Here is a 57,671-nt window from a genome sequence, read left to right on the forward strand (position 1 = left end):
AGGCCGCTAGATAGATATGCAATGCCCAACCAGTGGTTCGATGAGCTGGGGTTAGTTAATATTGAACAGGTAAGGACAGGGCATGTGTTTAGCATTTATGCTGAATGGAAGTGTGCATGAGCCGTATACGAGGTCCGTATGTACGGTTCTGTGAGAGGGATGAGGCGGCAACGCCTCACCCTACTCGATGTTTCTAATTGCATGATATAAATAGCTATTTTTATGGCATAATCCCTGCTTAATTGGATAAAACCTTTATCAAATCGTGTATTGCCGAGATGGAAAGCCAATCGTCGCCACTGGGTTCAGTGGACCAACAAGTTACGCGTTATAAACAAGTATTGGATGTCATGCCTGCTGGTGTGATCTTACTTGATTCAAACGGCCGAGTGGCAGAAGCCAATCCAGAGGCTCGTCGCTTGTTGGGTGAACCACTCACGCAAGAACGTTGGTTTGACGTGATCCAACGCGCCTTCTCTCCGCGTGATGATGATGGGCATGAAGTATCGCTAAAAGATGGCCGCCGAGTAAAGCTTGCCATATCGGCATCAGATTCTGGTCAACTGATCTTGATTACCGATATGACAGAGACGCGCTTGCTGCAATCACGGGTCAGTGATCTGCAGCGGCTTTCATCCTTAGGGAAAATGGTGGCTTCCTTGGCACATCAGGTGCGAACACCGTTATCCAGCGCCATGTTATATGCGGCGAATTTAGGTGCGCCCAACCTGAATGAAGCCACCCGACAGCGTTTCCAGTTGAAATTGCTCGATAGGCTGCACGATCTCGAAAAGCAAGTGAATGACATGCTGTTATTCGCTAAAGGGGGCGATAACAAAGTGGTTGACCGGTTTACGGTTGAGCAGCTTTTTAATGAGTTTGAGCCTATGGTGGACGCGGTCGTTCAAGGAAAGAATGTTGATTTTGCCATCAATAGTGATGACGAAAGCGTGACCTTGCTGGGAAATGTGAATGCCTTAGCGAGCGCACTGAGTAACTTAGTGGTAAATGCTATTCAGGTTGCGGGAAAGGCGTGCCAAGTCGTGGTCGATGCGCGCACGCATGAAAGCAATCTCTTGTTGTCGGTTGCCGATAATGGCCCAGGTATCGCACCTGAGCTTCAGGCGAAAGTGTTAGAGCCCTTTTTTACCACCCGTCAGCAAGGGACGGGCTTAGGGCTTGCCGTTGTTCAAATGGTTTGCCATGCCCACAAAGGCACCTTGACGCTGCAGTCAGAGCTGGGTCAAGGCGCTTGTTTTACACTGTGCTTGCCGTTGGCAGACACCCCTGCTGCAAAAAGCAGTGATAGCGTAGGAGAAACACAATGAGCCAAACAACTGTCCTGATCGTCGAAGATGACGAAGGTTTGCGTGAGGCCCTCGTCGATACGCTTGCCCTTGCCGGATATCACTGGATCGAGGCCGATAGTGCCGAGCAAGCCTTGCTGACCTTAAAATCAGAGGCGGTCGATATTGTCGTTTCCGATGTCCAAATGGCCGGAATGGACGGGCTCGCTTTGCTGAGAACCATCAAAAATAACACCCCGAATTTACCGGTGTTATTGATGACAGCCTATGCCAACATTGAAGATGCAGTGGCCGCGATGAAAGAAGGGGCGATTGACTATATGGCCAAGCCGTTCGCGCCAGAAGTGCTACTCAACATGGTCAGCCGTTATGCTCCGGTTAAAGCGGACAGCTCGGACGCCATTGTCGCGGATCCTAAAAGTGTCGCATTGATGGCGTTGGCTGACAAAGTGGCCGCGACCGATGCCAACGTGATGATCTTAGGGCCGTCAGGCTCGGGTAAAGAAGTGATGGCGCGATATATCCACGATCATTCTGTGCGCGTGGCGGCGCCTTTTGTCGCGATTAACTGCGCGGCAATTCCAGAAAACATGCTGGAAGCGACACTGTTTGGTTACGAGAAAGGTGCATTTACTGGCGCCGTACAAGCTTGCCCAGGGAAATTTGAGCAAGCTCAAGGTGGCACTATTTTGCTGGATGAAATTAGCGAAATGGACTTGGGTCTCCAAGCTAAGTTATTGCGGGTACTTCAAGAGCGTGAAGTTGAACGCTTAGGGGGCCGTAAAAGCATTCAACTGGATGTTCGCGTATTGGCCACCAGTAACCGCGATCTCAAAGAGTATGTGGCCGAAGGGCATTTCCGAGAAGATCTGTATTATCGATTAAACGTCTTTCCGATTACCTGGCCTGCGCTCACAGACAGGCCCGGTGATATTATCCCACTGGCGAGTCATTTGTTGTCACGCCACTGTCAAAAACAAGGCATGCTGTGCCCTACATTAAGTCAAGATGCAGAGCAGAAGCTCCTCCACTATCCATGGCCCGGCAACGTCCGTGAGCTCGACAACGTGATGCAGCGCGCTCTGATTCTGGCGAGCAATGCCTGCATTCAAGCGAGTGATATTTTGCTAGAGGGCCATGATTGGCATGATGCCTCTGGCTTACAGCATCGAGTGATGGATAGCCAGTCGGTGGCACCATCGGTTGCAACGCCAGCGGCATCCTTTTCCGATCCAACGATAAACGGTAATGCTGGATTGGGGAATGAGCTTCGGGATCAAGAGTTTGCTATCATTCTAGATACTATTCGTGCCTGTGAAGGACGCCGCAAAGAAGTGGCTGAGCGGTTAGGGATCAGCCCGCGAACATTGCGTTATAAATTAGCCAAAATGCGTGATGCTGGGATTGAAATTCCAAGCTAACGCCCTAGGATGTGAGGCCTTTGCCAACGTGGCCTCAAAGTTGCAAGTTAGCTGTCATGGCGGAGAAAATCTGACCAAGTTGACAAAAAATTGACACAGTAAGGATCGACGATGAAAGCCAATGCCCTGACCCAAGAGATGCAAGCCATGGCGGTGGCCGCGAAAAACGTGTCGCAACCTGCGACGGGCCAACAAGTGAGCCAAGAATTTGGCGATATGCTGGCTAGCGCGATCAACCATGTTAACGGATTACAAAAAACATCGGGTGAACTTGCCACGCGCTTTGATGAAGGCGACCGCAGTGTCAGTTTGTCGGATGTGATGATCGCACGTAATAAGTCGAGTGTGGCATTCGATGCAACGGTTCAAACCCGCAACAAGCTGGTTGAAGCGTACAAAGAACTGATGAATATGCCAGTGTAATGTAGGAATTAACCAGTGGCTGAAGAGAATCAAAACACCGATCTGGCAGTCTCCGAAGGGGCGGCAGCATTGCCCTCTACGGAGCTTGGGCCAGAGATGGATCAAGACGTACAAGACCCGGATGCGTTAGAGCAGTCTGCCAAGTCTGACTCGCTATTCGGCGACTTGGACATGGTACGTCAGATGATCCTCGTGTTAGCGGTCGCTATCTGCGTCGCGTTGATTATGATGCTGTTTTTCTGGGTTCAAGAACCCGAAATGCGTCCACTGGGCTCGTATGAAACCGAGGAGCTAATCCCGGTACTTGATCACCTCGATCAAGAAAAGATTAATTATCAGTTAGATGGTAATACGATTCGCGTTCCTGCGGATGAATACTCATCGATTCGTTTGGGGCTGACTCGGGCAGGATTAAACACCGCGACCGCTGAAGGCGATGATATTCTTCTGAATGACATGGGGTTTGGCGTCTCGCAACAGCTTGAGCGTGAACGTTTAAAATTGAGCCGCGAACGTCAACTTGCCGCCGCGATTGAAGAAGTTCGTCATGTCCGCAAAGCGCGAGTGCTGCTGGCGATGCCAAAGCAAAGCGTATTTGTACGCCACAATCAAGAAGCCTCAGCGACCGTATTTCTTACGCTTGGCGGCGCGAACACACTCGGACAAGAAGAGGTAGACTCGATTGTCGATATGGTGGCCTCTGCCGTTCCATCCTTGAAACCGACCCGTGTAACGGTAACCGATCAGCATGGACGTTTGTTGAATTCGGGAAGTGAAGATCCTGCCACGGCGGCACGCCGCAAAGAATATGAGCTTGAGCGTAAGCAAGAGCGCCAGTTACGCGACAAAATCGATTCTATTCTCATCCCTGTATTGGGTTTGGGTAATTATACCTCGCAAGTCGATGTGTCGATGGACTTTAGTTCGCTAGAAGAAACCCAAAAGCAATTTAATCCCAATACGCCCGCCACGCGCAGTGAGTACACTCGTGAAGACTACAATAGTAGTGATATGGTCGCAGGGATCCCGGGAGCGTTAAGTAACCAGCCACCGGCGGATGCATCGATTCCCGAAGACGTTCAAGATTTGAAAAACGGTGGCGCAGGAGACACGGGCTCGGTCAGTCGTGAAGCCACGCGAAACTTTGAATTGGACACCACCATCCGCCACCGTCGTGCACAGTCTGGCATTATTGACCGCCAAACCGTCTCGGTCGCGGTCAACTTTAAGCAAAGTGTGGATCCGGAAACCGGTGATGTGGTGAAAACGCCACTGACCGATGATGAAATCGCAAAAATTCGTCGTTTGTTGATGGGCGGTGTCGGTTTCAGTGAAGCGCGTGGGGACGTGATTGAAGTCATCGCGGTGCCCTTTGTTGAGCCTGAACAAGATATGGCGATGGATGTGCCAATTTGGGAGCATCCAAACTTCAACGACTGGGTGCGCTGGATGGCGGCGGCATTGGTAATTATCGTGGTTATCTTGGTGCTTATCCGCCCAGCCATGAAAAAGCTGTTGTACCCAGCGCTCGACGAAGATGGCAATACCGTGGGGCCCAATGGCGAGATCTTGGGACCCGATGGCTTACCCATCTCTCCTGACGGTGATGACATTGGCCTGATTGGCTCGGAGCTTGATGGCTCAAGTAACTTTGCGATGTCTTCATCGGATGTGTCCTTGCCAAACTTACACAAAGATGAAGACTTGTTGAAAGCGGTGCGGGCATTGGTGGCGAACGAGCCAGACCTTGCCGCACAAGCTGTGAAGAACTGGGTAATGCAAGATGGCAAATGAAGTCGCGACAACCGGCGGTGAAGAGCAACCGGGTACCAGCTTTGATGTCAACTCGTTGAGTGGCATTGAAAAGGCAGCAATTTTGTTGTTGAGCCTGAGTGAGCAAGATGCGGCGAGTATTATTCGCCACCTTGAGCCAAAGCAGGTGCAACGCGTCGGTGCGGCCATGACCTCAATGACTGACCTTAACTCTGATAAAGTGGCCGCTGTTCACCGCGCCTTTCTCGAGGAAATCCAAAAATACACCTCAATCGGGATGGGCAGTGAAGACTTTGTCCGTAATGCACTGGTGGCTGCGTTGGGTGAAGACAAAGCCAACAACTTGGTCGATCAGATTTTGCTGGGCAGTGGCTCGAAAGGCTTGGATTCACTCAAGTGGATGGATCCGCGTCAAGTGGCGAGCATCATTATCAACGAGCACCCGCAGATACAGACCATTGTACTTTCGTATCTTGACCCCGAGCATTCCGCAGAGATCCTCTCACAGTTTGTTGAACGTGACCGGTTAGATCTGATGATGCGGATTGCCAACCTCGAAGAAGTTCAGCCTGCTGCATTGCACGAGTTGAATGAAATCATGGAGAAACAGTTCGCTGGCCAAGCGGGGGCGCAAGCTGCCAAAATTGGTGGCTTGAAGGCTGCAGCTGAGATCATGAACTATATGGACAACAGTATTGAAGGCGTGTTGATGGACTCGATTCGCGATCAAGACGAAGAGATGGCCTCGCAAATCCAAGATCTGATGTTCGTATTCGACAACCTTATCGATGTCGACGATCGCGGTATTCAAACCATGCTGCGAGACGTGCCGCAAGAAGTCTTGCAAAAAGCGCTTAAAGGTGCGGAAGATAATCTACGTGAGAAAATCTACCGCAACATGTCTAAGCGTGCGGCAGAAATGCTGCAAGACGATATCGAAGCCATGGGACCGATCCGTGTCTCAGATGTAGAAGGGGCTCAGAAAGAGATCCTGTCTATCGCGCGCCGTCTCGCGGATGCGGGTGAAATCATGCTTACGGGTGGTGGCGGCGACGAGTTCGTTTAGGCCATTCACGTATCAGAGGTAAATCATGAGCCTAGATAAGCGTCGTGGCTATATTCGTGCTGACGAAGCACAGACTGAAACCATTGATCGTTGGGAACTGCCTCCTTACGGCGACAAGCAGTCTTTACCCAAAGAAACCGCACTCAACTATGACCCGAGTTGGGAGCCGGAGTCCGAACCGGAGCCCGAAGAGTCGGAGCTGGCGCCTGAACCTTTAACCGCGGACGCGCTCGAAGCGATTCGCCAGCAAGGCTACGACGAGGGCCATGAAGAGGGCAAGCAGATTGGCCATCGTGAGGGTTTAGAAGCGGGCCTTGAAGAGGGACGCGAGAAAGGCCACGAAGAAGGTAAAAAAGCAGGCTTTGACGAAGGCGTCGCCGCTGGGCAAGCGCTAATAGAGGAGCGCTGCCAGCATCTAGATAGAATTTTAAATCAGCTTACGCACCCGCTCGAAAAGGTCAACGAAGATGTCGAGCAGCAGTTGCTATTGATGGTGCAAGCGTTGACCAAATCTCTGATTGGCGTCGAAGTGCAGACCAATCCGCACGTGCTCTTACAAACCTTACGCGCCGCCATCGAGGCACTGCCGATTGCTGATCACCCCGTTACTGTATCCCTACACCCAGATGATCACGCGGTAGTCAGTGATGCATACGGGCCAGATACCCTTGCCGCGCGCGATTGGACATTACAATCCGAGCCAGCACTGTCTCGTGGCGATGTGCACGTAAAAGCGAAAGACTCGGTGGTGGATTACCGTCTTGCCGAGCGTGTCGACACCTTGTTGCGCGAGTTTCATGGTAAAAACCAAGCGCGCCCGTCGGACGCTGCGCACCAACATACGGATCCTGTGACAGGATCTGAGCAAACCATGCGTGATCAAACCATGCGTGATCACACGCAACAGGAGGCGGACGCACCGCAAGAGCATGCGTCGTCAGAGCTAGACTCTCAAGCTAGCTCACAGGATGAGCAAGCACCGTCGGCTGAGCAAAACGAATCCGTGGATCAGGACAAAGGTGAGTCATGAGTGCATTGGCAGAGCGACTCAAGCACTGGCAAGTTGATAATCTCGCCCCCAAACCCGTCGCATCGGGGAAATTGGTCCGTATGGTGGGATTGACACTCGAGGCCATTGGCTGTCGCGCGCCGATTGGCTCTGTCTGCTCGGTCGATACCCTTAATGGCACCATTGAGGCCGAAGTGGTTGGTTTTGCCGGTGAGCTACTTTATCTGATGCCTAATGAGCAAGTGTCTGGTGTGCTTCCTGGTGCACGTGTGACACCGCTTGCAGAGCGAGGCCATTTGGCGGTGGGGATGGAATTACTCGGCCGAGTGATCGACGGCATGGGCAACCCTTTGGATGGAAAGGGCGATATCTATACCGATAAGCGTGCTAGCTTAGAAGGGACGCCAATCAACCCCTTGGCGCGCCAGCCGATTCGTGAACCCTTGGATGTGGGTATTAAGGCGATTAATGGCCTTTTAACCGTCGGGAAAGGGCAACGCATCGGCTTGTTTGCAGGCTCGGGGGTGGGTAAGTCCGTGACGCTTGGCATGATGACACGCGGTACGACCGCACAAGTGGTTGTGGTGGGGCTCATTGGTGAGCGTGGTCGTGAAGTCAAAGAGTTTATTGACGATATTCTCGGTGAGGAAGGACGCGCACGCGCCGTGGTGGTTGCAGCCCCTGCCGATGCGTCACCACTGATGCGCCTAAAAGGGTGCCAAACTGCGTTGACCATTGCCGAATACTTTCGCGATCTAGGGCTCGATGTGCTCTTGCTAATGGATTCTCTGACCCGCTTTGCGCAAGCGCAGCGTGAAATCGCTTTATCGGTTGGCGAGCCACCGGCTACCAAAGGGTATCCGCCGTCGGTTTTTGCGCGTTTGCCTTCGTTGGTTGAACGTGCCGGTAATGGCGCGGTTGGGCAAGGTTCGATTACAGCGTTTTTCACTGTACTCACTGAGGGTGATGACTTACAAGATCCGATTGCAGATGCAGCCCGCGCCATTCTTGACGGGCATATCGTGTTATCGCGCGAGTTAGCTGACAGTGGGCATTATCCTGCGATTGATGTTGAGCGTTCGGTCAGCCGAGTGATGCCAAACATCACCAGTGAAGAGCAAATCCTGATGTCTAAAGCGGTGCGGCAAGTGTTGTCCGTTTGCCGAAAAAATCAAGACTTGGTCTCGATCGGCGCGTACAAGCCAGGCTCAGATGCAGCGGTTGACCAAGCATTTAGTATTAAGCCGCGATTGGATGAGTATTTGCAGCAAGGTATGAAAGAAGTGGTTCCCTATGATATGTGCGTCAACATGTTACGCTCAACCTTGCAGGGGTAATCGATGGCTGATCATGCACTGACACTGCTGTTGGATAAAGCCCAAGAAGATGAAAAGCAGGCGCAGCTTGCCGTTGTCGCGGCGCAGCAATCTTTGGATAATTACTATCGTCAGCTGGAGCAAATCGAGCAGTACCGCTTGGAGTATTGTCGGCAAATGAGTGATCGCGGCCAGCAAGGTTTATCGGCCAGTGCATTTGGCCACTTAAACAAATTCATTGTCCAGCTGGATGAAACCCTGGCAAAACAGCGAGATGCAGAACATCAGTTTAAAGAGCATCTCGATAACTGCCAACAAACCTGGCATCAAGCGCGGCAGTATCGGCAATCGATAGAGTGGCTAATTGAAAAGCGTGAACGTGAGCAAGCGGAGCGAGAACGCTATCAAGAGCAGCGCCAAATGGATGAAATGGCAGCGATTATTGCTCGCCGTCGTCCTTCCCCCTTCTCTTAATCTCATAATGGCGCGATAATTGCTTTGTCATTACCACGACGAGCGAGTATTTGCCTCGCGAACAGGTGGTTTACACGGTAATGATGAGAGACCTATGACGCAGTCTAACCTGACGCTTTCTAATCTATCTGCCAACATCGCGCCAACGCCAAGCGAGGGACAGCCTTTAGCTGGACAAGCTAAGGCGTCGCCAGAAGCGGGCTTTTTAGCGACATTACGCCAAACGCTTCAGCAAGATGGCGCGGAGGGCGAGTTGCCCGTTGAGTTGATGGCGGATGGCAAAACCTTACTGGTTGATGGCCAAATGATCGATGCCGAGGCAATGCTGGCCGATGGTATGTTCAGTGAAGCAGAAATGGCCCAAATTGCCGATATGACCGCGATGGAGGAAGGGGAAGCACTGCTTGCACGTCTAAATCAAGCTGCCGCGACGCTGAATGGCAAAGATTTGCCTATCAAAGCGGGCAGTGAATTAATGGCCAATGATGACAACATGACAGAGGCCGACAAAGAGGCGTTAAACGACAAAGCGCTGAACGACAAAGCGTTAGCATCATTGCAAGAACAGGTGCATGAGCATGCCCAAGCACAAAAGGTCTCGCGAGAAGCATTATTAGAGACGTTGTCACGTCAGCTTCCTGATGATGTCGATCCAGAACAGGCACTGGCGCAATTGTCGCCCGATCAGTTGGCAGCACTGGTAGCGCAAGTGAGAGCTAATCAACAGGCGCGCAGCGGGACCAGCCTCAGCAGTGACGAACAAGGGTCGGCATCTGCACAGCCAGACAAAGCGATGAAGCTCGCGTCGGCATCGATCCCTTGGGCCGAGGCCAAAGCCGGCGCGGATGAAACTGAAAAAATGGGTAAAGAGTCGGTTGTTGCTAAAGACGTCGCCGCAGCGTTGGCTGCGCGTTCGGCAGACAATCTGGACAAGCAGCGTCAAGTTAATCAAGCGACTTATCAGCTGCATACCGGTGATGGGGAGAGTAACAGTAAATCCTCTTCACCATTGACCGCCCAATTAGGGCAGGCGGGCGCGAATGCGCTAGCCAGTCAGCAGGCGCAAGCGGCAGGGTTGAGTAAAGCTGCACTAAAAGCCATGACTGAGAAGGCGGCAAACGCGGATAAAGCAGCGGGAGTGGATGGCAGTGGATCGACACGCTCCGATACACTGATGCAGCAGTTAGCGAATAGCTTAGGGACACCATCGGCGCAAGCACATACCGCGCGTCAAGATATGCAAGCGGCACAAAATGCTCAAGCCCCCTTACCCATGGGACAAACACCAGCAGACGCGGGCGCGGCACTCAGCGAACGCGTGAATGTAATGCTGTCGAAAAATTTGAAACAGGTTGATATTCGCCTTGATCCACCTGAATTAGGCCGGATGCAAATTAAGCTAGGTATCAACAATGACCAAGCGACTGTGCACATTACCGTCGCGAACCATCAAGCACGCGATCTCGTTGAACAAGCGATGCCGCGTTTGCGTGAAATGTTACAGCAGCAAGGGCTACAATTAGCTCAAGGCTCGGTCCAACAGCAAGACAGTGGTGCCCAACAAATGGCATCGGGTCAGCAGCAACATAGCGGCGCAGGCCAATCGAGTGGGGCCGCATCCGGGATGTCGGGGCTCGATGACGGTGTTGACGAGGTGTTAACCAGCCAAACCATACAGGTTTCACACAGCGATAGAGCAGTTGACTATTACGCTTGATGTGGGTGTAAAGATGAGGAGCACGAATAACGATGGCCGATGATAACAATCCAGAAGTGCCTGAAGGTGGAAAGAAAAAGCTGATCATCATTATCGCTGCAGCTGTGTTGCTGCTGTTAGTGGTCGGTGGTGCAGCGTTTTTCTTCTTATCTGGGGGAGATGACAGCCAAGACGATATTGTGCTTGAAGAGCAAGCGATGTCACTACCAGCGATTTATGTCACCTTGCCGCGCCCGTTTGTGTTCAATGTGACGGGCGACGAGCAGCAACGTCTCGTTCAAGTAAAGGCTCAGCTGCTGGTACGGGGCAATGAAATGGAAGCGCTTGCCAAAGAAAATTTACCTTTGGTGGAGCACGCGCTGCTGAATACCTTTGGGGCAGCAACCGCCGAGCAATTGCGTACACCGCAAGGCCAACTCGAAGTGAGGCGGCAAGCGGCCGAGAATGTGCGTGCGGCCTTGATTAAAGTAACCGGTGAACCTGTGGTAGAACGGGTCCTGTTTACTGGTTTTGTGATGCAATAGGTGATGACGTGACCGACCTACTCAGCCAAGACGAAATTGATGCGCTCCTTCACGGTGTTGATGACGTCGAAGATGATGATAACGAGCCCGAAGCCGGCGAAGGCGGTGCGGTTCAGTTTGATTTCTCTTCGCAAGACCGCATTGTGCGCGGTCGCATGCCGACGCTTGAACTTATCAATGAGCGCTTTGCACGTCACATGCGCATTAGTTTGTTTAACATGCTGCGTAAAACCGCCGAAGTATCGATCAACGGCGTGCAGATGATGAAATTTGGCGAGTACCAAAACACGCTCTATGTCCCGACGAGCTTAAACATGGTGCGTTTCCGGCCATTAAAAGGGACCGGGCTTATCACCATGGAAGCACGATTAGTCTTCATCTTGGTGGAAAACTTCTTTGGTGGCGACGGGCGTTTTCATGCTCGGATTGAAGGGCGTGAATTTACTCCGACCGAGCGACGCGTGATCCAAATGCTGCTCAAGCTCGTGTTTGAAGATTATAAAGACGCGTGGGCGCCGGTGATGGAAGTGGCCTTTGAATACCTCGATTCAGAGGTAAACCCGGCGATGGCCAACATTGTTAGCCCTACAGAAGTGATTGTGGTGAGCTCGTTCCATATCGAGCTTGACGGCGGCGGTGGTGATTGCCACATGGTTATGCCGTACTCCATGCTAGAGCCGATTCGCGAGTTGCTAGATGCGGGTGTCCAAAGTGACAAAATGGACACGGATGTACGCTGGAGTAAAGCATTACGCGATGAAATCTTGGACGTTAATGTCGAGCTCAGCGCCAAGCTGTTAGATACCACGCTGTCATTACGCGATTTGATGGAGTTGCAAAAGGGGGACGTGATCCCTGTCGATATGCCAGACGCGTGTACTGTCTTTATTGAAGATTTACCGACCTATCGTGCCAAAATGGGTCAATCTAACGATAAGCTAGCACTCAAAATCGTTGAAAAATTGAAACGGCCAGATATGGCTAAATCAGATATTTCACTGCTTCACGACAAGCCGGAATTGCTTGACGACTTAGAAGAAGATTTACCAATTGATGGTAAAGGTGGCAGTGATACCAGTAATCAAAACCAGTAAACAGGGGTGAGACGTCATGGATCAAAATGATGTAGATGATGATTGGGCTGCCGCCCTGGCCGAACAGTCAGAAGTGGAAGGCTCTGATGAAGTGCAAGCGGCACCATTAGAAGAGCTGACGGACGACAGTGAACAGAAAATTGGCCCAGAAGAGCAACGCAAGCTGGATGCCATTCTCGATATCCCTGTGACCATATCGATGGAAGTCGGGCGCACACAAATAAACATTCGTAATTTGCTGCAATTAAACCAAGGCTCTGTGGTCGAGCTGGATCGATTGGCAGGGGAATCGCTTGATGTGCTGGTGAATGGCACCTTAATTGCGCATGGCGAAGTGGTTGTGGTGAACGATAAATTTGGTATTCGGTTGACGGATGTGATCAGCCAGACTGAGCGAATTAAGAAGTTACGATAAGGAAAATCATGCGTCGGCTTTTGGGAGGCTTGTTGTTTGCGCCGCTGCCTGTATGGGCCGCGGCGCCTGATATTAGTATCGCGACCATGTTGGTATCACTGACATTGGTGCTTGCGCTTATTTTTGCGCTGGCGTGGTTGTTGAGACGATTAAAGCTGCCTGGATTGGCTGGGCAAGCCAATGGCATTCGTATCATCAGCCAACTGGCCGTTGGGCAAAAAGAGCGTATTTTAGTGGTCGATATTAATGGCGAGCAGCTTGTGATCGGCGTGACAGCCACCAATATTCGGTTGCTAAAAGCGCTGGATTCGCCCATGCCGACGTCGTCAAATGCGCCAGCACCGAATACAAGATTTGCTGAGCAACTCGGCCAACTGTTGAATCGAAAATGACTATCAAAACGTTACTTGCGGCTTGGCTTTTTGTGTGGGTGTCACTGTTTTCACCTGTCACATTTGCCCAACAAGAAGCAACGCCAGCACAAGAAACCATTACCACCGAATCGATTGATGAGGCCGGTGAGGCAGTGCGACTGCAGACAAGTCGTAACACCGGAGGCGGGATACCTGCCGTGACGATGCGCGTCAATCCTGATGGCAGTGAAGACTACTCGGTGACATTGCAGATCCTTGCGCTGATGACCGCGCTGGGTTTTTTGCCCGCCATCGTGATTTTGATGACCTCATTCACTCGAATTGTGGTGGTGATGGCGATTTTGCGGCAGGCAATGGGACTTCAGCAAACACCGTCAAACCAAGTCATCATCGGGATCGCTTTGTTCTTGACACTGTTTATTATGTCACCGGTGATCGATCGCATGAACACGGACGCCATTCAACCCTACATCAATGAGCAAATAACGGCGCGAGACGCATTTGACCGTGTGCAAGTACCGTTACGCGAGTTTATGTTGCGACAGACACGCGTCAAAGATCTTGAGACCTTTGTCAACATGTCGGGTGCGCAAGTCAGTGAGCCAGAGCAAGTCCCGATGACGGTACTCATCCCTGCGTTTGTGACTTCAGAGCTGAAAACGGCTTTCCAAATTGGCTTTATGCTATTTTTGCCGTTTTTGGTGATTGATTTGGTGGTGGCATCTGTCTTGATGGCAATGGGTATGATGATGCTTTCGCCGATGATCGTCTCCTTGCCATTTAAGCTAATGCTGTTTGTCTTGGTTGATGGGTGGAACCTCATTCTTTCTACCTTAGCGGGTAGTTTTGGCTAAAGGAGGCAATGATGGCCCCGGAAGCGTTTGTTGAATTATTTCAAGATGCCTTGTATTTGGTGCTACTGCTGGTGTCAGCGATTGTGGTACCCGGATTGTTGGTTGGCTTGATTGTGGCCATTTTCCAAGCGGCAACCTCAATCAACGAGCAAACACTAAGCTTTTTACCGCGTTTGATCGCCACTTTTGTGGCCCTGATGTTTTTCGGCCATTGGATGACGCGTATGTTGATGGAGTACTTCTACCGCTTGGTGGAAGAGATCCCGACCCTGCTTTACTAGGGCGACGGCATGGAATATCCCGCCTCTGTTATTTTGTCGTGGATGGCCAATTACTTTTGGCCGTTCACTCGCATCTCCTCGATGATGATGGCGATGACGTTCTTCGGCGCGCGCTTTGTGCCAGTGCGCATTCGCTTATATCTGTCGCTGGCGATTACCTTTGCGGTGATGCCAGCACTCCCAGCGGTGCCAGAAGAGATTGAATTGGTGTCCTTTGCGGGGTTTGTGGTGTTGGCACAGCAAATCGTGATTGGCGTTGCCATGGGGATGGTCACGCAATTTATTACTCAAACCTTTGTGGTGTTGGGGCAAATCCTCGGTATGCAATCCAGTTTAGGTTTCGCCTCTATGGTGGACCCGGCCAATGGTCAAAATACCCCCTTGCTAGGGCAATTCTATTTATTCTTGGCAGTCATGCTCTTTCTTGCCACCGATGGGCATTTGCAGATGCTTAATTTGGTGGTCATGAGTTTTAAAACGCTTCCCATTGGCGAGATGATTGGTGCGGCTGATTACCGCAGCCTCGCGGATTGGTTTGGTACCATGTTTCAGGTCGCGTTAAGCATGTCATTGGCGGGCATTATCGCGCTCTTGATTGTCAACTTGTCGTTCGGGGTCATGACGCGCGCCGCTCCCCAACTGAACATTTTCTCTCTTGGCTTTGCATTTGCATTGTTGATGGGCTTGCTGATCAGTTGGTATTTACTGTTCGGTATTTTGACGCATTATGATAACCACTGGCAGACTGGGCTTAACCAAGTTTGCTCTTTGATTCGCATTAACTGTGAGCCTAACTGATGGCAGAGAGTGACGGCCAAGAAAGAACAGAAGACGCCACACCCCGAAGGCGTGAGCAGGCGCGGGAGAAAGGCCAAGTACCGCGCTCAAGAGAACTGGCATCCGTCGCTGTCCTGATATTAGGGGCGGTGAGCTTGATGTGGTTTGGGCAATCGCTCGGGGAAGCGTTAATGGCGCTCATGACGCGGCTTTTTACGTTGTCGCGCGCAGAAGTCTTTGATACCTCTGAGTTAATGCTGGTGGTGGTCGGCGAGTTATTACACCTTATCCTCCCGCTTGGACTGGTGCTGTTACTGCTGTTTTTTTCCGGTCTCGCGGGGTCGGCAGGCCTTGGTGGGATCAGCTTCTCGTGGGAAGCGGCGCGCCCTAAGTTATCCAAAATGAGCCCCATCGCTGGGGTGAAGCGTATGTTTGGCACCCAAGGCTTGGTTGAGCTATTAAAATCGATTCTTAAAGTCTTGCTGGTTGGGGGCGTGGCAAGTTATTTGGTGTATATCAATCTCCAAGACTTCTTCGAACTGACGATTGAAACCTTCCCGCAAAACCTCTATCACGCGATGGATATTCTGCTTAACTTCGTGTTGTTGGTATGTTGCTCACTGTTGATTGTGGTTGCGATTGATGTGCCGTTTCAGATATGGCAGCACAATGAGCAACTAAAAATGACCAAACAAGAAGTGAAGGACGAGTACAAAGAAACCGAAGGTCGCCCTGAAGTCAAAGGTCGAATTCGCATGTTGCAGCGTGAAATGGCGCAACGACGAATGATGGCAGAAGTGCCACAAGCCGATGTCGTGGTGACTAACCCCGAGCACTACTCGGTTGCACTTCGGTATAACAGTGACATGGATAGTGCACCTGTGGTGGTGGCAAAAGGCTCTGACTTCACGGCATTGAAAATTCGTGAGATTGCCGCTGAGCATGATGTAGCGATTGTCCCTGCACCGCCGTTAGCGCGAGCACTGTACTTTAGCACAGAGCTTGAGCAACAAATTCCAGATGGTTTATTTACGGCAGTTGCACAGGTACTGGCGTACGTTTTCCAGCTCAAGCAATACAAAAAAGGGCGAGGCCGTCGGCCGACGCGCCCAGAAGACGCTTATTTGCCGATTCCGCCAGATTTGCGCCACGACTAGCACTCCCTTGTCCTTTGGGCTGCGTGTTTTTGTCTGAGAAGTGACAAAATGCTGACACTTTCGGGGTTGTTTGTTGGCGCAAATATTGCTTTCTCCCCTTCCTCTTGTGTTTGACGAGCGCGTCGCTTTTCCGCCGTTCACCTATCATGGATTTGAGCTTGTAACATGCTAAAAGCCAAGTGGCAGCTGCCATTCTCAGACAAAGTTCCTTACCACCGCTTGCGTGCGATGCCCGCGGTTGGGGCACCTATTCTAGTATTAGCCACCCTCGCGATGGTGGTATTGCCCGTTCCGCCCATGCTGTTGGACTTGATGTTCTCGTTCAACATTGCCTTGTCGCTGGTGGTTTTGCTCGTCACGATTTATACCCGTCGTCCACTTGATTTTGCCGCGTTTCCCACGGTGTTGTTGATAGCGACCTTACTACGCTTGGCGTTGAACGTTGCGTCGACTCGGGTGGTGTTGCTCTATGGCCATGAAGGGCCGGATGCTGCGGGTCAGGTGATCGGCGCGTTTGGTTCGGTGGTGATCGGGGGCAACTATGCCGTTGGTCTGGTGGTGTTCCTTATCCTGATGATCATCAACTTTATGGTAGTGACCAAGGGTGCCGGACGGATTTCTGAAGTGAGTGCTCGCTTTACCTTGGATGCCTTGCCTGGTAAGCAAATGGCCATTGATGCCGACTTAAACGCTGGGCTTATCGATCAAGAACAAGCGCGGACGCGTCGTCAAGAAGTGACCAAAGAAGCGGACTTCTACGGCTCTATGGATGGTGCGTCTAAGTTTGTTAAAGGGGATGCGATCGCCGGTATCCTGATCCTGTTGATTAACATCGTCGGTGGCCTGTCTATCGGGATGGGACAGCACGACCTCCCGTTCTCTGATGCGATTGAAGTCTATACCTTGCTGACCATTGGTGATGGCTTGGTGGCACAAATCCCGTCACTCTTGCTGTCAATTGGTGCCGCCATTATGGTGACGCGTCAAAATACTGATGAAGACATGGGGCAGCAAGTTGTCTTCCAACTGTTTGATAACCCACGCGCGCTGATGATTGCTACTGGTATTCTTACCGTGATGGGTATTGTGCCGGGCATGCCTCACATCCCATTCCTGCTGTTAGCGATTATTTGTGGTGGCTTGGCCTATTGGAAATACCAGCAGTATCACAAAGCAAAACAAAAAGCAGATGAGCCTGAGCAGCCAGAGACGGCACCTATCACACCGAAAGAGTTGTCATGGGATGATGTGCAACCTGTGGATGTGATTGGTCTCGAAGTGGGTTATCGCCTAATCCCCATGGTGGATAGAGATCAAGGCGGTGAACTACTTGACCGGGTCAAAGGCGTGCGTAAAAAACTCTCTCAAGACTTTGGCTTCCTCATTCCGCCGGTGCATATTCGCGATAATCTGGAGTTACCGCCGCATAACTACCGGATAACCCTGATGGGCGTCGCGGTGGGCGAAGCGGAAGTCCGTCCAGAGCATGAACTTGCTATTAATCCAGGACAAGTGTTTGGTCCGATTGAAGGCGAGCCGACGCAAGATCCCGCATTTGGACTCGAAGCGGTTTGGATTGAGCCGAGCCAACGCGAACACGCTCAGGCGTTAGGATATACGGTGGTCGACTCAGCCACCGTATTGGCGACCCACCTGAGTCAAATGCTGACCAATAACGCCGAGCGTTTATTGGGTCACGAAGAGGCGCAAAACCTTGTCGATATGCTAGGTAAACAAGTGCCGCGTTTGGTGGAGGGACTGATCCCTGACCAAATCCCACTGAGTGTATTGGTGAAAGTATTGCAAAACTTGCTCAGTGAGGCGATTCCTATTCGAGATATCCGCACTATCGTTCAGACCATGGCCGAGTACGCTGGAAAGAGTCAAGATCCCGACATTCTCACCGCAGCGGTTCGGATTGCGCTGCGTCGACTGATCGTGCAGGAAATCAATGGTATTGCGCCAGAACTGCCAGTCATTACGTTAGTGCCTGAGCTGGAACAGATGTTGCATAAAACCATGCAGGCCTCCGGTGGTGAGTCGACAGGCATTGAGCCTGGGTTAGCAGAACGCCTGCAATCATCATTAGCCGAGGCAACGCAGCAGCAAGAGCTGCAAGGCGAGCCCGCCGTGTTGCTAACGTCTGGCGTGCTTCGAGCGACCTTAGCGAAATTTGTGAAGAATACCATTCCGACGCTACGTGTCTTGTCATATCAAGAAGTGCCGGATGAGAAACAAATTCGTATCGTCAATGCGGTCGGTAATAATTAATACCGTTATTTGAGTAGGGCAGAGCTTTGAAAATCAAACGTTTTTTTGCTAAAGACATGCGTACTGCACTTGGCCAAGTCAAAGAAGAGCTCGGTGCGGATGCGGTGATCATGTCTAACAAAAAAGTGACTGGTGGTGTGGAAATTGTTGCTGCCGTCGATGCCGATACAGATCCTGTTCCTGCCAAGCCGCAGCCACAGGCTCATGCACAAGAGCAGGCGGCGCAGGCATACTCAAATGCACACCGCCAGCTCGCTGACGACAAGGTCCAATTGCGCCAACGCCAACAAGCGGCGCCGCGCAATCAGCGACCGCCCCGTTTTTCGGCCATGCTCGATGAATATCGAGATAAATCAGGCCCAGCAGACCGTGCGCCTCAAAACGAAGCCGACTCCCTGTCTGCGTTGTTGCAACGACAACAAAAACAGTCATCTCGCCCCGACCCTCAACGTCATTCGAATTCGAGAGAACCTGAGCGGCCTGCCGCATTGGGGCGAGGTTATGAACCTCGTCGCGAGTTGAAGAGCAATGGTCGTGGCAGTTGGCAAGATGCAGGGCGCCAGAATCAACAGCCGGGTAGCAAGCCTAAACTGGATCCTTCCCGGTTCGAAGCGCGCCAGTCGCAATCGTCCAATGAAGAGATTGAAGCGATGCGCCAAGAAATGGCCTCCATTCGTAGCTTACTTGAACATCAGCTGTCAGGCTTGATGTGGCAAGAGGTTGAACGTAGAGAGCCGCTGCGTGCCATGCTGATTAAACGCTTGGAGCGCATGGGATTATCGTCTGACCTATCGGATCAGCTCGCGTGTTATATCCCAGAAGACACGCCTCCCACTGAAGCTTGGCAAGCGCTGCTTGATTTGGTCGCTGACCAAATCATCACCGTGGATGAAAACATGCTTGAAACAGGCGGCGTGATTGCGCTTTTGGGCCCCACCGGAGTAGGAAAAACTACCACGATCGCCAAGCTTGCGGCCCGTGCCGCCATGGACTTTGGCCCTGAAGAAATCGCGCTAGTCACCACAGATACGTTTCGTATCGGGGCGCATGAACAACTTGCGACCTATGGGCGTATTCTTGGCTGTCCGGTCAAGGTGGCTAAAGATGCCGATGAACTGGCCGACATCCTTTATCAACTGCGTCATAGACGTTTGATATTGCTTGATACTGCCGGAATGGGTCAGCGCGATCTGCGCCTTTCAGAGCAGCTCGATACATTAATGCAAAACAGCGGTTCGCATATCCGCAGCTTGCTGGTTTTGCCTGCGACGTCCCAACGTCGCGTATTACAAGAAACCATTGAACATTTTCGTCGTATTCCTTTGTCCGGCTGTGTGCTGACAAAGCTGGACGAATCTCTAAGCCTCGGTGAGCTGTTGTGTGTCACCATCGAAAATGCCCTGCCTGTTGCTTACTTAGCTGACGGGCAACGTGTGCCGGAAGATATCCGCCAAGCGACAGGACACTTCCTCGTGTCAAAAGCCAGCGAAATGCTGGAATCAGGCGCGGATCAGCACAATCACTTCTGGAGCAGTGATGTCCCAGAGTCGAATGGGGCGGACTTTTATGATTGAGACAACCATGCAAGATCAAGCAAGCGGCCTTCGCCGTCTAACCAACCCCTCACGGACTAAAGTCATCACAGTGACTGGCGGTAAAGGTGGTGTGGGGAAAACAAATGTCACCCTAGGAATGGCGGCCTCTATGGCGCGCCAAGGCAAAAAAGTCATGGTGCTTGACGCAGACCTTGGCTTGGCGAATGTCGATGTGTTGCTCGGATTACGAGCCGGCAAGAACTTGTCTCACGTCCTTCAAGGTGTTTGTGATTTGAAAGACATCATCATTGAAGGGCCGCACGGTATGAAAATCGTGCCAGCATCGTCTGGAATGCAAGGCATGACCGAGCTAACTCCCGCGCAACATGCTGGTTTGATTCGCGCTTTTGGTACACTCGAAGAAGAGGTTGATGTACTCTTAGTAGATACCGCTGCGGGGATCTCTGATATGGTACTGAGCTTTTCGCGTGCAGCGCAAGATGTGGTGGTCGTGGTGTGCGATGAGCCTACTTCGATAACCGATGCCTATGCTCTGATCAAGATTTTAAGCCGTGAACATGGCGTGAATCGTTTTAAAATCGTAGCAAATATGGTCAGAAGCTACCGTGAAGGGCGAGATTTGTTCACAAAATTAACGCGAGTCACTGAAAGGTTTCTAAATGCTAATCTAGAATTAGTGGCATGTGTTCCTGTGGATGAAAGAGTGAGGCAAGCAGTGAGAAAACAGAAAGTTGTTATCGACGCATTTCCTCGCTCGCCAGCGTCGCTGGCTTTAAACGCTCTGGCGAATAAAGCACTGACGTGGCCAGTACCGCGTAACCCTGGTGGTCATCTGGAGTTTTTTGTTGAGCGTTTGCTGATCAAAAATGATGACGCAGGAGAGTTAATTCGTGAATAAAGCGCTCACCTATAGTCGCACAGGTGATAATGGCCAAGGGGTACTCGAACGATACTCAACCTTGGTCAAACGGATAGCGCACCACTTAATGGGGCGCTTGCCGCCGAGTGTACAAGTCGAAGATTTAATTCAAGCAGGCATGATAGGTTTGCTTGAAGCGCAGCAAAATTATGATCCGAGTAAGGGCGCAAGTTTTGAAACCTATGCCGGTATTCGGATTCGCGGTGCTATGCTGGATGATATGCGCCGTGGTGACTGGGTGCCACGCTCGGTCCACAAAGCAAGCAGGACAATCAGTGATGCGATAGCCTCACTGGAAAAGGAATTAGGCCGTGATCCCACGGATGTAGAAGTGGCACAACGGCTTGATATGAGCCTAGATCAGTATCATCAGGCACTGAATGACGTTAACTGTGGCCGATTAATCGGCATGGACGACTTAGGTGTCTCCGAAGATGCATTTACAACCGACAGTCATCGCAACGACAATCTTCCCTTTCAGGATGTTGCGGAGGATAATTTCAAAGCGGCATTGGCCGCGGCGATAAAAAGTCTTCCCGAAAGAGAAGCACTGGTGCTATCTCTTTATTATGATGAGGAATTAAACCTCAAAGAGATAGGGGCAGTGATTGGGGTGAGTGAATCCCGGGTCTGTCAGATTCAGAGTCAGGCCACGCAACGATTGAGAGCCAAGCTTTCCGCTTGGCATAGTGAGTAAGTAACAGTTTCGACAATAAAACGAGACCTCACCGGAGGCAACCTTGGATAAAAACATGAAAATTCTCGTTGTTGATGATTTTTCAACAATGCGCCGTATCGTAAAGAATCTTCTTCGTGACTTAGGTTTCAACAATACCGTTGAAGCGGATGACGGCTTAACAGCGCTGCCAATCCTCAAAAAGGGCGGTATTGATTTTGTCGTGACCGATTGGAATATGCCTGGGATGCAGGGAATCGATTTGCTCAAAGAGATCCGAAAGGATGACTCGCTGAAGCATCTCCCTGTACTGATGATCACTGCCGAAGCGAAGCGTGAGCAGATTGTTGAAGCTGCGCAAGCAGGCGTGAACGGTTATATCGTAAAACCTTTTACTGCTGCCACACTGAAAGAGAAGCTCGATAAAATTTTCGAGCGCATGTAATTAGCAGGCGCACAGTAAAAGGTAATCGTCATGATCAATCTGGACCAAGCGAAACAATTGGTCGCGTATCTTGAGAGTGGAGAGCAAGATAACGCTAATGCGCTTCTCGCTGATATCGCGAAAGAGGCGCGAGACCCACTGTTTAATGAAGTGGGCAAACTCACCCGCCAATTACACGACTCTATCTCCAACTTTCGCTTGGATCCCAGAATTGGTGATTTGGCGACTGTCGATATTCCTGACGCTCGCGATCGCCTCACTTATGTGATGGAGAAAACCGAGCTTGCGGCCAACCGCACCATGGATGCGGTTGAGCGTACCATGCCTATTGCCAGTGAATTGCAAGATAATTTGCAAGCGGTTAGGCCGAATTGGAACAGCTTGATGCGGGGTGAAATCGCCCTGGATGAGTTTAAAAGCCTTTGCCACAACATCGACGAGTTGTTGACCCAGGTGGAAGGCGGAGCGACAGAGCTTCACGGCCATTTAACCGATATTTTGATGGCTCAAGATTTTCAAGATCTCACCGGCCAAGTGATTCGACGTGTTATCGAACTTGTGCAAGAAGTTGAACAACAACTCGTCGAAATTCTGACTGCATTCGGCATGGAAAATGACGAGACGGCGGGAGAAGCGCCGTCTCAACAAGAAGATACCGTTGACAAGTCAGCGCCGGAAGGACCGATTATTCATCCTGAAGAGCGTGATGACGTGGTCCACAGCCAGGATGATGTCGATGACTTATTATCGAGTTTGGGTTTTTAGAGGTGCGCTATGAGCTTTGAAATGGATGAAGAAATCCTTCAGGACTTTTTGATTGAAGCGGGAGAAATCCTTGAGCAGCTGTCTGAACAGCTGGTCGACTTGGAGCGTGCCCCTGATGATTCAGACTTGCTGAATGCCATCTTCCGTGGCTTCCACACCGTAAAAGGCGGGGCGGGCTTTTTGGGCCTTAATGCGCTGGTTGACACATGTCACGGTGCGGAAAATGTCTTTGATACGCTGCGTAACCATGGTCGAGAGTTGACCTCAGATGTGATGGACACCATTTTGCAAGCGTTGGATACCATCAATGATCAATTCTCAGCGGTTCAAAGTAGTGAAGAGCCGGCAGCGGCCTCGCCTGAGTTGCTAGAGGCGCTGCACCGCTATGCGAAACCTGCCAGTGCAGACGAGCAAGCGGCTGAACCAGAGCCGGAGCCAGAGCCAGAACCAACGCCAGAGCCAGAACCAACGCCAGAGCCAGAACCAGAGCCGACCCCAGAACCGGAAGCCTCAGCGTCGAGTGATGACGCGATCAGTGGTGATTCGGTTGATGAGATCACCCAAGACGAATTTGATCGCTTACTCGATCAACTGCATGGCGAAGGGAAAGCGCCGACAGCAGGCGGCGATAGCCAAGACAAGCCCGATGTGGTTGCAGACACAGAGGCCGACAGTGGTGATATCACCGATGACGAATTCGAGAAATTGCTAGACGATTTACACGGTGCAGGTAAAGGCCCCGCGGCAAATAGCAACGACACACAAGAGCAGACCGCTTCTGAAAAAGCGCCAGCGAGTGGCGGTGGTGATGAATTCATCGATGACGATGAGTTCGAAAAGCTGCTCGATGATTTGCACGGGAAAGGAAAAGGACCGGCCGCGGGCGATACGCCGCCAGTAGCGGCAAAAGCAGAAGCGCCTAAAGCTGAACCAAAGCCCGAGCCCAAGCCAGAACCCAAAAAAGCGGAACCCGCTAAACCCAGTGCGCCTGCTAAGGCGGGAGCTGGCAATAAAGCCCCGGCTGCACCAGAAAAAGCACCGGAGAAAAAACCACCTGCCGCCCCACAGCAGGAGCAAACCGTTCGCGTTAATACCTCAACCCTCGATGCCATCATGAATATGGTGGGGGAATTGGTTCTGGTACGTAACCGCTTAGTGAGCTTGGGGCAAAGTAGCAACAACGAGAGCATGTCCAAAGCGGTCACTAACCTTGATGTGGTCACCGCCGACCTTCAAGGCGCTGTCATGAAAACGCGCATGCAGCCAATCAAAAAAGTATTTGGTCGTTTTCCACGCGTGGTACGTGATTTAGCGCGCAGCTTGAAGAAAGAAATCGTCCTTGAGATGAAAGGCGAAGAAACCGACTTGGATAAAAACTTGGTCGAGGCATTGGCCGACCCCATGGTCCACTTGGTGCGTAACTCGGTTGACCACGGCATTGAAATGCCAGACGTACGTGAAAAGGCGGGTAAGCCACGAGTGGGTACCATCACCTTGAAAGCGTCGCAAGAAGGTGACCATATTCTGCTGACTATCGAAGACGATGGTGGCGGTATGGATGCGGAGAAACTGAAAGGCATCGCGGTCGATCGTGGTGTCCTAGATGCGGATGCTGCGGCACGACTGACTAACAGTGAAGCGTATAACCTGATTTTCGCCCCCGGTTTCTCTACTAAAACCGAGATCTCAGATATCTCTGGACGTGGTGTTGGTATGGACGTGGTGAAAACGGGGATCACCAAGCTCAACGGTTCGATAAACATCGACTCTGAGTTGGGACGCGGTACCATTATTGAAATCAAGGTTCCGCTAACGTTGGCTATTCTCCCCACATTGATGGTAGGTGTCGGCGATAATCCGTTTGCGTTCCCACTGTCGAACGTCAGTGAAATTATTAGCTTAGATATGTCTCGTACCAATACGGTGGATGGACAACTAACACTCATTGTGCGGGACAAAGCGATTCCGCTGTTCTTCTTACAAGATTGGCTGTGCAAGGGTCAGTCTGATATCGATAAAACCAAGGGCCATGTGGTGATTGTGCAAATTGCCCATCAACGCATTGCGTTTGTGGTGGACACCTTGTTCGGTCAAGAAGAAGTGGTCATTAAGCCGCTAGATGAACTTCTACAAGGGACTCCCGGTATGGCTGGGGCAACCATCACCAGTGATGGACATATTGCTCTTATCCTCGATGTGCCCAACCTGCTAAAACATTACGCGGGTTAATTTGAGAAAAGGAAGCGCATGGCAGTGAAAGTTCTGGTGGTGGATGATTCAAGTTTCTTCCGCCGCCGTGTCAGTGAGATTATCAACGGCGATCCTAGGCTGGAAGTGATTGATACCGCGGTGAATGGCAAAGAAGCGGTAGAGAAGGTTGCTCAGCTCAAACCTGACGTCGTGACCATGGATATTGAGATGCCTGTTCTGGATGGTATCTCAGCGGTACGTCAGATCATGGCACAGACGCCGACGCCGATCTTAATGTTTTCGTCTCTGACTCATGAAGGCGCAAAAGCGACGCTTGATGCGCTCGAAGCGGGGGCCTTGGACTTCTTACCCAAGAAATTTGAGGATATCGCACGTAATCGTGATGAAGCGACCAGCTTACTTCAACAGCGCGTCCTCGAAATTGCGCGCAAGCGCTCTTTCTTGCGTCGTCCTAGCAAACCAGCACCGAGTGCGACAACAGGACAAACTGCCTCGCCAGCGGGTGGCGCACGTGCGCCTGTCCGTCCTGCGGCGCCAAACGCAGCCCCTGCGGCAAAATCAAAGGCACCTGCGCGATTTACTGCAAGTGGTAAACGCTATCAGCTCGTTGCGATCGGCACATCGACTGGTGGACCCGTCGCACTGCAAAAAGTGTTGACCAAGCTTCCCGCCAACTTCCCACTACCGATCGTGCTTATCCAACATATGCCGGCAACATTTACGGCAGCATTTGCACAGCGTTTGAATGGGTTGAGTCAGATTACAGTTACCGAAGCCAAAGACGGTGATGCATTAAAGCCGGGCCATGCTTACTTGGCGCCGGGTGGCATGCAGATGATGATAGATGGCCGGCCGGGCGCAGCGCGCTTGAAAATTTTAGATGGCGGTGAGCGCATGAACTATAAGCCCTGTGTCGATGTCACCTTTGGCTCGGCGGCCAAAGTCTATGGTGACAAGGTCCTTTCGATGGTGTTGACAGGCATGGGGGCAGATGGCCGAGAAGGCGCACGAATGCTGAAGAGCGCAGGCTCCACCATATGGGCACAAGACGAAGAAAGCTGTGTCGTTTACGGTATGCCTCAAGCGGTGGCTAAAGCGGGTATTTCATCGGAGGATTTACCGCTCGATCGTATCGCAGAGCGTATTCTGGTTGAGCTGAATTTAAAATAAGGAGTGGGGCTTGATAGTCTGGAGTATCGCCAACCAAAAAGGCGGTGTCGGTAAGACAACCACCACAGTGACACTGGCCGGTTTAATTAGCGAACGTAAAAAGCGCGTTCTGCTGGTGGACACGGACCCGCACGCCTCCTTGTCGACCTATCTAAATTTTGACTCTGAGCAGTTGCCTGCGAGCTTATTCGATCTTTTTCAGCTGCAAACCGTGAATAAAGAAACGGTGAAGCCACTGATTGTGCGCACCCAGTTCGACAACATGGATTTGATTCCTGCGCATATGTCCCTTGCGACACTAGACCGAGTGATGGGTAATCGCGGCGGTATGGGGTTGGTGCTTAAAAAGGCACTCGATTCTCTGGCTGATGAGTACGATTATGTCCTCATTGATTGCCCGCCTATACTGGGGGTGATGATGGTGAATGCATTGGCAGCGAGTCACCGTGTGTTGATCCCAGTACAAACAGAATTTTTGGCAATGAAAGGGTTAGAGCGTATGATGCGCACCCTGCAGATCATGCAGAAGTCGCGAACCTCTAATTTTAACTTAACGATCATACCGACCATGTATGACAAGCGAACTCGCGCATCGTTAGAAACATTGCAAGAGCTTAAAGTGCGTTATAGCGATCAGGTTTGGGCATCGGCGGTGCCCATCGACACCAAATTCCGCGATGCGAGCCTAAAACATATGCCCGCGTCGTTTTATGCAAAAAATTGCCGTGGCGTTTTTGCCTACAAGACACTGTTAACGTATTTGGAGCGACTGGAGCAGGATGAACAAGCATAATGCCCTATCCAGTGGTCAGGCGCTCGATGACTATTTTGAAGCCTTACTGGATGACTTAGACGAGACCCGTGCACCTCAGCAAGAGGCCGTTGCTGAAGATAGCGTGCGTCAGTCAGACAGCGAACCAAGTTGGCAGAAAACGGCGACGCCACTTGACCCAGATTATCAGCTTGAGCCTCAGCCTAAGCTTGCCCCTGATGAGACCGACGTTGAGCCGGTGGCATTTGCTGAACCAGAACGCGATCTCGCCGAGGTTGAGCGCTTGCTTGCGCAACTGAAAGTGGATGAAGAAGCCGAACTGGCGCAAGCCGAAGCGGAGGTTGAGCCTCAAGTAGAAACGGCGACTGAAACAGACACTCCTGATGTGGATACAGTGGTTGAGCCTGACCTTGAGGTTACCACTGAGACAGACATTGAGAGCGACACAGAGGTGACAACCGAGACGTTGCTGGATGAGCCTATCGTGGACACCGAGGTGACCGAAGAGGTAGCGGTTGAAACCGAGCAGGCACAGGCAATCGATCTTGATGCTGAAATGATGGTTGAGCCCCAGACCGATCTGGAGGCGGATATTGCCACTGATGCCGAGCTTGACACTGCAGTGGATCTTGACACCGAGGTAGATCTTGAAACCGAGGTGGAAGCCGAGCAAACAGTCGATGTCGAGTCAGCAGTGGAGCCAGAGACCCAAGCTGGAGAGGACCTGCCGCCAACCCAATGGGAAAATGTGGAAACCGCCTCTGAGTTTCAGGTGTTATTTTTTGAGAGTATGGGCGTGACCTATGCGGTGCCGCTCGCGGAGTTAGGCGGGATCCACCAATTGGGAGATTGCAATCACTTGATTGGTCGTCCTGACTGGTATCTGGGTTTGCAGACAGAAAAACACCAACAGCTTGATGTGGTCGATACCGCCCGTTGGGTGATGCCAGAAAAACTGGCAGATAATAGCCACAGAGATGACTATAATTACATAGTATTACTGGGTGATAGTAAGTGGGGACTGGCCTGTAATCGCTTATTGGGCACTCAGGCATTAAGTGGTAAAGCAATTCGCTGGCGCAAGCAAGCCGGAAAGCGGCCTTGGTTGGCGGGTATGGTCAAAGAAAAAATGTGTGCCCTGATCCATGTTCAAGCATTTATTGCTATGTTAAATCAGGGGATTGACGCCAAAGCGATGGCGTAATGATAAATTGCACAGCGCGTAAAGAGGAAAATCAATGTCTCAGGTAGCTGAAGTTCAAAAAGAAGGCGTCAATGACGAGGTATTGCAGTGGGTCACTTTTCAGCTCGAAGAAGAGACCTACGGCATCAACGTCATGCAGGTGCGAGAAGTGTTGCGCTACACCGAAATCGCTCCTGTTCCCGGCGCACCCGATTATGTGTTAGGGATTATCAACCTGCGTGGTAACGTGGTAACCGTCATTGACACTCGCTCTCGATTTGGTTTGATGCCAGGCGAAGTCACCGACAATACCCGTGTAATCGTGATTGAAGCGGAAACACAAGTGATCGGTATCATGGTCGACAGTGTGGCTGAGGTGGTGTACCTGAAAACCTCAGAAATTGACACCACACCAAGTGTCGGTACAGAAGAAAGCGCCAAATTTATCCAAGGCGTTAGCAACCGCAATGGCGACTTGCTAATCCTCGTTGATCTCAACAAACTGTTGACCGACGAAGAATGGAATGAAATGGCAATGCTGTAATGGTTGCGCTGTTATTGACTTGGTTACCTGTCGCAGTGACGGTGGTTTTTGCCATCGTCGCTTTGTGGCGTTTGCGGATTGAGCGACGCGCCAGAGAGCGACTTGAAAATAAGTTGCAGGCCATGGAAACCGTGTTGAAAAGTGCGCGTCAGCGCCACGACAGCCTTGCTAAACAGTTCAATGAGCTGCGTGCGGGCAGTATGGGCATGGGACAAAAACTGGCAGACATTGCTACAAATGTTGACGAGTTACTGGAAAAGCAGGTGGAACTTGAAATGCAAGATCCAGGCAGTCGCCTTTACAGTCGTGCTAGCAAGATGGTTGATCTCGGCGCCGATCTCGATGAGCTGATGCATGAGTGTGATTTGCCCAAGGCCGAGGCTGAGTTGCTACTTAGTCTACGCAAACGCCAAGCGGCAAATCAACAACGGTAGTTACACTTTAGTGTTGATGGGCTTAGGTCCTTGCCACCCGGGTGGGGTTTTTCCTTCTAATACCCAAGCATAAGCGATCAATTCTGCAACCACACGGTACAAACTGGGTGGAATCGCTTCGCCAACCTCTAGGCGTTCTAGCCATTTAAGCAAATTCTCATCTTTGTGGATCAAACAGCCTTGGTCGGACAGTGCCTCAATGAGGGCATCTGCCAATTCATTGACTGCCTTTGCTTTGACGCTGGGCGCCTGATAGCCGTCATACCCTAGCGCAATGGCTCGTTTTGTTTTCTTCATGATCACACCTTTATCGATAAGCCTGCACGACGTGTATCTTGCTCGGGCGGCTGGCTGTCATGGTGAGGGTTGATGGCGATGTCGAGCGGGATGTGTTGCGATGCCAAGCGCTCTTCTAGCCAAGGCAATGTTGCTTGTATTCGTCGTTTTAGCGCGTCCGTCGGCGCCGTTAGCAGTAAGCTTCCTCCTTTTCCCTCAAGGTTTACGTCTGCGCGGACATACTGCTTGCCCACAGGTAGATATAAACGTATCTGCCACTGTTGCTTCTCTGGCTTCGCCTTTTTTTCTGACTGACGCCGTTTAACATGTACCCGTACCGGAGGCTTCTCTGGTTCGGCAAATGGGAACACCCATTGCCACTCGCCACTCCGTGCAGACTCTGAGACGCGCTGTTCGGCCATCAGACGTAATACGCCGATTAAGGGACCCGCGTCTTCGTTACGATTTAGCCATTGGCGCAATAGGGTTGTTAATGGTTTGTCAGCAGGGCGATGCGTCAGCCATTGCATCAGTGTCTCAGGATCGAGAGGCTGGTGGCTTTTGCTACCGGGGAGTGTCCACAGCGCCAGTAGCGACTGCATCATGGCTTGAGTGGCAGGGGGCTGATTCTTTATCGCATTCAATACCGCAGGGAAGAGATGAAGTTGTGCCAGTGTGTCAGATAGCGGTGTCGAGCTGCCCGGCGTTAACAGGGTAAAGTGGGCATTAGCAAGTAAAGCGGCATCAATATTTTGGGCAAGTGCCGGTGCCGATATTGGTGGTTTAAATACCAATTGTTGAGGGGGCGTTGTTCCGATCTTCATGGTTTCTCACAATTATTTACGCGAGTCACACTTTGCAACCCTGTGGTAACTAACAGTCATTTTGACCAATGTGGTACTATGCGTCCAATTTTGTAACACAAAGCAGGATGCAACATTTGTCATGTTGGAAGTGAAACAGCTTTGCTGTGTTCGTGATGACCGAGTGTTGTTTGATGCGCTGACATTCTCTCTTTCTCCCGGCGACCTTGTACAAATTGAAGGCCCAAATGGGGCGGGTAAAACCACCTTGTTGCGGATTATCGCGGGGCTGGGGCTCGCAGATAGTGGAGAAGTCTGTTGGCAGCAACAGACGATTACCCAGCAAAGAGATGAATTTTATCGTCACTTACTGTTCTTAGGGCACACCACAGGGGTTAAGCGCGAACTCACCGCGTTCGAAAACCTTTCGTATTACATGAAAATGCATGGTCGAGACGACCAAGCGGCTATTTGGCAAGCGTTGGCCAAAGTCGGTTTAGCGGGACGAGAAGATATTCCAGCCGCACAGTTGTCTGCGGGACAAAATCGCCGTATCGCGCTCGCGCGTCTTTGGTTGAGCAGCCACCGTAAACTGTGGGTGCTTGATGAGCCGCTAACCGCGATCGATAAGCAAGGTGTGCAGGTGCTCGAGTCGGTATTTGAACGTCATGTCGAGCAAGGCGGGATGGTGCTTTTTACCACTCACCAAGATATGTTTGTCGGCCACCCTTTACTGCAACGTATCCGTCTGGGGGCCCAATGATCAATGCGATGTGGCTGATTATCCGCCGAGAATTGAAAGTGGCCTTCCGGCAACCATCGGACAGCCTAAATCCGCTCTGGTTTTTTATCATAGTGATCACCCTTTTCCCACTTGGCGTGGGGCCAGGTGCAAATTTGTTACAGGAGATTGCGCCGGGAGTGATTTGGGTTGCGGCGCTGCTGTCAGCCTTGCTATCTCTAGAGCGTCTTTTTCGTGATGACTATCTGGATGGCTCGCTTGAGCAAATGATGCTGATGCCTGTGCCGTTGCCTCTGGTGGTGATGGCAAAGGTCATCGCACACTGGTTACTAACGGGGCTACCGCTGTTGGTAGTCAGTCCGCTATTGGCGTTATTGCTATCTTTGGACTGGAACAGTTACCAAGCTGTCGTGATGACTCTGTTGTTAGGGACCCCAACCCTGAGTTTTGTTGGGGCGATAGGTGTAGCGTTAACGGTTGGATTACGTAAAGGCGGCGTGCTGTTGAGCCTATTGATCCTACCTTTGTACATTCCAGTACTGATTTTCGCGACATCAGCCATCGATATGGCAAGTTTTGGCGCCAACATTAGTGGGCAGTTGGCTATTCTCGGTGCTTTGCTCGCGGGATCCGTGACCCTAGCACCCTTTGCTATCGCCGCAGCATTGCGTGTGAGCGTGAATTAATAATTAATCAGGAAGTAGAGCAATTGTCATGTGGAAGTGGCTTCACCCTTACGCAAAACCGGAAAATAGTTATCGTTTATGTGGGAAACTCATCCCATGGTTTGCGGTGCTCGCCGGGCTGAGCTTAGTCATTGGTTGTATTTGGGGCTTGGCGTTCGCGCCTGCTGATTACCAACAAGGCGATAGTTTTCGCATCATTTATATTCACGTGCCCGCGGCCATTTGGTCAATGGGCGCCTATCTGTCGATGGCCATTGCAGCCTTTATTGGGCGAGTCTGGCAACTCAAAATGGCAGACTGGGCGGTGGGCGCGATTGCCCCTGTTGGTGCTGTCTTTACCTTTATCGCCTTGATCACTGGCGCGATTTGGGGCAAGCCCATGTGGGGAGCTTGGTGGGTATGGGATGCGAGGCTCACCTCAGAATTGATCCTGCTTTTCCTCTACATCGGTGTCATGGCGCTGTATAACGCGTTCGATGATGCGCGAATGGCGGCCCAAGCGGCGGGAATATTGGCGATGGTGGGGGTGATTAACCTGCCGATCATTCATTTCTCTGTCGAGTGGTGGAACACCTTGCATCAGGGCGCCACGATTACCAAATTTGCCCGCCCGTCAATTGATCCAGACATGCTCTGGCCATTACTGGTTTGCTTGGTTGGGTTTGCTAGCTTTTTTGCCACGTTGACCTTAATGGGGCTGCGTAATCAGATCGTGTTGCGTGAGTCGCACCGCCCTTGGGTGCGAGCCTTGGTGGAGGACAAATAATGCATTTTGATAGCATGAGTGCTTTTTTGGCGATGGGAGGTTATGCCGGTTACGTGTGGAGTGCGTTTGGCATCACCGCATTGGCATTAATTGCACTGGTTATTGGTTACCATCGTACCCATAAGAAACGGCTTGAAGCCGTCAAAAAACAAATGGCGCGAGAAAAACGCATTAAAGATGCCCAAGCACTGGAGAACACCTTATGACCCCTCGTCGTAAAAAAAGGCTTTGGATCACGCTTGCCTTATTGGTGGGTGTATCAACCACAATGGGGTTAGTGCTTTATGCACTGAACCAAAATATGGACTTGTTCTATACGCCAACCGAAATTGTTCAAGGTAAGCCGGATGGCAGTAAACCTCAGGTTGGGCAACGGCTTCGCATTGGCGGCATGGTCGTAGAAGGATCGGTCAAACGCGATCAAGAGTCGCTGCAAATTCAATTTGATGTCGCTGATGTTGGCCCTGCTGTTACCGTTACGTACGAGGGTATCTTGCCGGATTTGTTCCGCGAAGGGCAGGGGATTGTCGCGCAAGGTGTGCTGGTTGATTCGCGTACGGTGAAAGCCAGTGAAGTGCTGGCGAAGCATGATGAAGAATACATGCCACCAGAGATTGCTGAAGCGATGCAAAAAAGCCATCAACCGCTCGAATACACTGACCAACAAAAGCAAGGTAGTCAATTATGATTGTTGAGCTGGGGCATTTTGCGCTGATCCTCGCCTTGGGATTAGCGCTGTTATTGAGTTTTTATCCCCTTTATGGGGCCAGCCAAGGCCATGAAGGTATGATGAAAATGGCACGGCCTTTATCGGTCGCCATGTTCGCCATGTTGCTCTTTTCATTCATCGCATTAAGTTGGGCGTTTTATACCAATGATTTCACCGTTGCCTATGTGGCAAGCAACTCCAACAGTGCATTACCCTGGTACTATCGGCTGACCGCTGTTTGGGGCGCCCATGAAGGCTCTTTGTTACTTTGGGTGTTAATTCAAGCCTTGTGGACCGTCGCGGTAGCGGTGTTTAGTCGCGGGATGCCACTGTCTTCCATTGCGCGTGTACTCGCAGTGATGGGGATGATCTCGGTCGGCTTTTTGCTGTTTATTATTTTGACCTCAAACCCTTTCGATCGCACCTTGCCTTACTTTCCTGTTGATGGGCGCGATTTGAATCCGCTTCTGCAAGATCCCGGCTTAATTGTTCATCCCCCAATCCTCTACATGGGCTATGTAGGCTTTTCGGTGGCATTTGCCTTTGCGATTGGGTCTTTAATTGCTGGCCGGTTAGATACGGCCTGGGCGCGCTGGTCGCGCCCTTGGACAACGGCGGCCTGGTTGTTCTTAACCCTGGGGATTGCGTTGGGCTCTTGGTGGGCTTACTACGAACTTGGCTGGGGCGGCTGGTGGTTCTGGGATCCGGTAGAGAACGCGTCGTTTATGCCTTGGCTTGCGGGAACGGCATTAATGCACTCCCTAGCGGTGACGGAAAAGCGTGGCACCTTTAAAGCGTGGACCGTTTTACTCGCCATCGCAGCGTTCTCATTGAGCTTACTGGGCACCTTCTTGGTGCGCTCTGGCGTGCTTGTGTCTGTTCACTCGTTCGCGTCAGACCCTGCGCGCGGGCTATTCATTTTAGGCTTTTTGGTTGTCGTTATTGGCGGGTCTTTACTGCTTTATGCCTTACGGGCATCGGAAGTGCGGGTACGAACGAAAGTGTCGCTCATCTCACGTGAAAATGCGCTACTCGTCAATAACACCCTGTTGATGACTGGGTTAGTGGTTGTCTTGATTGGTACCTTGTTACCCTTGGTACACAAGCAACTCGGATTAGGGTCGGTCTCGATTGGTGAGCCCTTCTTCAATTTTCTATTCGCATGGTTGATGTTGCCTTTTGCCTTCTTCCTTGGCATCGGGCCTCTGATCCGCTGGAAGCGAGACAAGCTGAGTACCCTCGCTAAACCGATGTGGATAAGCGGTCTGGTCTCGGTTGTATTTGGGGTGGCGACCATTGCCCTCCTTGCAGACAGCTTTAAAGCGATGGCGGCAATGGGCATTACTATGGCCGCGTGGATCACCCTTCTTCACGGCTATGAGCTTTATATTCGTGCGACCCACCGACATGCCTTTATGGTTGGGATCCGTAAGCTTGGCCGTAGTCACTGGGCGATGGTCCTCGGCCATATTGGTCTTGCTATCACCATCATTGGGGTCGCAATGGTCGAAAATTACGATATCGAACGTGATGTGAAGATGGCGCCGGGGAGCAGTGTCACGTTAGAAGGTTATACCTTTAACTTCACCGATTTGTCTCACAAAGACGGCCCTAACTACGATGGCTTTGTCGCGTCGTTCGATGTCTATCGCGGCGAGCGTTTTATTAATCACCTTGAAGCGGAGAAGCGTTTTTATCGTGTTCAGCGTTCAATGATGACCGAAGCCACCATCGATCGCGGCTTAACGCGCGATCTCTACATTGCCATGGGGGAAGAACTTCCTGATGGCTCTTGGGCGATGCGTCTTTACTACAAGCCCTTTGTGCGTTGGATTTGGTTTGGCGCCATTGTCATGGCGGTGGGTGGCGCTTTGGCGATCAGTGATAAACGCTATCGCTTCCGTCGCCAGACCAAATCGACTCACGTGAAGGAGGCGCGGGCATGAGAAAAGGGTTGCTGTTTTTACCGCTGGTGATCTTTGCCGCCTTGGCGTTCTTTTTTGTTTCGCAATTGGAAAAGAATGCCCAAGGAGACGATCCCACCAAACTGGAGTCGGTGTTGGTCGGACAGCCTGTGCCTGAGTTTCGTCTTGAAGATCTGAAAACGCCAGACAAAGCGTACGATCAGGCCATTTTTAGTGGCGAGCCTTTACTGCTGAATGTGTGGGCAACCTGGTGCCCGACTTGTTACGCTGAGCACCAATTCTTGAACAAATTGGCGGCGCAAGGCGTGAAGATCATCGGCCTTAATTACAAAGATGATCGTGCGAAGGCAGTAAAATGGTTAGATAACCTCGGTAATCCCTATCAGATCAGCTTGTATGACGGCGATGGGATGTTAGGGCTTGATCTGGGAGTGTACGGTGCGCCTGAAACCTTCCTCATTGATGCCAATGGCATCATCCAATATCGTCATGTCGGTGACGTGAATGCTTCCAATTGGGCGCAGACCTTAGGTCCGATGTATCAGTCACTCAAGGAGGAGGTGCAGTGAAACGATTCGCCTTACTGTGCGTGCTATGGATGAGTGCGGCATTTGCATTGGCCAATGCTATTGATGTCTATGAATTTGATTCGCCAGAGCAAGAAGCACGTTTCAGAGCCCTGACCCATGAGTTGCGTTGTCCTAAGTGTCAAAACAATAGTATCGCTGACTCCAATGCAGAGCTAGCGCAAGATCTGCGTCAAAAGGTACATCAAATGCTTCAGCAAGGGCGCAGTGATGAAGAGATCTTAAGCTTTATGGTGGCACGCTACGGTAACTTCGTGAGGTACAACCCACCGCTGACGGCATCCACCTTGATCTTATGGTTGGCACCTGCACTGGTATTGGTGTCGGGTATCGGTGTGGTGATTGTGCGCAGCCGTCGCCATAAACAGACCGAAAAGACCTCGCTGAGTGAGGATGAACAGCAACGCTTGCAGGATTTGTTAGCGTCGTCAGATGATTCAGAACAGGCAGATAATAATCATAACAAGGAGCCCAAATGATGGAGTTTTGGAGTGCCACCTTGGTGCTGTTTATTCTTGGTGCAGTGATGTTTCTGTGGCCGCTATGGCAAAAAAAAGACCATGATCATCAAGCAAGTCGAGATGCTCTGAACAAAGCCTTTTATTTTGATCGCGTGAACGAAATTAAGGCGGAGAGTGCGGAAGGCTTGATTGAGAACGAGCAAGATCTCACTCAGGATTTACAGCAATCGTTACTGGACGATATTCCAGAAAAGGAAAAAGCACGACAAGCGCGCCATTTGCGCTTATCGCCCATGCAGTGGATTCCTGGATTGATTGTGTTGGCGGTGGTGAGTTTTGGCTTATATGGCGTCAAAGGCAGTGCTAACCAAGTGGCTGATTGGCAGGCCACTGCGGAAAACTTACCAGCGCTTTCTAAGAAGCTTTTAAATAATGATCAGCCCATGTCACAGCAGGAGATGCAAGATCTGACCTTAGCGCTTCGTACCCGTTTGCAGTATGAGCCAGATGACAGTACCGGTTGGTTGCTATTAGGCCGTATTGGCCTTGCTAATCGCGACAGGGAGACGGCCAAAGGGGCGATGGAAAAAGCCTACGCGTTATCACCCTCTCGTCCCGAAATTCAGATAGGGTTGGCGCAAGCCTTATTGTTTGCTGGATCGGAAGTCGACAGTGGCCGTGCAGAAACCTTGCTGAGATCGGTAGTGAGTGACGACCCGTTTAACTTGCAAGCCATGTCGTTACTGGCCTATCAAGCGTTTGAGCAAAGCCGATTTAATGACGCGATTGCGACGTGGAAAGCGATGAAAACCTTGATTGGTCCTGATGACCCACGTAACGAAACACTGGATCAATCGATCGCGCGCGCTCAGTTGGCTCTTAACGCCGAGCAAGGAGCGGCGGTAGAGGTGAAGGTGAGCCTTAGCGAGGATGTCACCCTCCCTGACAATGGGGTACTTATCGTGTCTGCCCATGAGTCGGCGCAAGCGGCTATGCCGTTGGCGGCAAAGCGCTTACCGCTTTCTAAGTTTCCGGTAACCGTTCGCTTGTCTGATACCGACAGCTTAAATCCCAATCGTGCGCTATCTTCTCCAGAGACGTTAGTGATCAAGGCGCGCATTGACGCGGATGGCAATGTTGCTACTAAAAACGGTGATTGGGTAGGAAGCAGTCAGCCGGTTAAAATCGGTCAAGCAGCAAGCGTGACAATCGACAAACAGCAATAATCACGACAAAATAGACTTCTTTGCGTAAAAGGCTGGGCTTGCCCAGCCTTACTATTAGGGAAATGAATTTGATGTGGAAACGTCTTTGTTTGATAGCGGTCGTGCTCGGTTTGCTATCTGGGTGTGCCTCTCGGCCCGAAGGTGCTGAGCCCCATCCTGAAGACCCGTTAGAAGGGTTTAACCGTGCGATGTGGACTGTCAACTATGACTACTTAGACCCTTACGTTGCACGGCCTGTTTCTATCGCCTACGTCGATTATGTTCCCAGTCCAATGCGGACCGGTATTTCGAACTTTTTAGGCAACCTTGAAGAGCCTGCGAGCTTTTTAAACAGCTTATTGATGCTGGAAGGGGAGAAAGCTGTCACTCACTTCAACCGTTTCTGGATCAATACCTTGTTTGGGCTCGGTGGCATTATTGATATTGCCTCGGATGCGGATATTCAGAAATACGATCAGCGCGAATTTGGTGACGCGATGGGGCATTATGATGTTGGCCACGGTGCCTATTTGATGCTACCAGGGTATGGGCCAACGTCTGTGCGCGAAGGCGCAGGGGAGTTTGTCGACGGTTTGTATCCGCCACTTGCCTTGCTGACTTTGCCGCAATCGGTACTGAAGTGGATGTTCGAGGGGATGGAGTCACGAGCTGCACTCGTCTCACAGGAATCGCAGTTGGATAACTCGCCAGACCCTTACGCTTTCGCGCGAGAAGCCTATTTGCAAAACCGTTTGTATCGCGCGAAAGGCGATGAGGCGCTCAAAGAACAACCTGCGCTCAACGATGAGTTCTTGGATGACTTTATCGATGACATTGACGCCGCGCCGTAAATCTTCATAAGCCGCTTTCGCGAAAAGGGATAAAAAAACACCACGGCCAAAACCGTGGTGTTTGTGTTTCGTCAAATCAAAGTATTAGAAACGGTAGCTAGCTTGCACACCCAGCAGCCACACGTTACCTGTGGTTTCACCTTCAAAATTGCCGCCAAACACAGATCCTGATTGATCGGACGCAATTCCATCACGAGGCTCCGTCACGGGAGCATCTTTGGCAAAAACATAAGTAAAGGCTGTATCTAAAGTCAGTTGTGACGTCACGTCATAGCCAGCACCCACACTCACCCAAGTCCGGTCGGTTTCAGGGATGGTTAGGGTACGGTTTTTATCGCTCACTGCCGAGGTATCGTAGGCAATGCCTGAACGTAGCGTTAGTTTTTGATCCCACTGGTAGGTAGTCCCCACGGCAAAGCGATAGTTGTCTTCCCAGTTCTCTACTTTCACCATCTTTGGATCGCTAGACAGCGAGGGGATATTGGCCTCGAGCTTGTCAAAGCTGCTCCAGTCGGTCCAGTTAAGGCTGGTATGCACCGCCCACTTTTCCGACAATTGATGCAGGGAAGATAATTCTGCAGTCGCTGGCAGAGTCAGATCCATGCTGCCAGAAAAATGACGGTTTGGATTGGCTGAGTCATAGCTCAATCCTTCAGCATGGCCTTCAAGTGTTAGCTCGACTTCAGAACGATAGTTAAAACCGATGCGGTTATTGTCGTTGATGTCATAAGCAACACCGAGTTGCCATCCCCATGCGCGGTCATCCCCTTCCATATATTTGAGGGTCGTCCCTTTCGGGTAAGGGCCGTATTGCGCGCTGCTTTTCGCTCCAATACTGCCTTCACCCAACACATAGCGAAGGCCGGCGCCGACGCGCAATTGCTCGGTGGCTTTCCACGCAAGGTTTGGGTTGATTTCAAACGTAGTGACGGCCGCTTCATTACCAAACTGGGTACCGGTAAAGTCATTGCCCAGATCGGTTTCCATGCCAAAGTTGGTGGCGAGAGCTAGGCCGGCGGTAAAGCGGTCATTGATCGGATGCGAAAAGTAAAAGTTAGGAATAACCGCATCATGAGCGACGTCACTGGCAGATGTCTTACCGTAAGTCGCATTATCACCTTCAATATCGACATTTGGGTTGACGTAAATGCCGCCGGCAGAAACTTGGGTGTCTGCTAGATAGCTCAACAAGGCTGGGTTACGAAACTGGGCGCTGGCGTTATCGGCCATTGCGGCTTCACCGGCAAATGCGCGGCCTAGGCCCGTTGCGGAGTTTTCGGCTAATTGAAAACCTGCACTGTACGCGGAGGTTGAAAGAGAGCCCAATGCCGCAGCGACGGCGAGATAAACGATCTTATTATTTTTCATCGGCTTACTTGTTCGCTATAAAAAGGGATGCTCAGCCTAAACTCTCTTGAGGTTAAATCAATTTTCCTGTCGTATATGGTGAGTAAAACAGAATAAAAATCTATTTTTAATTTTTAAGCTAGTTTTTGTTACTAATTTTAGTGGTTGGTTAGTTAGCGATGATCAGTATTTCAGCGTACATGTGTGTACACGCGTGTTCGCTAAAAAGGGACGGGCCGACCGCTATCAACGAGTGGAGCATGAAAGAAAAGCGGCGAGTATGATCGCCGCGTATTTTTTTATATCGCTTGTGGGTGCAAATGGCTTTGCAGTTGCTGGGCAAGCGGTGACAATGTCTCGTTCGCTTCACCGACGACAATGACGCTCGCATCATGAGCCGGCAGGCTTACTGACATCATATTACCATCACGCTGCTGAGCAGGAGATTGACTGGACATGGGAACCACAAAAACCGTATAGGCCTGCCCATCAGCTTCCATCACCATATGCAGCGCATGTTGGTCACCAAAACTGCAATGGTTGATATAGGTGACTTGGCCGGGGAGCTGGGTGAAGGCTTTGCCGAAAGGACGTAACTTAGCGTTAACCTGTTGAATGCTGGCATTTTCATTAACACCCTCGATAAAGGCATGTTCATGATAGTAGTGTGCCAAGGCAACACGGTTGATATCCACGCTACCCAATCCCCAGTTAAATTGCCCCAAAGCTATCCCAAATACAAACGCAATCGATGCGGCGATCGCCAGATGCCAGCGAGGTCGCTTCGTCTGAGCAGCGACATGGGATGTTTGTGCAAATACGATTTTATCCGCCAAATCCTCAGGCACATCGACCCGCAAAGCTTGGTCGATTTTACTGTCGAGATCGGCAATATCGTCGGCATACTGTTGATGGCTTGCTGACGCTGACTTATGTGCTTGGACATCTGGATCTGTGGTATGTGGATCAGCCAGAAGACGGCGACGGAATTCAAGATCGTCCATAGTGTTTGCCTCCCGGGTTGGCGTTGGTATCGAGTGCTTCTTTGAGTTGCGCTCTTGCTCGGAATAAACGTGTCATCACCGTGTTTTTATTTAAATCAAGGATCTGAGCGATTTCATCGCCACTAAACCCCGCGATCACTTGCAGCACTAGCGGCTCTCGGTACTCAGGGGCGAGGGCGGCGATTTGACGGTGTAACCAGCGCTGCTCCATCGAGGCTTCTTCACTTGGGCGAGTATTATCGACCAACTCTCCCTCTTCGACCTCGACGGTATCGAACTGTTTACGTTCGAAACGTCGCGCATTTTCTCGGCGTAAAATAGTAATAAGCCAGGCTTTTGCGGCTTTATCATCGTGCAAACTGTCCAGTGCTCGCCATGCGCGCAAACAGGTTTCTTGCACTAAGTCTTCCGCGATATGCGGGTCTTTCGCTAGCCAGAAAGCATAGCGATAGAGGTCACGGTGCCAAGCGCGCACCAGTGCCTCATAACGGGCTTGTCGGTTCATACCTGACTCGACCTTATAAGGTGACGATTAATTTCATACTGACCGTGAAAAGTGTCATTAAATTTCATCTTTTCACGAAAAGCGGCGTAACTTTGATCTGTTTCAATATAGCGTACTCACAAGTCGGTAAAGTGAACCCTGTCGTTATCGGCCATGTGTCGACACTCGTGAGGTTGAGTGAACGGCGTTTCCTTTTTGAATGATATGACTTTCTGTTCGGATCTGGGTGCGGGGAAAAGCACTGCACACTTCCCAGATTATCGTTTTGCTTTCCAATCTTTTTGGGGCTCACGCTAGCGTGTAGCCCCTTTTTTTATTGCGTATTTTCTTTTCAATCCTCTGAAAATAAATCACTGTGATCAGCCTAGGCGCTGAATTGTGCGCCTGTTGGCAATCTTACCAATCAATTAAAACGGATGTTTTAAGCTGGTAACATTTTAGTTACACTCGTGGTCAGACCTGTAGAACATCCTAAGGAGCAGTGATGACGTCTCAGCAACACCTTAAAACCAGCAAGGGCGATCGTATCGCCATTGTGTCTGGGCTGCGCACGCCATTTGCCCGCCAGTCAACCGCCTACACAGATGTCCCCGCGGTTGACCTCGGAAAAATGGTGGTTCAAGAAATGCTCAATCGCAGTGCGATTTCGCCGAAAGACATCGATCAAGTCGTGTTTGGTCAAGTGGTACAAATGCCGGAAGCCCCAAACATTGCCCGTGAAATTGTATTGGGGACAGGTATGGACATCCATACTGACGCCTACAGTGTCACACGTGCTTGTGCGACCAGTTTTCAAGCGGTGGTAAATGTTGCTGAGAGCATGATCGCGGGCAATATCGAAGTGGGTATTGCTGGGGGCGCGGACTCGTCGTCCGTACTGCCCATTGGTGTGAGCAAGAAGTTAGCACGCACTCTTTTGGACTTGAGTAAAGCCAAAACAATGAGCAAGCGTTTGAAGCTGCTCAGTAAGCTTTCGGTGAAAGATCTGGCACCTGTCCCACCTGCGGTAGCGGAATATTCAACCGGCCTAAGCATGGGGCAAACCGCAGAGCAAATGGCAAAGTCACATCAAATTAGCCGCCAAGAACAAGATGCTTTAGCGCTACGATCGCACCAACTGGCGAGCAAAGCGTGGGACGAAGGCTTGCTCAGTGATGAGGTGATGACGGCGTATCCTGAGCCTTACAAAGCGTGGATTGCACAAGATAACAACTTACGCCCGCAATCCACTCTTGAGGATTACGCGAAACTGCGTCCGGCTTTTGACCGCAAGCATGGCTCGGTCACCGCGGCAAACAGTACGCCGCTCACTGATGGTGCCGCTGCGGTATTGATGATGCCAGAAAGTCGTGCCAAAGCACTGGGACTCGAGGTATTGGGCTATATCCGCTCGTATGCATTCTCTGCCATTGGGGTACAAAAAGACATGCTGATGGGACCGTCTTACGCGACGCCGCTTGCGCTCGATCGTGCCGGTATTTCACTGTCCGATTTAACCTTGATCGATATGCACGAGGCCTTTGCGGCACAAACCCTCTCGAATGTAAAAATGTTTGCATCCGAGACGTTTGCACGTGAGCACCTTAATCGTGACCGCGCGATTGGCGAAATTGATATGGATAAATTTAACGTCTTGGGGGGCTCGATTGCATACGGTCACCCATTTGCGGCAACCGGTGCCCGTATGATCACCCAAACACTGCGTGAACTGAAACGTCGTGGCGGCGGACTGGCCCTTAACACCGCATGTGCCGCAGGTGGCCTTGGCGCAGCAATGATTTTGGAGGCGGAATAATGACAGTCGAAAACCATCAAGCCTTTACGTTACATATCGCTGACAACCAAGTCGCTTGGCTAAAAGTGGATGTTCCCGGAGAAAGCATGAATACCCTACAGGCAAGCTTTGTCGAAGGAGTCTCCGAGGTACTGGATCAACTGGAAAACAACACTAATATCAAGGGGCTTGTGATCCATTCTGGCAAGCCAGATAACTTTATTGCCGGTGCGGATGTGCGCATGCTCGATGCGTGTGAAACAGCTGAACAAGCCGCAGAGATTGCCGCACAAGGACAAACGTTATTTGCACGTATCGAAAAGCTACCCTTCCATGTTGTGGCTGCAATCCACGGTCCATGTTTAGGGGGCGGATTGGAGCTCGCGTTGGCGTGTCATAGCCGCGTCGCGACAGATTGGGACAAAACCCGACTCGGGCTACCAGAAGTGCAACTGGGGTTATTACCCGGCTCGGGCGGTACGCAGCGACTGCCACGTCTTATTGGCGTGCCAAATGCGCTGGATATGATCCTAACCGGCAAACAACTGCGAGCGAAAAAAGCGAAAAAGCTCGGCGTGATTGATGACTGTGTTCCACATACCGTATTGCTGGATGTGGCAGAAGCCTTGGCGCAAAAATCAAAGCCCAAGCGCCCGCGTAGCTGGCAAAGCTGGATGCTCAGTGGTAATGCGGTTGGCCGTAACTTTGTCTTTGACCAAGCAGGAAAGAAAACCCGTGCTAAAACACGGGGTAACTATCCTGCTGCGGATGCGATTCTTGCGGTGGTGAAAAAGGGGTTAGATAAAGGCATTCAAGCGGGTCTTGAAGAGGAAGCGCGCCGTTTTGGTGAACTGGTGATGACCAGCGAATCCAAAGCGTTGCGCAGCATTTTCTTTGCGACCACGGCGATGAAAAAAGAAAACGGTGCAGATGCTGAGCCTGGCGAGATTAAACGGATTGGCGTCTTAGGTGGCGGCTTGATGGGCGCCGGGATTGCCCATGTGTCGGTCGCAAAAGCCGGCTATCCTGTCCGAGTGAAGGATGTCAGTGAAGACGGCATCTTAAATGCGCTGCGCTACAGCTACAATTTGCTCAACAAAAAGCGCAAGCGTAAGCAGATCAGTAAAGCGGAACTGCAAGCGACCATGATGCAACTGTCTGGTGATACGCAAGCGACCACCTTATCGAATGCAGATGTGGTGATTGAAGCGGTGTTTGAAGATTTATCACTCAAGCATCGTATGGTCGAGGAAATGGAGTCAATCACAGGAAACGAGGCAATTTTTGCCACCAATACCTCGTCATTGCCTATTCACCAAATAGCTCAAGGCAGCCAGCGCCCGGAGAACATTGTGGGCTTGCATTACTTTAGCCCGGTAGAAAAAATGCCGTTGGTGGAAGTCATCCCGCATACAGGTACCAGTGAGAAGACCATTTCGACGGTGGTAAAACTGGCTCGTCAACAAGGTAAAACGCCTATCGTGGTTGGTGACAGTGCGGGCTTTTATGTCAATCGTATTCTAGCGCCCTATATGAACGAAGCGGCGCGAGTGTTATTGGCTGGCGAAAGCATTGAGCATATCGACAATGCTTTACTCGACTTTGGTTTCCCAGTCGGCCCGATCACCTTGTTAGATGAAGTCGGGATCGATATCGGTGCTAAGATTGCGCCCATTTTGACCCAAGAGCTGGGTGAGCGTTTTGAAGCGCCAGATGTGTTTGATGTGTTGCTGAACGACGACCGAAAAGGGCGTAAAACAGGCAAAGGATTTTACTTATACGATACGGGCAAAAAAGGCAGCAAGGGCAAACAGGCCGATAAAAAAGTGTACAGCCTGCTCAATATCAAGCTGAGTCCAACTCTCTCCGGCCATGACATCGCACAGCGATGTGCGCTGATGATGCTCAATGAAGCGGCGCGTTGTTTGGATGAAGGGGGGATTCGCTCTGCCCGTGATGGTGATATCGGTGCGATTTTCGGCATTGGGTTCCCTCCTTTCCTAGGTGGCCCCTTCCGCTATATGGACCAAGTGGGAGTAGAGCGCATTGTGAGCTTGCTGCAATCGCATCAAGACCGTTATGGGGATCGTTTCGCACCGTGCGAGCGTTTGGTGATGATGGCAAAAGAAGGGCAACAGTTTTATCCCTAAGCTCGGCGTGCCACCTAAACCAAAAGGGCAGCGTCACGCTGCCCTTTTTTATCGTGGTCGTTTGTCAGGCCACTGTGGTTTTGCAGTGACGCGCTTATTCTTCGCTGCGGCCACAAATGGCCCGAAATGCGTCAATATCGCGAATAGGGTGCGCACCGTCTAATTCGGCATGTTCACGGTGCTCGCTGCCGCAGCTATGCATAACAAGCCTATCTGCGGTTCGAGGTTTGAGACGGTTAACTACAAAACGCACCATGTCGGCACGGGTTAGCGACTCCATGGCCTCGGCCACCTGTTCGCGGCGTTCGTAGTGATAGTCTTTATTGCCGATACTGATCCAATAGCGCTGCGCGCGAGCACGTAGGTTATTATCTGGCTCGCGAATTTGCGCTAATAGGCTTTGCTTACTGCTTTGCCAGCGTGCTTCGCTCATTTCAAGCAAGATCATAAATAGCGCATTGAGGAAGTCATCCACAGCGGCCATCAGTTGGTTAGGGCCTGCCATTGGCGATTGGACGTAAAAGATCAGCCCTGGGTGGCGATTTAACGGTAAATTGCCAGCGCCTACCATATATCCCAATTGTTGGCGCGTGCGCAACTCGTTAAAAAAGGTGGCCGACATTAAATGGTTGGCTAGCGTGTAGGTGGCGACTGCTTTGGCGGAGGTGTCTGGACTTTGGTAGTACACCAACAACGCCGACTCCGCATGATCGAGTGCTAGCTCGTAGCTCACGGTGCCACAGTCATCTAATAAGGTCAGCGGCCGGACCGATTCTTGATAGGTTTGATCGTCTACCCGCAGCGCATCTTTAACGGTTTCGGCCAAGGCCTTCGCTTGGTGACGGTGCCAGTTGCCATAGACAAACATATCCACATGCAGCGTGGCGAACATGGCCTCAACGAACACGGGTAAATCGGCGAGCGTGACGGTGTCGAGCGCGTCGAGCAAGGCTTGATAGGGTGGGTTATTGGGCTGCAATATCCCCGTCATGCTGTTATAGAGCTGACTTAATGGCTTATTTTTGGCCCCGTTTTCCCAATTACGCTTAAGTTGGCTTTTGATCACTTCAAAGCGTTCGGGCTTAAAGTTTCGCCGTGAAAAGGTGTCGAGGATCAAGGCCAACAGCAGCGGTTGTTTATCATTAAAGCCACTGATGTTTAATGTCACGCCACCTTGATGGGCATATAAGTTGTAATTAATGCCTGCAATTTCTGCTTGGTAGGCATGTTCGTTCAGCGCTTCAAGTAGCATTTCGACGCTCAAGCGCGTCATGACAATGTTTTTGACGCTGGCGACGGCATGCGGACTGTCAATAGCAATGTAGACATGCCCTTTGGGCACCCGAAAGTGAGGCTCTTGACCATGCCAGAGCCGGAACCCTGGCAGCTCTTCTATCAATATCGGCGTATCGCTCGCATCATCTTCAAGCGGTAAGGGGCGCAGCGCATCGGCAATGTAGGGATTTGGATCGGGTAAGGTCAGCGCAGGAGAAATATAGGTGGTGCGCCATTTCTCACACTGCTTTTCGCTAAAGTGCTTCACCGCATAGGGCGTGTCATACCATTTGGCTTGTTTGTCGTATTTAAAGCCTTTGGCAACCAAGGTCACTCTGAGGTTATCGACCGTCATTTGCTGCAGCATGGCTTGGATTTGGGCGTGGTCAAACCCGGCCATCATGTAATCCCCGTACACCACCTCAATCGGGTCATAATGCTGCATATTCATCACCAGCTGACTCACTGTATCAATCGGGCGCAGCGGCTCTTGATAGTAAAACGCGAGCTCTTGGACTTGGCGTTTTTCTTGGTAACGCCACGCTTCCACACCGTATTGGCGGATAAGCTGAATGGCTTGAAATACGTAGGTGATAATGTCGTCGAGCTTGCTCAGGCCCAGTTCGGTGAGTGCAAGGCTTAAGGTAAACTCACGGAAATCTTTGCCACTGATGCCGCCGCCTGCGGAGAGGGTATTGATGTAGCCTTTGCTTTTGAGCAGAGACATTAAGCTACCGGGACCTTCGTAGCCGAGCAGGTGCGCGATGTAAGACAGAGGTTTTGTTCGGTATTGATATTCGCTTTCGGGCAGTGAGAACGCGAGGGTTAACTTGCGTACCTCTTTAAGTGGTTCCACGGTGACCCACTGGCGCCGCTGTGCGGCACTGAACAGTGGTTCATGGATGCGCAGAGGCGAATAGTCGTGATTGATAATGGCACTAAAATACTGTTGTGCCATCGCTTCTAGCTCATCAAGCGATTGCGGGCCCGTGACGGCTAACGTCATCAGGTTAGCGCTGTAATTGGCGTGATAAAACGCAATCAGATCGTCCCGCACCGACTGACCCGCTCTATCTGCCAAGGTCTCCAAGCTTCCGACTGAAAATTTTGCGAAAGAGTGAGCGGGGTTAATGGTTTCCTTATGGACTTGATAGATTCGTCGCACATCGTCGTTGAGCTTCATGCGATATTCAGCATCCACGGACTGACGCTCTTTATCGACAGCATCGGCATCAAAGCGAGGCGAAATAAAAAACGCGCTGAAACGGTCGAGAGCCGCACGGAATTGGCTGGGGCGAATATCGAAAAAGAAGGTGGTGTTTTCAGTCCCTGTCCACGCGTTATTATGGCCACCATGCTGGCTAATAAAGCGCTGAAAGTCACCTGCTAGCGGATACGCATCCGTGCCCAAAAACAGCATATGCTCGAGAAAGTGTGCCAAGCCTTCTCGGTCGGCTGGGTCATGAAAATGGCCCACATTAACAGATAAGGCTGCCGCGCTGCGGTGTGCCGCAGGATCGGAGACTGCCAAAACGCGGAGGGCGTTCGGCAGGGTGAAATAACGGTAGCGCTTATTGTCATTTGGGCTAACATGCACAGGCAACTCGATATCGTTTAAACAAGTTATGCCTCAATTATGACTACCAGTGACCTGAGTCGCAAACCACTTCTTTGGTCTTTTGCGATATACATTGGTAGCATGCGGCTAAATCACAGATAACTGTTGTGAGTATTTCTGGCTATGAAACTGATCATAATGCGTCATGGGGAAGCACAAGCGTTTGCTGCAAGCGATAGTGAACGCGGTTTAACCGCGAATGGCGAGCGACAAAGTGAGCAAATGGCAGCTTGGCTCAGTCAACATTTGGCTGGCGAGACGATCGATAAAGTATTGGTAAGTCCTTACTTACGTGCCCAGCAAACATGGCAAGTCTGTGCGCCGCACCTTCCTGCCCGTGAGGTTGTCACTGAGCCAGACATCACGCCTTATGGTCAGAGCGACCAAGTTTATACCTATCTGCAAGCCATGTTTGACGTAGAAGCACCGAATGTCGTCCTCGTGGTATCTCATTTGCCGCTGGTGGGCTATTTGACCAACGAGTGGTTGCAAAATGGTCAGCCGCCAATGTTCTCGACGTCAGCCATGGCAGTACTTGATATCGATGGTCAAAACGATACGGCCGAGCTTATTGCAATGATGTCACCGCGCGAGCTACAAGGCTAAACCGCCTCGGGAGCTAGCGGTCGGAAACGTCGATTAACACCAAGAGTGCACCATTACCGCCGAACTCCAGTGGGGCCTGATGAAATGCCAACACATCCGGATGCTGTGCGAGCCATAGCGGGATTTTTTCTTTGAGGATCCCTTTGCCGATGCCGTGCATGACACTGGCACACTGGACGCCGTCTTTGACACAGGCAGCCAGCATCGCGCCGAGTTCACGTTTTGCTTCCATCTGTGTCATGCCATGTAAATCTAAATAGATATCGGGCACATAGACGCCACGACGCAAGCGCTTCACCTCATATTTGGAGACGCCTTGGCGGGCGTATTGCATAGGGCCGGATTCACTGAGTAAAGGCTCAAACTCATCAGAAAAGTAAAAGGCATGATCGCGGCTTTGTTGCTCGAATCGCTGCTGTTTGCGCGGTTTGCTCGTCTGGCGTTGTGGCGGGTTTATGGTATCCTGCTCCAACTTTTTTGCGCCTTTGACGGCATCACGGAATAATGCAAAATCCTCTTCCGTTATTGATGGTTTTTTGCTCATAAAAACTGTCCCCGAGGTGATAATCTGAATTGTACATTCAGCCAGCTCAAAATGCTGCTTATTGTACTGACCTCGCGTCAAAGGGCGACCCTAAATTGCATGAAGCCGATGGAGGCCAATGTGGATACGATTTTTACTGAAGAAGTGGTCAGCGAATTACATACGCTGCAAGACATGCTGCGCTGGACAGTCAGTCGTTTCAATGCGGCAGGGCTGTTTTATGGTCATGGCACAGACAATGCTTGGGACGAGGCGGTGCAGCTTGTGCTTCCTACCTTATATCTTCCTGTCGATGTCCCGTCTGAGACGCGTTTTTCGCGCCTGACCACCAGTGAAAAACATCGTATTGTTGAGCGTGTCATTGCACGGATTAACGATAAAACCCCTGTTGCGTACTTGACCAACAAAGCCTATTTCTGTGGCCTCGAGTTTTTTGTTGACGAGCGCGTCTTGGTGCCACGTTCACCGATTGGTGAGCTGATCCAACAAGAGTTTGCCGGTATTTTACCGCATGCCCCAAGCCGGATTATGGACCTATGCACCGGCAGTGGCTGTATTGCCATTGCATGCGCCTATGCGTTTCCTGAGGCGGAAGTCGATGCGGTTGATATTTCTACCGATGCGTTGGAAGTGACCGAAATCAACATTCAAGATCACGGCTTGGAAGAGCAAGTGATCCCGCTGCGATCTGATTTACTAAAAAACGTCCCGCAAGATAAGTACGATTTGATTGTTAGCAATCCTCCGTACGTGGATGCAGAAGACATGGCTGACCTGCCTGATGAGTTCCGCCATGAGCCTGAATTAGGGCTGGCTGCCGGGACGGATGGATTAAAACTGGTTCGTCGTATCCTAGCCAATGCTCCGGATTACCTCACCGACGATGGTGTACTGATCTGTGAAGTGGGTAACTCGATGGTGCACATGCAAGAGCAATATGGCCACCTACCATTGCATTGGATCGAATTCGAAAATGGCGGTCACGGCGTGTTCATGATCTCGCGTCAGGATTTGGTTGCCTGTGCTGAGGAATTTGCGCTTTATCGCGACTAGTCACACGTGCTTCGCATACTTTTCTAGCCAGCCTTTGTGCTGGCTTTTTTTATTTTGGCACTGACGACCAGAGGTGGATTTTTTTTGCGTCTTTGACTGCTTTGTGGTTAATTGCTAACAAAGTACGCAAAAACACAACAATGCCCATCAGGCAAACAGAGGAAGGCATGGCAGGCAACACGATTGGACAAATTTTTCGCGTGACGACGTTTGGAGAAAGCCACGGTATCGCACTGGGCGCGATTATTGACGGCTGCCCTCCGGGGTTGGCGCTGACGGAAGCGGACATGCAGCATGATCTTGACCGTCGTCGCCCCGGCACATCGAAATACACCACACAGCGTCGCGAGCCTGACGCTGTTAAGATTCTCTCCGGTGTGTTTGAGGGCAAAACCACGGGGACATCGATCGGCTTGATGATCGAAAATACCGACCAACGCTCAAAAGATTACTCCAAAATCAAAGATGTGTTTCGTCCCGGCCATGCAGATTTTACTTACCATCATAAATACGGCATCCGCGATTACCGCGGCGGTGGTCGTTCGTCAGCGCGTGAAACCGCGATGCGTGTTGCCGCTGGGGCGGTGGCTAAAAAATACCTTGCCCAAGTCCACGGTATTCAAGTCCGTGCCTACTTGGCGCAGATGGGCGATGTGACCATAGACACAGTTGATTGGGCGCAAGTTGAGCAAAATCCTTTCTTCTGTCCTGACTCAAATAAACTCGATGAGTTAGACGCACTTATCCGTCAGCTCAAAAAAGACGGCGACTCGATCGGTGCGAAACTGACCGTAGTGGCGGAAAACCTGCCGGTAGGCTTAGGGGAGCCGGTGTTTGACCGTTTAGATGCTGATATCGCCCACGCACTGATGGGGATCAATGCGGTGAAAGGGGTCGAGATTGGTGATGGTTTTGATGTGGTAACCCAGCGTGGCAGTGAGCATCGTGATGAAATTCATCCTGATGGCTTTGCCTCAAACCATGCCGGTGGCATTCTGGGGGGCATTTCTTCAGGCCAGCCGCTGGTTGCCCATTTAGCGCTCAAGCCGACGTCTAGCATTACGGTGCCGGGAAAAAGCATTGATATTCACGGGGAGTCCGCGGATGTGGTTACCCGGGGCCGTCATGATCCTTGTGTAGGGATCCGCGCGGTACCGATTGCTGAAGCCATGGTGGCGATTGTGCTTATGGACCATTTGCTGCGTCATCGTGGCCAAATGGGGGCGAACCCCAGCATATAGTTTTGGAATCAGTCGATTTCCCAAAAAAGCCGCACCCAGTTGTGCGGTTTTTTATGATCAGTGCAGCGATGAAGGCGCTTCAAAGCGGAAAACCGGTAACGACCAACCAAAGCGAAGGGCGGCCATTCTAAATCCAAAGCCGATCACTAAACTAGCAACCGTCGCAATCAGTTCACCGACATCGAGACGAATCAAGCTAAAGTAAAGCGCACCGGTGACAAAGGCGACCAAGGCATATAGCTCTTTATGCAAGACCATCGGCGATTGACGACAAATTAAGTCACGCAATAGCCCGCCAAAAATACCGGTGATCAGAGATGAAACCATGCAAATCAGAGGATGTAGCCCCATATCCATCGCAACGCGGCAGCCAATAATACTGAAGGCGGCAAGGCCCAGTGCATCTAGGGTGACAAACAGTTTATAATTGCGTGCAACCCAGCTGGCAATCCACGGGGTAATCAAGCCTGCGACGCAAGTAATTACGAGAAAATGCGGGTTAGCAACCCAAGTGAGAGGGTAGTGGCCAAAAAGAATATCGCGGACTGTTCCGCCACCGATAGCGGTGGCGCTGGCGACAAACATCACCCCAAACCAGTCCATGTGTTTTCTGCCTGCGCAGAGCGCACCTGTCATGGCTTCCGCGGTAATGCCGATGACATAAAGCGTCAATAACAACATACAACCCGACACCTTATACTGAGATTAGAAATTGACGCGCATTGTAGTGGCCTTAACGGCCTCACACAATCAAATTTGTGATGAGGAACAAATAAAAAAGAGTGTTTAGATTGAAAGGCTTAGCTAATAGAGATGCTACTTTTTATCGCTAAAAATGTCTTTTTTGTTACTGATTGATATTTAATCCTATTAAAGTGCTGTATGACCCACGATTATCACGACTTAATTCGGCTTTTTAACCAAACATTTCTTAGCACGTTCAATACTGAACTCTTACTGGGCGGCGATGAACCCATTTATCGGCCCGCGGATGCAACGTACCCACATCATCGGGTGATTTTTGCACGCGGTTTTTTTGCGTCTGCGTTACATGAAATTGCACATTGGACCATTGCCGGCGAGAAACGCCGTCAATTGGAAGACTATGGCTATTGGTATCACCCCGATGGCCGTGATGCTGACACGCAAGCCGCCTTTGAGGCCGTGGAAGTGAAGCCACAAGCGATTGAGTGGATACTATCTGCAAGCTGTGGGTTTCGTTTTCAAGTCAGTTGCGACAATTTAAGCGGTGTCGAGCCAGATCGCCATGCGTTTACTGCCAAAGTGCGTCAGCAAGTGATGGACTACCTGAGCGAAGACAGCACAAGCCCCGCATTACCCGTGCGTGCTAAGCAGTTTTCTGATACCTTGCGAGGCTTTTACGGCATTGCCCCGTTAACGCCCAACGATTTTGCATTGCCCGAGTCAGGCTAAGAGAGACATGATGATCCAAGACTACGAAGAACGTATTTTGACCTTGATTGATGAGATGGTAGAAACCGCCTCTGATGATGAGTTATTTGCCAGTGGTTATTTACGTGGCCATGTGTCTCTTGCCGCTGCAGACTGCGAACTGGAAGGTCTTGATGACGTTGCCTCGCTCAAAGCGCGTGTGGATGCCAGCCTTAATGACAATGCCAGTGAATTGTCTCCCGGCGATCAACGTTTGGTGGGCGCATTGTGGGATTTGCTGCAGCAACAGGTTGAAAAAGACCAATAGTCTTCGCCGCTGAGCGCATGAAATAAGCGGCGCCGACAGTAAACAGCCATCGTCGAGACGATGGCTGTTTTGTCTCGTAACTGTGGTTACAAGGCTTTACCTTTTAACAGCTTACGCACCCACATTCGCCCTGGATGCAGGCTGTCGAGCACCGTTTGTGGTAATGGCAAAGGCTCATCACACAATTGTGCGGCGAGTATTTCCGCGGCAAGCGGCGCGGACGTAAGACCACGTGACCCCAAGCCGAGTAGGCAAAATAGCCCCGGATAGACAGGCACGGAGCCTGCTTTTTCTTTATCTTTTTGCAGATTCTGGTACGCAGCAACCAGTGCGTGATAGTCGCAAACATTGCCCACAAACGGGAGGTGATCGCGACTGGCGCAGCGTACGCCCACACGTCCTTCTTTTGCAACTGGCACGGCACGCGCCCAGTCGGTATCAATACAACTGGTGAGACGCTGTTGGTTCTCGGTTTGCTCGTCAGCTTGGAAAGTGAGGTCTGCATTATTCCGGCTGTAACTGGCCCCCAAGCAATGCTCTCCTGCTTGATTGACCGGCGTTAAATAGCCTTCGAAACACAGCACTGTATTAAGTTGACGTAGCTCAGCATTGGTGGGGACATGGCTCACTTGACCTCGCACCGGATAAACAGGAATCGGCTGTGTTTGGCCAAATTGAGCGGATTGGTGACCGTTTGCGATCACCACATTATGATGCCAAACCTCACCAATTGCTGTGTTAAGTGTCCAGCCATTGTCGGCTTGCGTCAGAGCATCCACGTGGCAATCAAAATGTGCGCGCAGTTGTCCGCTCGCGATAGCCGCATCAATCACGGCGGCCGTAAATTGTTGTGGGCTCATCCACCCACCCAATGGATAAAATACGCCTGCATGGCCGGTTTCTAGGCCGACCGTCTCAGCTACATCTGCCTTATCGATTGGCGTGACGAGTGTGTCTGGAAAGTCACCTTCGGTCATTTTAGCCAGTTTGGTCGCACTTTTCTCATCGTAACCCAGTTGAGTCACGCCACACCATTGGTGTTCAAACGCGATCCCTTGCTCGTGTTGTTGCTCAACAAACTGGCGAGCAAACAAAAACGCAGGAGCAAAAAATTGGCTTAGATTGTCGTTATTGCCATTTAAAAGTGGATAAATGGCGCCTTGGCGGTTACCTGATGCCCCCGCTGCAGGATGCGAGTCTTGGCTATAGAGGGTGACGCGTTTTCCGCGTTGAAGTAATGCCGTGATCAATGCGGCACTGGCAATCCCTCCGCCAATGACCGCAATATCATCTGCCGATATGGCCGGAGTCCGAGCGTACCATGGTTGAAAGCTGGTCGCCGTTTTGCGCGTGGGTAATCGGCCTGCCAGCATTTCGCGTTTGTGGCCAAACCCTTTCACCTTTTGCATGTCAAAACCGGCAGCTAATAGACCACGACGGACAAAACCAGCGGCGGTAAAGGTGGCGCAAGTACACTGCTCACGGGCAAGCCTAGCCATGCCATCAAATAAATCTTGATTCCACATCTCCGGGTTTTTGCTCGGGGCAAAACCGTCGAGATACCAAGCATCGATAATCCCTGCTGCGCCAGTCGGCACTTGTGGTAACCAATCTTTAATATCACCAAACCACAAATCGAGTGTAATCTGACCTTGTGCCAGCACGATCCGTTGACAGCCCGCTAAAGGGGCTGGGTAGTGAGAACGAAGCTGCTCTGCATACGGGGCAAGCTCAGGCCAAGCTTGATGCGCACGGTCAAGATCTTCTACGGTCAGGGGATATTTTTCGAAACTGATAAAGTGCAGTTGTGTGACCGCCGCATCGGGTTGGGCTTGGCGGAACTGCGCAAAGGCGTGCCAGGTCGCGAGAAAGTTTAATCCGGTGCCGAAACCGGTTTCCGCGATCACAAAGCGGGGCGATGAGTGGGTCTCCCAGCGGGTGGGAAGTTGGTTTTGAGCCAAAAACACATAGCGGGTTTCGGCGAGGCCGTCAGCGTTAGAAAAATACACATCGTCAAACTGGTCGGCGACCGGTGTGCCAGTGTCGTTCCAACTGATTTGCGCATGTTTAATTGAGGGAGAGCTCACAAATGCCTCATACAAAAATGTCGTAAAAGCGAAATTGTACTGACTGAAAGGAAAGCTGACCACTTATCAGCTTTAAAAACGCTATCATCCACTGCGAAATTAACGTCTAGGAAAGAATCATGAAACGAGCTGTCATTACAGGCATGGGGATTGTTTCCAGTATTGGTAACAACGTCAAAGAAGTGCTGGAGTCGCTCAAAGCGGGAAAATCTGGCATTAACTTCTCTCAGCAGTTTGCCGATATGAAACTGCGCAGTAACGTTTGGGGTGACCTCAAACTGAACCCCGCCGACCATATCGACCGCAAAAAAATGCGCTTTATGGGTGACGCGGCTGGCTTTGCTTATCTTGCCATGGAGCAAGCGATTGAACACGCAGGTCTTGCACCTGAACACGTCTCTAATGAACGGACCGGCCTTGTCGCAGGCTCAGGCGGTGCGTCTTCTGTTAACCAAGTAGCCGCGGTCGATATTCTTCGAGAAAAAGGGGTTAAACGCGTTGGCCCATACATGGTGCCACGCACTATGTCCTCGACGGTATCTGCGTGCTTGGCCACCCCATTTCAAATTAAAGGGGTGAACTACACCATGAGCTCTGCTTGTGCAACATCAGCACACTGTATCGGTCATGCACTTGAGCTCATTCAATTGGGTAAGCAAGACATCGTATTTGCTGGTGGCGGCGAAGAGCTTGATTGGTCATTAACTATGATGTTTGATGCCATGGGTGCGTTATCAACGAAATACAATGACGACCCACAAAAGGCTTCACGGACCTATGATGCAGACCGCGATGGGTTTGTTATCTCTGGTGGTGGCGGCATGTTGGTGGTCGAAGAGCTTGAGCATGCATTGGCGCGTGGCGCGACCATCTATGGTGAAATCGTCGGTTATGGTGCGACTTCTGACGGCTACGACATGGTTGCCCCGTCAGGCGAAGGCGCCATCCGCTGTATGAAGATGGCGATGCAAGATGTGGACGGCGACGTGGATTATATCAATACCCACGGCACATCCACCCCAGTTGGTGATGTCAAAGAGCTTGGCGCGATCCAAGAAGTTTTCGCAGGCAAGAGCCCAGCGATTTCAGCGACCAAAGCCATGACGGGCCACGCGTTAGGCGCGGCAGGTGTGCATGAAGCCATTTATTCGACGTTGATGCTGGAGCATGGCTTTGTGGCGCCAAGTATTAACATCGAACAACTCGATCCTGCTGCAGAAGGGCTGGATATTGTCACTACACCGCGTGAGCAAGCACTGACGCGTGTGATGTCGAACAGCTTTGGCTTCGGTGGCACCAATGCGACCTTGGTGATCGAAAAATATCGCGGTTAATCCGCCCCTCGTTTTCCAGGTTTGCAGAGCAATTCTGCCATCAGACGCGGGCTATTATCGTTGAGAGCCGGTAATGGTCTTTTCAGGTCCTGGATTTACCCGGCTTCGGCCGGGTTTTTTTATGCCGACTCCTGCCATCGATAATTCCACCTTCCCGGTTGAGCAAGGGTGTTTTCTTGTGACGAGCCAGATACAATATTGCCTTCGCATTTTGCATCCGATACGCGGTGCACCGACTCACACAGGACGTTGAACGTGAAAATTGTTGTAGACGAAAACATGCCTTATGCCCAAGCCTTGTTTAGCCAATTGGGTGAGGTCGTGGCATTACCCGGACGCGCAATCAGCGCGGCGGATTTGATTGATGCTGATGCATTAATGGTAAGAAGTGTGACACAAGTGAATCATGCCCTAGTCAAGGGCGCGTCTCGGTTACGTTTTGTCGGCTCTGCCACCGCGGGTGAAGATCACCTTGATTTTAACGCCCTGCATGCCCAAGGTATTCACGCGACGGCAGCACCCGGCTGCAACAAAGTTGGAGTTGCTGAGTATGTGATCAGCGCACTGCTTGTATTGGCCCAACAACAAGGATTCTCGATTACAGACCGGATGGTCGGTATTGTAGGAGTCGGGCACGTGGGCAGTTATTTAGCCGAGCGCCTTGATGCGCTAGGGATAAAAACAATGTTGTGCGATCCGCCTCGCCAAGATGCCGGTGATCCACGCCCAATGGTTGATATTGATACACTTATTGCATCGTGTGATGTAGTGACTTTCCACACACCATTAACGCGCGAGGGCCAATACCCCACCTACCATTTGATGAACGCGACACGTTTAGCGGCATTGGGCGCGGGCAGCATATTGATTAATGCGGCGCGCGGCCCTGTGGTTGACAATCAGGCCTTGAGTGCACGACTTGATCAAGGCGACATGGATGCGGTGCTTGATGTGTATGAGCATGAACCCGAGGTTGATCTGGACCTCATGGACAAGCTGACCTTTGCCACGCCGCATATTGCAGGCTATGGCCTAGAAGGAAAAGCGCGCGGTACTACCATGGTGTTTAACGCACTGTGTGAACACCTTGGCTTGCCTCATCGTGCCCACGCCAGTGAATTGCTACCGACGGCCCCCATCCCTCATGTGACGCTTGCTCAGCCATGGCAACAAAGCGATCTAATGGCATTGACACAATTGGTCTACGATATTCGTCGGGACGACAGTGATTTTCGTCGCGCGATGCATGGCGCTGGGGACAATAAACCTGCACAACGTACAGCCTTTGACCAATTACGAAAAAATTACTGGGATCGACGTGAGTACAGTGCGATCACAGTAGCCGGACAGACGGATTTCGGGTTACAGTCGCTGGCTAAGCTCGGCTTTAGTATTGAGGAGCAAGCATGACACAAGCATTTGACGTTGCGGTTTTAGGCGCAACAGGCGCGGTAGGGCGCGCGATTATTGATAG

58 protein-coding genes (1 of these 58 running past the window's edge) are annotated in these 57,671 nt (G+C 51.1%); 49 read left to right on the forward strand and 9 right to left on the reverse strand.

Annotation, left to right across the window (positions count from 1 at the left end):
- Positions 1-278 precede the first annotated feature (278 nt).
- The 29 genes from BGK46_RS03635 to BGK46_RS03775 all read left to right on the forward strand — a co-directional run bounded on the left by BGK46_RS03635 (position 279) and on the right by BGK46_RS03775 (position 28,928).
- Positions 279-1,328, forward strand: a complete 1,050-nt coding sequence (locus BGK46_RS03635) for a sensor histidine kinase (RefSeq protein WP_069587227.1) — start codon at positions 279-281, stop codon at positions 1,326-1,328.
- A complete protein-coding gene (locus tag BGK46_RS03640; protein ID WP_069587133.1) occupies positions 1,325-2,728 on the forward strand; it encodes a sigma-54-dependent transcriptional regulator in 1,404 nt (467 codons plus the stop codon). Before BGK46_RS03635 ends, BGK46_RS03640 begins: the two co-directional genes overlap by 4 nt.
- A 111-nt stretch (positions 2,729-2,839) precedes the next feature.
- Positions 2,840-3,151, forward strand: a complete 312-nt coding sequence (gene fliE, locus BGK46_RS03645; RefSeq protein WP_069587134.1) for a flagellar hook-basal body complex protein FliE — start codon at positions 2,840-2,842, stop codon at positions 3,149-3,151.
- Between the two features lie 15 nt (positions 3,152-3,166).
- A complete protein-coding gene (fliF, locus tag BGK46_RS03650) occupies positions 3,167-4,945 on the forward strand; it encodes a flagellar basal-body MS-ring/collar protein FliF (RefSeq protein WP_069587135.1) in 1,779 nt (592 codons plus the stop codon).
- Positions 4,935-5,990 carry a flagellar motor switch protein FliG gene (fliG, locus tag BGK46_RS03655; RefSeq protein ID WP_069587136.1) on the forward strand — a complete coding sequence of 352 codons (1,056 nt, stop codon included), beginning with the start codon at positions 4,935-4,937 and terminating at the stop codon, positions 5,988-5,990. The genes fliF and fliG overlap by 11 nt, the downstream gene beginning before the upstream one ends.
- A gap of 25 nt (positions 5,991-6,015) precedes the next feature.
- On the forward strand, positions 6,016-7,020 hold the full coding sequence (gene fliH / locus BGK46_RS03660; RefSeq protein WP_069587138.1) for a flagellar assembly protein FliH: 1,005 nt from the start codon (positions 6,016-6,018) through the stop codon (positions 7,018-7,020).
- The gene (gene fliI, locus BGK46_RS03665; RefSeq protein WP_069587139.1) at positions 7,017-8,336 is read left to right on the forward strand and encodes a flagellar protein export ATPase FliI; all 1,320 of its coding nucleotides are present in this window, start codon (positions 7,017-7,019) and stop codon (positions 8,334-8,336) included. The genes fliH and fliI overlap by 4 nt, the downstream gene beginning before the upstream one ends.
- Before the next feature lie 3 nt (positions 8,337-8,339).
- Positions 8,340-8,789: a flagellar export protein FliJ gene (gene fliJ, locus BGK46_RS03670; RefSeq protein WP_069587140.1), complete on the forward strand. Its 450-nt coding sequence runs from the start codon at positions 8,340-8,342 to the stop codon at positions 8,787-8,789.
- Between the two features lie 94 nt (positions 8,790-8,883).
- Positions 8,884-10,506 (forward strand): flagellar hook-length control protein FliK, encoded by a 1,623-nt coding sequence (locus BGK46_RS03675; protein ID WP_069587141.1) that lies wholly within the window; start codon positions 8,884-8,886, stop codon positions 10,504-10,506.
- A 32-nt stretch (positions 10,507-10,538) separates the two neighbouring features.
- Positions 10,539-11,030 carry a flagellar basal body-associated protein FliL gene (gene fliL, locus BGK46_RS03680; RefSeq protein ID WP_069587142.1) on the forward strand — a complete coding sequence of 164 codons (492 nt, stop codon included), beginning with the start codon at positions 10,539-10,541 and terminating at the stop codon, positions 11,028-11,030.
- Between the two features lie 8 nt (positions 11,031-11,038).
- Positions 11,039-12,124, forward strand: a complete 1,086-nt coding sequence (fliM, locus tag BGK46_RS03685) for a flagellar motor switch protein FliM (RefSeq protein ID WP_069587144.1) — start codon at positions 11,039-11,041, stop codon at positions 12,122-12,124.
- 16 nt (positions 12,125-12,140) lie between these two features.
- The gene (gene fliN / locus BGK46_RS03690; protein WP_069587145.1) at positions 12,141-12,539 is read left to right on the forward strand and encodes a flagellar motor switch protein FliN; all 399 of its coding nucleotides are present in this window, start codon (positions 12,141-12,143) and stop codon (positions 12,537-12,539) included.
- Between the two features lie 8 nt (positions 12,540-12,547).
- Positions 12,548-12,931, forward strand: coding sequence for a flagellar biosynthetic protein FliO (fliO, locus tag BGK46_RS03695; RefSeq protein ID WP_069587146.1), 384 nt, complete (start codon positions 12,548-12,550; stop codon positions 12,929-12,931).
- On the forward strand, positions 12,928-13,767 hold the full coding sequence (gene fliP, locus BGK46_RS03700; protein WP_069587147.1) for a flagellar type III secretion system pore protein FliP: 840 nt from the start codon (positions 12,928-12,930) through the stop codon (positions 13,765-13,767). The genes fliO and fliP overlap by 4 nt, the downstream gene beginning before the upstream one ends.
- 11 nt (positions 13,768-13,778) lie before the next feature.
- The gene (gene fliQ / locus BGK46_RS03705) at positions 13,779-14,048 is read left to right on the forward strand and encodes a flagellar biosynthesis protein FliQ (protein ID WP_069587148.1); all 270 of its coding nucleotides are present in this window, start codon (positions 13,779-13,781) and stop codon (positions 14,046-14,048) included.
- A gap of 9 nt (positions 14,049-14,057) precedes the next feature.
- Positions 14,058-14,846 (forward strand): flagellar biosynthetic protein FliR, encoded by a 789-nt coding sequence (gene fliR / locus BGK46_RS03710; protein ID WP_069587151.1) that lies wholly within the window; start codon positions 14,058-14,060, stop codon positions 14,844-14,846.
- On the forward strand, positions 14,846-15,982 hold the full coding sequence (flhB, locus tag BGK46_RS03715; protein WP_069587152.1) for a flagellar biosynthesis protein FlhB: 1,137 nt from the start codon (positions 14,846-14,848) through the stop codon (positions 15,980-15,982). Before fliR ends, flhB begins: the two co-directional genes overlap by 1 nt.
- A 165-nt stretch (positions 15,983-16,147) precedes the next feature.
- Positions 16,148-18,253, forward strand: coding sequence for a flagellar biosynthesis protein FlhA (gene flhA / locus BGK46_RS03720; protein WP_069587154.1), 2,106 nt, complete (start codon positions 16,148-16,150; stop codon positions 18,251-18,253).
- Between the two features lie 26 nt (positions 18,254-18,279).
- Entirely contained in the window at positions 18,280-19,827 is a 1,548-nt protein-coding gene (gene flhF, locus BGK46_RS03725; RefSeq protein WP_069587156.1) for a flagellar biosynthesis protein FlhF, read from the forward strand.
- Positions 19,820-20,707 carry a MinD/ParA family protein gene (locus BGK46_RS03730; protein WP_069587159.1) on the forward strand — a complete coding sequence of 296 codons (888 nt, stop codon included), beginning with the start codon at positions 19,820-19,822 and terminating at the stop codon, positions 20,705-20,707. Before flhF ends, BGK46_RS03730 begins: the two co-directional genes overlap by 8 nt.
- Positions 20,700-21,425 carry an RNA polymerase sigma factor FliA gene (locus BGK46_RS03735; protein WP_069587161.1) on the forward strand — a complete coding sequence of 242 codons (726 nt, stop codon included), beginning with the start codon at positions 20,700-20,702 and terminating at the stop codon, positions 21,423-21,425. The genes BGK46_RS03730 and BGK46_RS03735 overlap by 8 nt, the downstream gene beginning before the upstream one ends.
- Positions 21,426-21,480: 55 nt before the next feature.
- Complete coding sequence (gene cheY, locus BGK46_RS03740) at positions 21,481-21,849, forward strand: chemotaxis response regulator CheY (RefSeq protein WP_069587163.1); 369 nt, start codon at positions 21,481-21,483, stop codon at positions 21,847-21,849.
- 30 nt (positions 21,850-21,879) lie between these two features.
- Positions 21,880-22,614 (forward strand): protein phosphatase CheZ, encoded by a 735-nt coding sequence (locus BGK46_RS03745; protein ID WP_069587165.1) that lies wholly within the window; start codon positions 21,880-21,882, stop codon positions 22,612-22,614.
- A gap of 9 nt (positions 22,615-22,623) precedes the next feature.
- On the forward strand, positions 22,624-24,843 hold the full coding sequence (locus tag BGK46_RS03750; protein WP_069587167.1) for a chemotaxis protein CheA: 2,220 nt from the start codon (positions 22,624-22,626) through the stop codon (positions 24,841-24,843).
- Positions 24,844-24,861: 18 nt separating this feature from the next.
- Entirely contained in the window at positions 24,862-25,995 is a 1,134-nt protein-coding gene (locus BGK46_RS03755) for a protein-glutamate methylesterase/protein-glutamine glutaminase (RefSeq protein WP_069587169.1), read from the forward strand.
- A 10-nt stretch (positions 25,996-26,005) separates the two neighbouring features.
- A complete protein-coding gene (locus BGK46_RS03760; RefSeq protein ID WP_069587171.1) occupies positions 26,006-26,788 on the forward strand; it encodes a ParA family protein in 783 nt (260 codons plus the stop codon).
- Positions 26,775-27,971 (forward strand): chemotaxis protein CheW, encoded by a 1,197-nt coding sequence (locus BGK46_RS03765; RefSeq protein WP_069587172.1) that lies wholly within the window; start codon positions 26,775-26,777, stop codon positions 27,969-27,971. Before BGK46_RS03760 ends, BGK46_RS03765 begins: the two co-directional genes overlap by 14 nt.
- A gap of 34 nt (positions 27,972-28,005) precedes the next feature.
- Positions 28,006-28,494, forward strand: a complete 489-nt coding sequence (locus BGK46_RS03770; protein WP_069587175.1) for a chemotaxis protein CheW — start codon at positions 28,006-28,008, stop codon at positions 28,492-28,494.
- On the forward strand, positions 28,494-28,928 hold the full coding sequence (locus BGK46_RS03775) for a DUF2802 domain-containing protein (RefSeq protein ID WP_069587178.1): 435 nt from the start codon (positions 28,494-28,496) through the stop codon (positions 28,926-28,928). Before BGK46_RS03770 ends, BGK46_RS03775 begins: the two co-directional genes overlap by 1 nt.
- Here the strand turns inward: BGK46_RS03775 and BGK46_RS03780 are convergent, their stop codons facing one another.
- A complete protein-coding gene (locus BGK46_RS03780) occupies positions 28,929-29,225 on the reverse strand; it encodes an EscU/YscU/HrcU family type III secretion system export apparatus switch protein (protein ID WP_069587179.1) in 297 nt (98 codons plus the stop codon).
- 2 nt (positions 29,226-29,227) lie between these two features.
- Entirely contained in the window at positions 29,228-30,028 is an 801-nt protein-coding gene (locus BGK46_RS03785) for a flagellar hook-length control protein FliK (protein WP_069587181.1), read from the reverse strand.
- Between the two features lie 121 nt (positions 30,029-30,149).
- Here BGK46_RS03785 and ccmA point away from each other — a divergent pair, with 121 nt between their 5' ends.
- The 10 genes from ccmA to BGK46_RS03835 all read left to right on the forward strand — a co-directional run bounded on the left by ccmA (position 30,150) and on the right by BGK46_RS03835 (position 37,939).
- Positions 30,150-30,770, forward strand: coding sequence for a cytochrome c biogenesis heme-transporting ATPase CcmA (gene ccmA, locus BGK46_RS03790; protein ID WP_069587182.1), 621 nt, complete (start codon positions 30,150-30,152; stop codon positions 30,768-30,770).
- Positions 30,767-31,435 carry a heme exporter protein CcmB gene (gene ccmB / locus BGK46_RS03795; protein ID WP_069587183.1) on the forward strand — a complete coding sequence of 223 codons (669 nt, stop codon included), beginning with the start codon at positions 30,767-30,769 and terminating at the stop codon, positions 31,433-31,435. The genes ccmA and ccmB overlap by 4 nt, the downstream gene beginning before the upstream one ends.
- Positions 31,436-31,463: 28 nt before the next feature.
- A complete protein-coding gene (locus BGK46_RS03800) occupies positions 31,464-32,201 on the forward strand; it encodes a heme ABC transporter permease (protein WP_069587184.1) in 738 nt (245 codons plus the stop codon).
- Positions 32,201-32,407: a heme exporter protein CcmD gene (gene ccmD / locus BGK46_RS03805; protein ID WP_069587186.1), complete on the forward strand. Its 207-nt coding sequence runs from the start codon at positions 32,201-32,203 to the stop codon at positions 32,405-32,407. The genes BGK46_RS03800 and ccmD overlap by 1 nt, the downstream gene beginning before the upstream one ends.
- Positions 32,404-32,889 carry a cytochrome c maturation protein CcmE gene (gene ccmE / locus BGK46_RS03810; protein WP_069587187.1) on the forward strand — a complete coding sequence of 162 codons (486 nt, stop codon included), beginning with the start codon at positions 32,404-32,406 and terminating at the stop codon, positions 32,887-32,889. The genes ccmD and ccmE overlap by 4 nt, the downstream gene beginning before the upstream one ends.
- The gene (locus BGK46_RS03815) at positions 32,886-34,856 is read left to right on the forward strand and encodes a heme lyase CcmF/NrfE family subunit (RefSeq protein ID WP_069587188.1); all 1,971 of its coding nucleotides are present in this window, start codon (positions 32,886-32,888) and stop codon (positions 34,854-34,856) included. Before ccmE ends, BGK46_RS03815 begins: the two co-directional genes overlap by 4 nt.
- Positions 34,853-35,404, forward strand: coding sequence for a DsbE family thiol:disulfide interchange protein (locus BGK46_RS03820; protein ID WP_069587189.1), 552 nt, complete (start codon positions 34,853-34,855; stop codon positions 35,402-35,404). Before BGK46_RS03815 ends, BGK46_RS03820 begins: the two co-directional genes overlap by 4 nt.
- The gene (locus tag BGK46_RS03825) at positions 35,401-35,901 is read left to right on the forward strand and encodes a cytochrome c-type biogenesis protein (protein WP_069587192.1); all 501 of its coding nucleotides are present in this window, start codon (positions 35,401-35,403) and stop codon (positions 35,899-35,901) included. The genes BGK46_RS03820 and BGK46_RS03825 overlap by 4 nt, the downstream gene beginning before the upstream one ends.
- Complete coding sequence (gene ccmI, locus BGK46_RS03830) at positions 35,898-37,109, forward strand: c-type cytochrome biogenesis protein CcmI (RefSeq protein WP_069587194.1); 1,212 nt, start codon at positions 35,898-35,900, stop codon at positions 37,107-37,109. Before BGK46_RS03825 ends, ccmI begins: the two co-directional genes overlap by 4 nt.
- Positions 37,110-37,180: 71 nt before the next feature.
- Positions 37,181-37,939 (forward strand): MlaA family lipoprotein, encoded by a 759-nt coding sequence (locus BGK46_RS03835; RefSeq protein WP_069587196.1) that lies wholly within the window; start codon positions 37,181-37,183, stop codon positions 37,937-37,939.
- A gap of 84 nt (positions 37,940-38,023) precedes the next feature.
- Here the strand turns inward: BGK46_RS03835 and BGK46_RS03840 are convergent, their stop codons facing one another.
- From BGK46_RS03840 to BGK46_RS03850, 3 genes are all read right to left on the reverse strand, one after another.
- Positions 38,024-39,307, reverse strand: a complete 1,284-nt coding sequence (locus BGK46_RS03840) for an outer membrane protein transport protein (RefSeq protein WP_069587197.1) — start codon at positions 39,305-39,307, stop codon at positions 38,024-38,026.
- 278 nt (positions 39,308-39,585) lie between these two features.
- Positions 39,586-40,290, reverse strand: coding sequence for a DUF3379 family protein (locus BGK46_RS03845; protein WP_069587199.1), 705 nt, complete (start codon positions 40,288-40,290; stop codon positions 39,586-39,588).
- Positions 40,277-40,795 carry a sigma-70 family RNA polymerase sigma factor gene (locus BGK46_RS03850; protein ID WP_069587200.1) on the reverse strand — a complete coding sequence of 173 codons (519 nt, stop codon included), beginning with the start codon at positions 40,793-40,795 and terminating at the stop codon, positions 40,277-40,279. The genes BGK46_RS03845 and BGK46_RS03850 overlap by 14 nt, the downstream gene beginning before the upstream one ends.
- Before the next feature lie 484 nt (positions 40,796-41,279).
- Between BGK46_RS03850 and fadI the strand changes: the two genes are divergently transcribed.
- Positions 41,280-42,590 carry an acetyl-CoA C-acyltransferase FadI gene (fadI, locus tag BGK46_RS03855; protein ID WP_069587203.1) on the forward strand — a complete coding sequence of 437 codons (1,311 nt, stop codon included), beginning with the start codon at positions 41,280-41,282 and terminating at the stop codon, positions 42,588-42,590.
- Entirely contained in the window at positions 42,590-44,719 is a 2,130-nt protein-coding gene (fadJ, locus tag BGK46_RS03860; RefSeq protein WP_069587205.1) for a fatty acid oxidation complex subunit alpha FadJ, read from the forward strand. The genes fadI and fadJ overlap by 1 nt, the downstream gene beginning before the upstream one ends.
- Positions 44,720-44,813: 94 nt before the next feature.
- Here fadJ and BGK46_RS03865 read toward each other — a convergent pair whose 3' ends face one another.
- On the reverse strand, positions 44,814-47,591 hold the full coding sequence (locus BGK46_RS03865; protein ID WP_069587206.1) for an insulinase family protein: 2,778 nt from the start codon (positions 47,589-47,591) through the stop codon (positions 44,814-44,816).
- Positions 47,592-47,735: 144 nt separating this feature from the next.
- Here BGK46_RS03865 and sixA point away from each other — a divergent pair, with 144 nt between their 5' ends.
- Positions 47,736-48,218, forward strand: a complete 483-nt coding sequence (sixA, locus tag BGK46_RS03870; RefSeq protein ID WP_069587208.1) for a phosphohistidine phosphatase SixA — start codon at positions 47,736-47,738, stop codon at positions 48,216-48,218.
- A 13-nt stretch (positions 48,219-48,231) separates the two neighbouring features.
- Here the strand turns inward: sixA and smrB are convergent, their stop codons facing one another.
- Positions 48,232-48,762: an endonuclease SmrB gene (smrB, locus tag BGK46_RS03875; protein ID WP_069587210.1), complete on the reverse strand. Its 531-nt coding sequence runs from the start codon at positions 48,760-48,762 to the stop codon at positions 48,232-48,234.
- A 120-nt stretch (positions 48,763-48,882) separates the two neighbouring features.
- Here smrB and prmB point away from each other — a divergent pair, with 120 nt between their 5' ends.
- Positions 48,883-49,815 carry a 50S ribosomal protein L3 N(5)-glutamine methyltransferase gene (prmB, locus tag BGK46_RS03880; RefSeq protein WP_069587230.1) on the forward strand — a complete coding sequence of 311 codons (933 nt, stop codon included), beginning with the start codon at positions 48,883-48,885 and terminating at the stop codon, positions 49,813-49,815.
- Positions 49,816-49,982: 167 nt separating this feature from the next.
- Entirely contained in the window at positions 49,983-51,056 is a 1,074-nt protein-coding gene (aroC, locus tag BGK46_RS03885; RefSeq protein WP_069587212.1) for a chorismate synthase, read from the forward strand.
- Positions 51,057-51,113: 57 nt separating this feature from the next.
- On the opposite strand, the gene BGK46_RS03890 is transcribed toward aroC, so the two are convergent.
- Complete coding sequence (locus BGK46_RS03890; protein ID WP_069587214.1) at positions 51,114-51,737, reverse strand: trimeric intracellular cation channel family protein; 624 nt, start codon at positions 51,735-51,737, stop codon at positions 51,114-51,116.
- 201 nt (positions 51,738-51,938) lie between these two features.
- Here BGK46_RS03890 and BGK46_RS03895 point away from each other — a divergent pair, with 201 nt between their 5' ends.
- Entirely contained in the window at positions 51,939-52,490 is a 552-nt protein-coding gene (locus tag BGK46_RS03895; protein WP_069587217.1) for an elongation factor P hydroxylase, read from the forward strand.
- Positions 52,491-52,500: 10 nt separating this feature from the next.
- Positions 52,501-52,776, forward strand: a complete 276-nt coding sequence (locus BGK46_RS03900) for a YfcL family protein (protein ID WP_069587231.1) — start codon at positions 52,501-52,503, stop codon at positions 52,774-52,776.
- Between the two features lie 86 nt (positions 52,777-52,862).
- On the opposite strand, the gene mnmC is transcribed toward BGK46_RS03900, so the two are convergent.
- Positions 52,863-54,863: a bifunctional tRNA (5-methylaminomethyl-2-thiouridine)(34)-methyltransferase MnmD/FAD-dependent 5-carboxymethylaminomethyl-2-thiouridine(34) oxidoreductase MnmC gene (mnmC, locus tag BGK46_RS03905; RefSeq protein ID WP_069587233.1), complete on the reverse strand. Its 2,001-nt coding sequence runs from the start codon at positions 54,861-54,863 to the stop codon at positions 52,863-52,865.
- Between the two features lie 119 nt (positions 54,864-54,982).
- Between mnmC and fabB the strand changes: the two genes are divergently transcribed.
- From fabB to BGK46_RS03920, 3 genes are all read left to right on the forward strand, one after another.
- The gene (fabB, locus tag BGK46_RS03910) at positions 54,983-56,197 is read left to right on the forward strand and encodes a beta-ketoacyl-ACP synthase I (protein WP_069587218.1); all 1,215 of its coding nucleotides are present in this window, start codon (positions 54,983-54,985) and stop codon (positions 56,195-56,197) included.
- Positions 56,198-56,452: 255 nt separating this feature from the next.
- Positions 56,453-57,607 carry a 4-phosphoerythronate dehydrogenase PdxB gene (gene pdxB / locus BGK46_RS03915; protein ID WP_069587221.1) on the forward strand — a complete coding sequence of 385 codons (1,155 nt, stop codon included), beginning with the start codon at positions 56,453-56,455 and terminating at the stop codon, positions 57,605-57,607.
- Positions 57,604-57,671 carry the 5' portion of an aspartate-semialdehyde dehydrogenase gene (locus BGK46_RS03920; RefSeq protein ID WP_069587223.1) on the forward strand. It continues 946 nt past the right edge of the window, so only the first 68 of its 1,014 coding nucleotides appear in the window; its start codon is at positions 57,604-57,606; its stop codon lies beyond the right edge, outside the window. The genes pdxB and BGK46_RS03920 overlap by 4 nt, the downstream gene beginning before the upstream one ends.

Source organism: Salinivibrio sp. SS2 (assembly GCF_001722075.1).
Lineage (GTDB): Bacteria > Pseudomonadota > Gammaproteobacteria > Enterobacterales > Vibrionaceae > Salinivibrio > Salinivibrio proteolyticus.

Bases quoted from the DNA above. Each gene is read 5' to 3' on its own strand.
- BGK46_RS03635 (WP_069587227.1), top strand. From the start codon at position 279: ATGGAAAGCCAATCGTCGCCACTGGGTTCAGTGGACCAACAAGTTACG.
- BGK46_RS03640 (WP_069587133.1), top strand. From the start codon at position 1,325: ATGAGCCAAACAACTGTCCTGATCGTCGAAGATGACGAAGGTTTGCGT.
- fliE (WP_069587134.1), top strand. From the start codon at position 2,840: ATGAAAGCCAATGCCCTGACCCAAGAGATGCAAGCCATGGCGGTGGCC.
- fliG (WP_069587136.1), top strand. From the start codon at position 4,935: ATGGCAAATGAAGTCGCGACAACCGGCGGTGAAGAGCAACCGGGTACC.
- fliH (WP_069587138.1), top strand. From the start codon at position 6,016: ATGAGCCTAGATAAGCGTCGTGGCTATATTCGTGCTGACGAAGCACAG.
- fliI (WP_069587139.1), top strand. From the start codon at position 7,017: ATGAGTGCATTGGCAGAGCGACTCAAGCACTGGCAAGTTGATAATCTC.
- fliJ (WP_069587140.1), top strand. From the start codon at position 8,340: ATGGCTGATCATGCACTGACACTGCTGTTGGATAAAGCCCAAGAAGAT.
- BGK46_RS03675 (WP_069587141.1), top strand. From the start codon at position 8,884: ATGACGCAGTCTAACCTGACGCTTTCTAATCTATCTGCCAACATCGCG.
- fliL (WP_069587142.1), top strand. From the start codon at position 10,539: ATGGCCGATGATAACAATCCAGAAGTGCCTGAAGGTGGAAAGAAAAAG.
- fliN (WP_069587145.1), top strand. From the start codon at position 12,141: ATGGATCAAAATGATGTAGATGATGATTGGGCTGCCGCCCTGGCCGAA.
- fliO (WP_069587146.1), top strand. From the start codon at position 12,548: ATGCGTCGGCTTTTGGGAGGCTTGTTGTTTGCGCCGCTGCCTGTATGG.
- fliP (WP_069587147.1), top strand. From the start codon at position 12,928: ATGACTATCAAAACGTTACTTGCGGCTTGGCTTTTTGTGTGGGTGTCA.
- fliQ (WP_069587148.1), top strand. From the start codon at position 13,779: ATGGCCCCGGAAGCGTTTGTTGAATTATTTCAAGATGCCTTGTATTTG.
- fliR (WP_069587151.1), top strand. From the start codon at position 14,058: ATGGAATATCCCGCCTCTGTTATTTTGTCGTGGATGGCCAATTACTTT.
- flhB (WP_069587152.1), top strand. From the start codon at position 14,846: ATGGCAGAGAGTGACGGCCAAGAAAGAACAGAAGACGCCACACCCCGA.
- flhA (WP_069587154.1), top strand. From the start codon at position 16,148: ATGCTAAAAGCCAAGTGGCAGCTGCCATTCTCAGACAAAGTTCCTTAC.
- BGK46_RS03730 (WP_069587159.1), top strand. From the start codon at position 19,820: ATGATTGAGACAACCATGCAAGATCAAGCAAGCGGCCTTCGCCGTCTA.
- cheY (WP_069587163.1), top strand. From the start codon at position 21,481: ATGAAAATTCTCGTTGTTGATGATTTTTCAACAATGCGCCGTATCGTA.
- BGK46_RS03745 (WP_069587165.1), top strand. From the start codon at position 21,880: ATGATCAATCTGGACCAAGCGAAACAATTGGTCGCGTATCTTGAGAGT.
- BGK46_RS03750 (WP_069587167.1), top strand. From the start codon at position 22,624: ATGAGCTTTGAAATGGATGAAGAAATCCTTCAGGACTTTTTGATTGAA.
- BGK46_RS03755 (WP_069587169.1), top strand. From the start codon at position 24,862: ATGGCAGTGAAAGTTCTGGTGGTGGATGATTCAAGTTTCTTCCGCCGC.
- BGK46_RS03765 (WP_069587172.1), top strand. From the start codon at position 26,775: ATGAACAAGCATAATGCCCTATCCAGTGGTCAGGCGCTCGATGACTAT.
- BGK46_RS03770 (WP_069587175.1), top strand. From the start codon at position 28,006: ATGTCTCAGGTAGCTGAAGTTCAAAAAGAAGGCGTCAATGACGAGGTA.
- BGK46_RS03775 (WP_069587178.1), top strand. From the start codon at position 28,494: ATGGTTGCGCTGTTATTGACTTGGTTACCTGTCGCAGTGACGGTGGTT.
- BGK46_RS03780 (WP_069587179.1), bottom strand. From the start codon at position 29,225: ATGAAGAAAACAAAACGAGCCATTGCGCTAGGGTATGACGGCTATCAG.
- BGK46_RS03785 (WP_069587181.1), bottom strand. From the start codon at position 30,028: ATGAAGATCGGAACAACGCCCCCTCAACAATTGGTATTTAAACCACCA.
- ccmA (WP_069587182.1), top strand. From the start codon at position 30,150: ATGTTGGAAGTGAAACAGCTTTGCTGTGTTCGTGATGACCGAGTGTTG.
- ccmB (WP_069587183.1), top strand. From the start codon at position 30,767: ATGATCAATGCGATGTGGCTGATTATCCGCCGAGAATTGAAAGTGGCC.
- BGK46_RS03800 (WP_069587184.1), top strand. From the start codon at position 31,464: ATGTGGAAGTGGCTTCACCCTTACGCAAAACCGGAAAATAGTTATCGT.
- ccmD (WP_069587186.1), top strand. From the start codon at position 32,201: ATGCATTTTGATAGCATGAGTGCTTTTTTGGCGATGGGAGGTTATGCC.
- ccmE (WP_069587187.1), top strand. From the start codon at position 32,404: ATGACCCCTCGTCGTAAAAAAAGGCTTTGGATCACGCTTGCCTTATTG.
- BGK46_RS03815 (WP_069587188.1), top strand. From the start codon at position 32,886: ATGATTGTTGAGCTGGGGCATTTTGCGCTGATCCTCGCCTTGGGATTA.
- BGK46_RS03820 (WP_069587189.1), top strand. From the start codon at position 34,853: ATGAGAAAAGGGTTGCTGTTTTTACCGCTGGTGATCTTTGCCGCCTTG.
- ccmI (WP_069587194.1), top strand. From the start codon at position 35,898: ATGATGGAGTTTTGGAGTGCCACCTTGGTGCTGTTTATTCTTGGTGCA.
- BGK46_RS03835 (WP_069587196.1), top strand. From the start codon at position 37,181: ATGTGGAAACGTCTTTGTTTGATAGCGGTCGTGCTCGGTTTGCTATCT.
- BGK46_RS03840 (WP_069587197.1), bottom strand. From the start codon at position 39,307: ATGAAAAATAATAAGATCGTTTATCTCGCCGTCGCTGCGGCATTGGGC.
- BGK46_RS03845 (WP_069587199.1), bottom strand. From the start codon at position 40,290: ATGGACGATCTTGAATTCCGTCGCCGTCTTCTGGCTGATCCACATACC.
- BGK46_RS03850 (WP_069587200.1), bottom strand. From the start codon at position 40,795: ATGAACCGACAAGCCCGTTATGAGGCACTGGTGCGCGCTTGGCACCGT.
- fadI (WP_069587203.1), top strand. From the start codon at position 41,280: ATGACGTCTCAGCAACACCTTAAAACCAGCAAGGGCGATCGTATCGCC.
- fadJ (WP_069587205.1), top strand. From the start codon at position 42,590: ATGACAGTCGAAAACCATCAAGCCTTTACGTTACATATCGCTGACAAC.
- sixA (WP_069587208.1), top strand. From the start codon at position 47,736: ATGAAACTGATCATAATGCGTCATGGGGAAGCACAAGCGTTTGCTGCA.
- smrB (WP_069587210.1), bottom strand. From the start codon at position 48,762: ATGAGCAAAAAACCATCAATAACGGAAGAGGATTTTGCATTATTCCGT.
- aroC (WP_069587212.1), top strand. From the start codon at position 49,983: ATGGCAGGCAACACGATTGGACAAATTTTTCGCGTGACGACGTTTGGA.
- BGK46_RS03890 (WP_069587214.1), bottom strand. From the start codon at position 51,737: ATGTTGTTATTGACGCTTTATGTCATCGGCATTACCGCGGAAGCCATG.
- BGK46_RS03895 (WP_069587217.1), top strand. From the start codon at position 51,939: ATGACCCACGATTATCACGACTTAATTCGGCTTTTTAACCAAACATTT.
- BGK46_RS03900 (WP_069587231.1), top strand. From the start codon at position 52,501: ATGATCCAAGACTACGAAGAACGTATTTTGACCTTGATTGATGAGATG.
- fabB (WP_069587218.1), top strand. From the start codon at position 54,983: ATGAAACGAGCTGTCATTACAGGCATGGGGATTGTTTCCAGTATTGGT.